Annotated in this window: 54 protein-coding genes and 5 pseudogenes (2 of these 59 only partly in view); 47 read left to right on the plus strand and 12 right to left on the minus strand. The window is 40.0% G+C overall.

Annotated features, from left to right (window positions below; translation table 11 throughout):
* The 7 genes from DXZ23_RS02175 to DXZ23_RS02205 form a co-directional block, all read left to right on the plus strand.
* Nucleotides 1–442 carry the 3' portion of a Maf family protein gene (locus tag DXZ23_RS02175; RefSeq protein ID WP_017806751.1) on the plus strand. 158 nt of this gene lie to the left of the window's left edge, so the window shows 442 of its 600 coding nt (coding positions 159–600); the start codon falls outside the window, past its left edge; it ends in the stop codon at nucleotides 440–442.
* Nucleotides 443–455: 13 nt separating this feature from the next.
* Nucleotides 456–1,019 carry a DNA topoisomerase family protein gene (locus DXZ23_RS02180; protein WP_017806750.1) on the plus strand — a complete coding sequence of 188 codons (564 nt, stop codon included), beginning with the start codon at nucleotides 456–458 and terminating at the stop codon, nucleotides 1,017–1,019.
* Nucleotides 1,012–1,575, plus strand: a complete 564-nt coding sequence (gene tsaC, locus DXZ23_RS02185; protein WP_017806749.1) for an L-threonylcarbamoyladenylate synthase type 1 TsaC — start codon at nucleotides 1,012–1,014, stop codon at nucleotides 1,573–1,575. The genes DXZ23_RS02180 and tsaC overlap by 8 nt, the downstream gene beginning before the upstream one ends.
* A gap of 12 nt (nucleotides 1,576–1,587) precedes the next feature.
* Nucleotides 1,588–2,403, plus strand: coding sequence for a shikimate dehydrogenase (gene aroE / locus DXZ23_RS02190; RefSeq protein WP_017806748.1), 816 nt, complete (start codon nucleotides 1,588–1,590; stop codon nucleotides 2,401–2,403).
* Nucleotides 2,404–2,810: 407 nt separating this feature from the next.
* Nucleotides 2,811–4,328, plus strand: coding sequence for a sodium-dependent transporter (locus tag DXZ23_RS02195; protein WP_017806747.1), 1,518 nt, complete (start codon nucleotides 2,811–2,813; stop codon nucleotides 4,326–4,328).
* A 4-nt stretch (nucleotides 4,329–4,332) separates the two neighbouring features.
* Nucleotides 4,333–4,431 carry a methionine/alanine import family NSS transporter small subunit gene (locus DXZ23_RS02200; protein WP_017806746.1) on the plus strand — a complete coding sequence of 33 codons (99 nt, stop codon included), beginning with the start codon at nucleotides 4,333–4,335 and terminating at the stop codon, nucleotides 4,429–4,431.
* A gap of 243 nt (nucleotides 4,432–4,674) precedes the next feature.
* Nucleotides 4,675–6,108, plus strand: coding sequence for a cytochrome-c peroxidase (locus DXZ23_RS02205; protein ID WP_017806745.1), 1,434 nt, complete (start codon nucleotides 4,675–4,677; stop codon nucleotides 6,106–6,108).
* Between the two features lie 160 nt (nucleotides 6,109–6,268).
* On the opposite strand, the gene DXZ23_RS02210 is transcribed toward DXZ23_RS02205, so the two are convergent.
* The 4 genes and pseudogenes from DXZ23_RS02210 to DXZ23_RS02225 all read right to left on the minus strand — a co-directional run bounded on the left by DXZ23_RS02210 (nucleotide 6,269) and on the right by DXZ23_RS02225 (nucleotide 13,362).
* A complete protein-coding gene (locus DXZ23_RS02210) occupies nucleotides 6,269–7,927 on the minus strand; it encodes an amino acid ABC transporter ATP-binding/permease protein (protein WP_017806744.1) in 1,659 nt (552 codons plus the stop codon).
* Nucleotides 7,920–9,668: an ABC transporter ATP-binding protein/permease gene (locus DXZ23_RS02215; protein ID WP_017806743.1), complete on the minus strand. Its 1,749-nt coding sequence runs from the start codon at nucleotides 9,666–9,668 to the stop codon at nucleotides 7,920–7,922. The genes DXZ23_RS02210 and DXZ23_RS02215 overlap by 8 nt, the downstream gene beginning before the upstream one ends.
* Before the next feature lie 27 nt (nucleotides 9,669–9,695).
* Nucleotides 9,696–11,898, minus strand: a pseudogene (locus tag DXZ23_RS02220) (TonB-dependent receptor domain-containing protein).
* A gap of 124 nt (nucleotides 11,899–12,022) precedes the next feature.
* Nucleotides 12,023–13,362 (minus strand): IS3 family transposase gene (locus DXZ23_RS02225; protein ID WP_114995395.1). Its coding sequence is split into 2 segments (ribosomal slippage): nucleotides 12,023–12,912 and nucleotides 12,912–13,362, totalling 1,341 coding nucleotides; the frame shifts between segments, so codons are not numbered across the junction.
* A gap of 166 nt (nucleotides 13,363–13,528) precedes the next feature.
* Here DXZ23_RS02225 and DXZ23_RS02230 point away from each other — a divergent pair.
* The 4 genes from DXZ23_RS02230 (at nucleotide 13,529) to DXZ23_RS02240 (ending at nucleotide 18,771) form a co-directional block, all read left to right on the plus strand.
* Nucleotides 13,529–15,199: a DUF8374 domain-containing protein gene (locus DXZ23_RS02230; RefSeq protein WP_021723645.1), complete on the plus strand. Its 1,671-nt coding sequence runs from the start codon at nucleotides 13,529–13,531 to the stop codon at nucleotides 15,197–15,199.
* A 9-nt stretch (nucleotides 15,200–15,208) separates the two neighbouring features.
* Nucleotides 15,209–15,514: a hypothetical protein gene (locus DXZ23_RS15775; RefSeq protein ID WP_243398589.1), complete on the plus strand. Its 306-nt coding sequence runs from the start codon at nucleotides 15,209–15,211 to the stop codon at nucleotides 15,512–15,514.
* Nucleotides 15,515–15,678: 164 nt separating this feature from the next.
* Nucleotides 15,679–18,102, plus strand: coding sequence for a glycosyltransferase (locus DXZ23_RS02235; protein ID WP_021723646.1), 2,424 nt, complete (start codon nucleotides 15,679–15,681; stop codon nucleotides 18,100–18,102).
* A complete protein-coding gene (locus tag DXZ23_RS02240) occupies nucleotides 18,103–18,771 on the plus strand; it encodes a hypothetical protein (RefSeq protein WP_017806738.1) in 669 nt (222 codons plus the stop codon).
* Between the two features lie 24 nt (nucleotides 18,772–18,795).
* Here DXZ23_RS02240 and DXZ23_RS02245 read toward each other — a convergent pair whose 3' ends face one another.
* Both DXZ23_RS02245 and DXZ23_RS02250 read right to left on the minus strand, forming a co-directional pair.
* A complete protein-coding gene (locus DXZ23_RS02245; RefSeq protein WP_017805094.1) occupies nucleotides 18,796–19,455 on the minus strand; it encodes an IS1595 family transposase in 660 nt (219 codons plus the stop codon).
* Between the two features lie 134 nt (nucleotides 19,456–19,589).
* Nucleotides 19,590–19,838 (minus strand): hypothetical protein, encoded by a 249-nt coding sequence (locus DXZ23_RS02250; protein ID WP_035695569.1) that lies wholly within the window; start codon nucleotides 19,836–19,838, stop codon nucleotides 19,590–19,592.
* Nucleotides 19,839–20,018: 180 nt separating this feature from the next.
* On the opposite strand from DXZ23_RS02250, the gene DXZ23_RS02255 reads away from it, so the two are divergent.
* The gene (locus DXZ23_RS02255; RefSeq protein ID WP_021723635.1) at nucleotides 20,019–20,678 is read left to right on the plus strand and encodes an IS1595 family transposase; all 660 of its coding nucleotides are present in this window, start codon (nucleotides 20,019–20,021) and stop codon (nucleotides 20,676–20,678) included.
* A 125-nt stretch (nucleotides 20,679–20,803) separates the two neighbouring features.
* Here the strand turns inward: DXZ23_RS02255 and gyrB are convergent, their stop codons facing one another.
* Nucleotides 20,804–23,236 (minus strand): DNA topoisomerase (ATP-hydrolyzing) subunit B, encoded by a 2,433-nt coding sequence (gene gyrB, locus DXZ23_RS02260; RefSeq protein WP_026138572.1) that lies wholly within the window; start codon nucleotides 23,234–23,236, stop codon nucleotides 20,804–20,806.
* Nucleotides 23,237–23,413: 177 nt separating this feature from the next.
* Nucleotides 23,414–24,427, minus strand: a complete 1,014-nt coding sequence (gene glpX, locus DXZ23_RS02265; RefSeq protein WP_017806734.1) for a class II fructose-bisphosphatase — start codon at nucleotides 24,425–24,427, stop codon at nucleotides 23,414–23,416.
* Nucleotides 24,428–24,586: 159 nt separating this feature from the next.
* Here glpX and DXZ23_RS02270 point away from each other — a divergent pair, with 159 nt between their 5' ends.
* From DXZ23_RS02270 to DXZ23_RS02365, 20 genes and pseudogenes are all read left to right on the plus strand, one after another.
* Nucleotides 24,587–24,805: a cell division protein ZapB gene (locus DXZ23_RS02270; protein ID WP_017806733.1), complete on the plus strand. Its 219-nt coding sequence runs from the start codon at nucleotides 24,587–24,589 to the stop codon at nucleotides 24,803–24,805.
* A 60-nt stretch (nucleotides 24,806–24,865) separates the two neighbouring features.
* Nucleotides 24,866–25,309 (plus strand): FMN-binding protein MioC, encoded by a 444-nt coding sequence (gene mioC / locus DXZ23_RS02275; RefSeq protein ID WP_017806732.1) that lies wholly within the window; start codon nucleotides 24,866–24,868, stop codon nucleotides 25,307–25,309.
* Between the two features lie 551 nt (nucleotides 25,310–25,860).
* Entirely contained in the window at nucleotides 25,861–27,750 is a 1,890-nt protein-coding gene (gene mnmG, locus DXZ23_RS02280) for a tRNA uridine-5-carboxymethylaminomethyl(34) synthesis enzyme MnmG (RefSeq protein ID WP_017806731.1), read from the plus strand.
* Entirely contained in the window at nucleotides 27,750–28,385 is a 636-nt protein-coding gene (rsmG, locus tag DXZ23_RS02285; protein ID WP_017806730.1) for a 16S rRNA (guanine(527)-N(7))-methyltransferase RsmG, read from the plus strand. The genes mnmG and rsmG overlap by 1 nt, the downstream gene beginning before the upstream one ends.
* Before the next feature lie 141 nt (nucleotides 28,386–28,526).
* Nucleotides 28,527–28,907: an ATP synthase subunit I gene (locus DXZ23_RS02290; RefSeq protein WP_017806729.1), complete on the plus strand. Its 381-nt coding sequence runs from the start codon at nucleotides 28,527–28,529 to the stop codon at nucleotides 28,905–28,907.
* Nucleotides 28,908–28,929: 22 nt separating this feature from the next.
* A complete protein-coding gene (gene atpB / locus DXZ23_RS02295; RefSeq protein WP_017806728.1) occupies nucleotides 28,930–29,718 on the plus strand; it encodes a F0F1 ATP synthase subunit A in 789 nt (262 codons plus the stop codon).
* Nucleotides 29,719–29,794: 76 nt separating this feature from the next.
* Entirely contained in the window at nucleotides 29,795–30,049 is a 255-nt protein-coding gene (atpE, locus tag DXZ23_RS02300; RefSeq protein WP_005539567.1) for a F0F1 ATP synthase subunit C, read from the plus strand.
* A gap of 73 nt (nucleotides 30,050–30,122) precedes the next feature.
* Nucleotides 30,123–30,593 carry a F0F1 ATP synthase subunit B gene (atpF, locus tag DXZ23_RS02305; protein WP_017806727.1) on the plus strand — a complete coding sequence of 157 codons (471 nt, stop codon included), beginning with the start codon at nucleotides 30,123–30,125 and terminating at the stop codon, nucleotides 30,591–30,593.
* A gap of 13 nt (nucleotides 30,594–30,606) precedes the next feature.
* The gene (atpH, locus tag DXZ23_RS02310; protein ID WP_017806726.1) at nucleotides 30,607–31,155 is read left to right on the plus strand and encodes a F0F1 ATP synthase subunit delta; all 549 of its coding nucleotides are present in this window, start codon (nucleotides 30,607–30,609) and stop codon (nucleotides 31,153–31,155) included.
* A gap of 12 nt (nucleotides 31,156–31,167) precedes the next feature.
* Nucleotides 31,168–32,709, plus strand: coding sequence for a F0F1 ATP synthase subunit alpha (gene atpA / locus DXZ23_RS02315; RefSeq protein ID WP_017806725.1), 1,542 nt, complete (start codon nucleotides 31,168–31,170; stop codon nucleotides 32,707–32,709).
* Between the two features lie 22 nt (nucleotides 32,710–32,731).
* Nucleotides 32,732–33,601, plus strand: a complete 870-nt coding sequence (atpG, locus tag DXZ23_RS02320; RefSeq protein WP_017806724.1) for a F0F1 ATP synthase subunit gamma — start codon at nucleotides 32,732–32,734, stop codon at nucleotides 33,599–33,601.
* Nucleotides 33,602–33,617: 16 nt separating this feature from the next.
* A complete protein-coding gene (gene atpD / locus DXZ23_RS02325; protein WP_017806723.1) occupies nucleotides 33,618–34,991 on the plus strand; it encodes a F0F1 ATP synthase subunit beta in 1,374 nt (457 codons plus the stop codon).
* Between the two features lie 39 nt (nucleotides 34,992–35,030).
* The gene (locus DXZ23_RS02330) at nucleotides 35,031–35,459 is read left to right on the plus strand and encodes a F0F1 ATP synthase subunit epsilon (RefSeq protein ID WP_017806722.1); all 429 of its coding nucleotides are present in this window, start codon (nucleotides 35,031–35,033) and stop codon (nucleotides 35,457–35,459) included.
* A 190-nt stretch (nucleotides 35,460–35,649) separates the two neighbouring features.
* Nucleotides 35,650–36,486, plus strand: a complete 837-nt coding sequence (locus tag DXZ23_RS02335) for a phosphotransferase (protein WP_440582430.1) — start codon at nucleotides 35,650–35,652, stop codon at nucleotides 36,484–36,486.
* Entirely contained in the window at nucleotides 36,487–36,912 is a 426-nt protein-coding gene (locus tag DXZ23_RS02340; protein ID WP_051052687.1) for an EamA family transporter, read from the plus strand. It begins immediately after the preceding gene.
* A 35-nt stretch (nucleotides 36,913–36,947) separates the two neighbouring features.
* Entirely contained in the window at nucleotides 36,948–37,385 is a 438-nt protein-coding gene (locus tag DXZ23_RS16100) for an EamA family transporter (RefSeq protein WP_021723649.1), read from the plus strand.
* 4 nt (nucleotides 37,386–37,389) lie between these two features.
* Nucleotides 37,390–38,082: an NTP transferase domain-containing protein gene (locus DXZ23_RS02350; RefSeq protein ID WP_021723650.1), complete on the plus strand. Its 693-nt coding sequence runs from the start codon at nucleotides 37,390–37,392 to the stop codon at nucleotides 38,080–38,082.
* Between the two features lies 1 nt (nucleotide 38,083).
* A complete protein-coding gene (locus DXZ23_RS02355) occupies nucleotides 38,084–38,887 on the plus strand; it encodes a LicD family protein (RefSeq protein ID WP_017806719.1) in 804 nt (267 codons plus the stop codon).
* Nucleotides 38,888–39,265: 378 nt separating this feature from the next.
* A complete protein-coding gene (locus DXZ23_RS02360) occupies nucleotides 39,266–40,060 on the plus strand; it encodes an inositol monophosphatase family protein (protein WP_017806718.1) in 795 nt (264 codons plus the stop codon).
* A 12-nt stretch (nucleotides 40,061–40,072) separates the two neighbouring features.
* Nucleotides 40,073–41,407: pseudogene (locus DXZ23_RS02365) on the plus strand (MFS transporter).
* Nucleotides 41,408–41,707: 300 nt separating this feature from the next.
* On the opposite strand, the gene DXZ23_RS16205 reads toward DXZ23_RS02365, so the two are convergent.
* Nucleotides 41,708–41,959, minus strand: a complete 252-nt coding sequence (locus DXZ23_RS16205) for a hypothetical protein (protein ID WP_202950319.1) — start codon at nucleotides 41,957–41,959, stop codon at nucleotides 41,708–41,710.
* Entirely contained in the window at nucleotides 41,923–42,309 is a 387-nt protein-coding gene (locus DXZ23_RS02375; protein ID WP_017806714.1) for a MerR family transcriptional regulator, read from the minus strand. Before DXZ23_RS02375 ends, DXZ23_RS16205 begins: the two co-directional genes overlap by 37 nt.
* Nucleotides 42,310–42,402: 93 nt before the next feature.
* Here DXZ23_RS02375 and DXZ23_RS02380 point away from each other — a divergent pair, with 93 nt between their 5' ends.
* The 5 genes and pseudogenes from DXZ23_RS02380 to DXZ23_RS02405 all read left to right on the plus strand — a co-directional run bounded on the left by DXZ23_RS02380 (nucleotide 42,403) and on the right by DXZ23_RS02405 (nucleotide 46,395).
* A complete protein-coding gene (locus tag DXZ23_RS02380) occupies nucleotides 42,403–43,020 on the plus strand; it encodes a cation diffusion facilitator family transporter (protein ID WP_017806713.1) in 618 nt (205 codons plus the stop codon).
* Nucleotides 43,021–43,097: 77 nt separating this feature from the next.
* Complete coding sequence (locus tag DXZ23_RS15210; protein ID WP_123797090.1) at nucleotides 43,098–43,289, plus strand: hypothetical protein; 192 nt, start codon at nucleotides 43,098–43,100, stop codon at nucleotides 43,287–43,289.
* A 30-nt stretch (nucleotides 43,290–43,319) separates the two neighbouring features.
* Nucleotides 43,320–44,495 (plus strand): annotated as a pseudogene (locus DXZ23_RS15780) (agmatine deiminase family protein).
* Complete coding sequence (locus DXZ23_RS02400; protein WP_017806710.1) at nucleotides 44,492–44,815, plus strand: hypothetical protein; 324 nt, start codon at nucleotides 44,492–44,494, stop codon at nucleotides 44,813–44,815. The pseudogene DXZ23_RS15780 and the gene DXZ23_RS02400 overlap by 4 nt, the downstream one beginning before the upstream one ends.
* 266 nt (nucleotides 44,816–45,081) lie before the next feature.
* Nucleotides 45,082–46,395 carry an autotransporter family protein gene (locus tag DXZ23_RS02405; RefSeq protein WP_021723580.1) on the plus strand — a complete coding sequence of 438 codons (1,314 nt, stop codon included), beginning with the start codon at nucleotides 45,082–45,084 and terminating at the stop codon, nucleotides 46,393–46,395.
* 86 nt (nucleotides 46,396–46,481) lie between these two features.
* On the opposite strand, the gene DXZ23_RS02410 is transcribed toward DXZ23_RS02405, so the two are convergent.
* Nucleotides 46,482–47,387 (minus strand): LysR family transcriptional regulator, encoded by a 906-nt coding sequence (locus DXZ23_RS02410; RefSeq protein ID WP_017807573.1) that lies wholly within the window; start codon nucleotides 47,385–47,387, stop codon nucleotides 46,482–46,484.
* A gap of 99 nt (nucleotides 47,388–47,486) precedes the next feature.
* Between DXZ23_RS02410 and DXZ23_RS02415 the strand changes: the two are divergent.
* The 3 genes and pseudogenes from DXZ23_RS02415 (at nucleotide 47,487) to DXZ23_RS02425 (ending at nucleotide 49,777) form a co-directional block, all read left to right on the plus strand.
* A pseudogene (locus tag DXZ23_RS02415) lies at nucleotides 47,487–48,137 on the plus strand (IS1595-like element ISHpa1 family transposase).
* A gap of 7 nt (nucleotides 48,138–48,144) precedes the next feature.
* Nucleotides 48,145–48,459 (plus strand): annotated as a pseudogene (locus tag DXZ23_RS02420) (biotin/lipoyl-containing protein); the annotation flags it as partial.
* Nucleotides 48,460–48,472: 13 nt separating this feature from the next.
* Entirely contained in the window at nucleotides 48,473–49,777 is a 1,305-nt protein-coding gene (locus DXZ23_RS02425; protein ID WP_021724640.1) for a sodium ion-translocating decarboxylase subunit beta, read from the plus strand.
* Nucleotides 49,778–49,893: 116 nt separating this feature from the next.
* On the opposite strand, the gene DXZ23_RS02430 is transcribed toward DXZ23_RS02425, so the two are convergent.
* On the minus strand, nucleotides 49,894–50,652 hold the full coding sequence (locus DXZ23_RS02430) for a DeoR/GlpR family DNA-binding transcription regulator (RefSeq protein WP_017806704.1): 759 nt from the start codon (nucleotides 50,650–50,652) through the stop codon (nucleotides 49,894–49,896).
* A gap of 253 nt (nucleotides 50,653–50,905) precedes the next feature.
* Here DXZ23_RS02430 and ltnD point away from each other — a divergent pair, with 253 nt between their 5' ends.
* From ltnD to DXZ23_RS02465, 7 genes are all read left to right on the plus strand, one after another.
* Entirely contained in the window at nucleotides 50,906–51,814 is a 909-nt protein-coding gene (gene ltnD / locus DXZ23_RS02435; RefSeq protein ID WP_021724641.1) for an L-threonate dehydrogenase, read from the plus strand.
* Between the two features lies 1 nt (nucleotide 51,815).
* Nucleotides 51,816–53,072 (plus strand): 3-oxo-tetronate kinase, encoded by a 1,257-nt coding sequence (gene otnK, locus DXZ23_RS02440; protein WP_017806702.1) that lies wholly within the window; start codon nucleotides 51,816–51,818, stop codon nucleotides 53,070–53,072.
* Nucleotides 53,069–53,701: a 3-oxo-tetronate 4-phosphate decarboxylase gene (gene otnC, locus DXZ23_RS02445; protein WP_017806701.1), complete on the plus strand. Its 633-nt coding sequence runs from the start codon at nucleotides 53,069–53,071 to the stop codon at nucleotides 53,699–53,701. Before otnK ends, otnC begins: the two co-directional genes overlap by 4 nt.
* Nucleotides 53,702–53,703: 2 nt before the next feature.
* Complete coding sequence (gene otnI, locus DXZ23_RS02450; RefSeq protein ID WP_017806700.1) at nucleotides 53,704–54,486, plus strand: 2-oxo-tetronate isomerase; 783 nt, start codon at nucleotides 53,704–53,706, stop codon at nucleotides 54,484–54,486.
* Between the two features lie 136 nt (nucleotides 54,487–54,622).
* Nucleotides 54,623–55,309 carry a cyclase family protein gene (locus DXZ23_RS02455; RefSeq protein WP_017806699.1) on the plus strand — a complete coding sequence of 229 codons (687 nt, stop codon included), beginning with the start codon at nucleotides 54,623–54,625 and terminating at the stop codon, nucleotides 55,307–55,309.
* Between the two features lie 29 nt (nucleotides 55,310–55,338).
* Nucleotides 55,339–56,286 (plus strand): D-erythronate dehydrogenase, encoded by a 948-nt coding sequence (gene denD / locus DXZ23_RS02460; protein WP_017806698.1) that lies wholly within the window; start codon nucleotides 55,339–55,341, stop codon nucleotides 56,284–56,286.
* Between the two features lie 9 nt (nucleotides 56,287–56,295).
* Nucleotides 56,296–57,671, plus strand: partial view of a GntT/GntP/DsdX family permease gene (locus tag DXZ23_RS02465; RefSeq protein WP_017806697.1) — the 5' portion only. It continues 91 nt past the right edge of the window; 1,376 of the gene's 1,467 nt are visible here — the first part of the coding sequence; the start codon lies at nucleotides 56,296–56,298; its stop codon lies off the right edge, out of view.

Here is a 57,671-nt window from a genome sequence, read left to right on the forward strand (position 1 = left end):
AAAAAAACACGCTGCACGTCAGGCACTGCAAAATCAGCCGAATTTTCTACCGCACTTGCCGATTCTTTCCGCAGATACCATTGTGGTGTGCGATCAACAAATTCTCGGCAAACCACAAACCACCTTGCACGCTCAGCAAATGCTGGAGCAACTATCCGCTCGCACGCACCAAGTGCTCACCGCCGTTTGCGTCAGCCTTGAGGAACGCCAAGCAGTGATGGTTCAATCAAGCGATGTAACCTTTAAGCCATTGACATTACAAGAAATTCAAGCCTATATCGCTACGGGCGAGCCAATGGATAAAGCGGGAGCTTATGGCATTCAGGGGCTGGGCGGAATTTTTATTTCGCACATTGAAGGCAGTTTTACGGGCATTATGGGGCTGCCAATTTTTGAAACCGCGACCTTATTGCGTCAAATGGGCGTAACCATTTTGTCATAATAGGAATGGGAAAATGAACAAAAGCCTCTTTCAAGCCAGCAAACACACCGAACATTGCCCGCAATGTGGGGCGGCGTTGCAAATTAAAAAAGGGAAAAAAGGCTTATTTTTAGGCTGCACGGCTTATCCGCAATGCGATTTCATCAAACCCTTGCATCCGCACAGCGAAACCAAAGTGCTGAAAACCCTTGAGCAAGCTTGCCCTCAATGCGGGCATTTTTTGCAATTAAAACAGGGGCAATATGGAATGTTCATCGGTTGTAGCCATTATCCCGATTGCGATTACATCGTACACGAAGAACTTGAGCCAGAGCAGGAACATTTGCCTTGCCCCGCCTGTGGAAAGGGCAAATTAGTGCCTCGCCGTGGGCGACAAGGCAAGGTGTTTTACGGCTGCGATCAATTTCCGAAATGCAAATTTACCCTTGCCAGCCAGCCCTATGCCGTATCTTGCCCAAAATGTGCTTACCCAATTAGTACATTAAAAAAAGAAGAAAAAACCGACCGCACTTTGCATCGTACTTGGTTATGTGCCAACAAGGCTTGTCATCATCAATTTGAAACCGAAAATGAATAACGCACAAAATTTGGCTCAAGTGATTGAGCAATTAAAGCAAAATGAGGTCATCGCCTATCCCACTGAAGCGGTGTTTGGTTTGGGCTGTAATCCGCAGAGTGAAAGTGCGGTGCGAAAATTGCTCGATTTAAAGCAACGCCCGATGCACAAGGGATTGATTTTAATCGCTCCGAGCTTGGATTTTCTATTGCCTTTTATTGATGAACGGGAATTTAGCGAAACCCATTGGCAGCGGCTCACGGCACGTTATGATCGCCCCACCACTTGGGTTGTGCCAGCTCATCGTCATACCCCCGATTTTCTCAAGGGGCAATTTCCCACCATTGCGGTGCGGATTTCCGATCACCCTGCGGTAAAAATATTATGTGAGCAAGCAGGCTTTCCGCTCACTTCAACCAGTGCGAATTTAACCGGCTTGCCCCCTTGTCGTACCGCTTGCGAGGTGAAAGCCCAGTTTGGGCAAGACTTCCCAGCGTTAGAAATGGCGGTGGGTGGGGCGAATAATCCCTCTGAAATACGGGATCTTTTTACACAACAGCTTTTCCGTCAAGGTTAATAAGGATTTTTTATGGATAAATATGCGGTTTGGGGCAACCCCATTGCACAAAGCAAATCCCCACAAATTCATCGCGTTTTCGCTCAGCAAACCCAGCAAAATTTAGACTATGTCGCAATGCTCGGTGATGAGCAACATTTTGAACAGCAACTGCTTGCCTTTTTTGCTGAAGGGGCGAAAGGCTGTAACATCACCGCACCATTTAAAGAACGTGCCTTTCAACTGGCGGATCAACATAGCGAACGTTGTTTGCTCGCTCAGGCGTGCAATACGCTGAAAAAATTGCCTGATGGCACGCTTTACGCAGACAACACCGACGGTGCGGGGCTGGTGAGTGATTTGCAACGGCTCGGCTGGCTTCAGCCTCATCAATCTATTTTGATTTTAGGGGCAGGCGGGGCAACAAAAGGCGTGCTTTTGCCTTTATTACAAGCTCAGCAACAGATCACCGTCGCCAATCGCACCCTAAGCAAAGCCACTGAATTAGCGGAAAAATTTCGTCCTTATAGCGATATTCAAGGGGGCGACATTCAAGGCTGTACCCTCGATGCCATTCCCGTGCAAAAATTTGACCTGATTATTAACGCCACTTCATTAGGCTTGCAAGGCAAAACCGTGGCGATTGATCCTGCCATTTGGCAACAAGCAGGAGCGGCGTACGATATGCTATACAGCAAAGGGGCAGATACGCCATTTATCGCCCTAGCCAAACAAAATGGCGTGCAACACTATAGCGATGGCTTCGGAATGCTCGTGGGGCAAGCGGCTCACGCCTTTTCTTTATGGCGAGGGGTAATGCCTGATGTAGCAGCATTATTAGAAAAATAAGTTCATTGTTTAATCGCAAAATCCTTTCGTTTTTATACAAGGCTGTATCAAGCTGAACGCTGTGTGAAAGTGAAACCACTCAAAGTGCGGTGTGATTTTGCGTTATTTTTCACCCCGCACTTTCATTCCCTTTCTCCTTAAAATTTATCACGAAATAAAAAGTGCGGTCTTTTTTTCTACTAGTTTTTTATATGGTGAGCGGCGGGGATTTTAGCACCATTGTTTATAAAAAAGAGCAAATTAGAATTTAACTCTATTAAAATAAAATTAACCAAAATTAAAAACTATAAAAACTTAAAAACAGCGGTAAAATCACCTTGTTTTTAATATTTTTAACTATTGACTAAAAAGAATATTCCGCTATATTCCTAGCTTTCATTCATTTTTAACGATTCATAGGTGGTAATATGACACAGTCAGCGAAACGTGAAACCTTTTCGGGTAGCCGTGCCTTTATTTTTGCCGCCATTGGTTCTGCGGTGGGATTAGGGAATATCTGGCGTTTTCCTTATACCACTTATGAGAACGGTGGTGGTGCTTTCATTATTCCTTATCTTGTCGCCCTTTTAACGGCGGGGATTCCTTTATTATTTTTAGACTATGCTATCGGACATCGTCATCGTGGCGGTGCGCCGCTGTCTTATCGCCGTTTTAACCGCCATTTCGAAACCTTCGGCTGGTGGCAAGTGATGGTGAATGTAATCATCGGGATTTACTATGCGGTGGTGCTTGGCTGGGCTGCGAGCTACACCTATTTTTCTTTCAATGCCGCTTGGGGCGATAAGCCTATCGACTTTTTCTTACACGATTTCTTAAAAATGGGCGATATTGCTCAAGGGGTCAGCTTTGAATTTGTGGGAATGGTAGTTGGGCCGTTAATCGCCGTGTGGCTAGTAGCACTTGGCGTGCTTGCCCTTGGCGTACAAAAAGGGATTGCCAAAGCCTCCACGATTTTAATGCCGGTGCTATTGGTGATGTTTGTGGTGTTAGTGGTGTCGTCCTTATTCTTACCGGGGGCAGCAAAAGGCTTAGATGCGTTATTTACGCCAAACTGGTCGAAATTATCTGACCCGAGTGTGTGGATCGCCGCATATGGGCAGATTTTCTTCTCCCTCTCCATTTGTTTCGGCATTATGATCACCTATGCGTCTTACCTGAAAAAAGACTCCGATTTAACGGGTAATGGCTTAGTCGTTGGCTTTGCGAACAGTAGTTTTGAATTGCTCGCAGGCATTGGTGTATTCGCCGCACTTGGCTTTATGGCAACCGCCTCAGGGCAAGAAGTGAGTGAAGTCGCTAAAGGCGGAATTGGCTTGGCGTTCTTCGCATTCCCAACCATCATAAATAAAGCCCCATTCGGCGAAGTGCTAGGCGTATTATTCTTCGCTTCCCTCACCTTTGCGGCATTAACCTCCTTTATTTCAGTGATCGAAGTGATTATTTCTGCGGTACAAGACAAATTACGCATTCGTCGCACAAAAGTTACAGTTATCGTAGGCTTGCCTATGATGTTGGTTTCTGTGATTTTATTCGGTACAACCACAGGCTTGCCGATGCTTGATGTATTGGATAAATTCGTGAACTATTTCGGTATTGTAGCAGTGGCATTTGTGTCTTTAGTCGCGATTGTAACGAACGAAAAACTCAGCACCTTGGAAAGCCATTTAAACGCAACCTCGTCTTTCAAAGTAGGCTTTTTATGGCGTTTATGTATCGTGCTAACCACAGGGATTCTCGCCTTTATGTTGTTAAGCGAAGGGGCAAAAGTGTTCACCGAAGGCTACGAGGGCTATCCATCTTGGTTCGTGAATATTTTTGGTTGGGGTATGGCTGTTGGGCTGGTTGTGGTTTCTTTCTTACTCTCACGCCTCAAATGGAAACACGAAGAATTATTTAGCCTAAATGATCAAACAAAAGAGGATTAATCAAATGAGTACCAGTGCAATTATTATGATGACCGTCGCGTTGGTTATTATTTGGGGCGGATTAATTTACGCAATCAAAGCCCTACCAAAAGAAAAAAACTAGTCGGAAAAAAGACCGCACTTTTAATTAAATAGAAACAGCCACGAATGTGTGGCTGTTTTTGTTTCAAAGTGCGGTACTTTTTACTTCACATTTTCCAAACTAATAACCACACAAAAATTATATCTATTAAATCTATAGAATATACCAATGAAATTTGTTGATTTCTATCAATATTCCTTTCTTAATAATTGTTAATACTGTGCGAGATGTTTCCTAACTTACTATTCTATAAAGGAGAATCTTATGAAACCTCAATCGTGGTTATTTACATTTATTGGCGCAAGTGTCGCCGCTTACCTAGGGACGGTGGCATATATCCACCACTTTGATAAACAAGAAACACAACGCCGTTTGCAAGAAAGCCAAATTACTGATCCGCAGCAACGTGCCGTTGAAACCGTGCTATATAATAATGGCTGTCAATATTGCCATAGTAATAATGCGAATATGCCATTTTATGCCAAATTGCCTATCGCTAGTAGTTTAATGGAAAAAGATATTCAGCAAGGACAAGCTCATTTTTTGCTGGATAATATCACGGATTATCTCAACCAACCGCAACGCATTTCCGCAGCAGATTTAGCGAAACTTGAAAGTGTTATTCAAAATAACGAAATGCCTATTCATTCTTTCAAAATGGTACATTGGGGATCAGGTTTAAACGAGCAAGAGAAAGCAACCTTGCTTGATTGGATTCATAAAGTTCGCCAAGAATATCAACTTCCTGCAAACACCTCTGGCACATCGGCTGAACGTTTTGTACAACCTGTGCCACAAAGTTTGCCAGTTAATCCTGCCAAGGTTGATTTAGGTAACACGCTTTATCACAGCACTGCATTATCAGGCGATGGCACTATTGCTTGTGCCAGCTGCCACGGTTTGAACACAGGCGGTGTGGATAATCTTGCCACTTCGACTGGAATTAAAGGGCAGAAAGGAGGCATTAATGCGCCGACTGTCTATAACGCTGCTTTCAACTTTGCTCAATTCTGGGACGGCCGTGCTGCCAACCTAGCAGAACAAGCCGGTGGGCCACCGTTAAACCCTGTAGAAATGGGAGCAGAAAATTGGCAACAAATTGTTGATAATCTCAATAAAGATGACGCACTTAAACAAGCCTTTGAAAAAATCTATCCAGAAGGTTTTAATGAAAAAACTATTACAGATGCCATTGCTGAATTTGAGAAAACCTTAATTACCCCAAATAGTCCTTTCGATCGCTATTTGCAAGGTGATGAAAATGCCTTAACTGCAGCACAGAAAAATGGTTATGCGTTATTCCATCAATATAAATGCGATACTTGTCATACAGGGGTAAATTTAGGTGGGCAATCCTATGAATTAATGGGGTTAAAAGCCGACTATTTTGCCGACAGAAACAAGCCATTAACCGAAGCAGATGATGGACGTTTCTCGCAAACTCAAAATCCTTATGACAAACACCGTTTTAAAGTCCCAACTTTGCGTAATATTACACTTACCGCTCCATACTTCCATGATGCAAATGCTCAAGATTTAACGCAGGCGGTGGAAATGATGTTGAAATACCAAAGTGGCGTAACATTACCAAAAACACAAGTTAATGATATTGTTGAATTTTTATATAGTTTAACGGGAGAATATCAAAGTAAACCTTTAACAAATGAAAATATACAACAATCTCATTCAACAAAATAACGCTTGTTGTTGAAATATAAACGAGATGTAGCTAGATGCTAGTAAAAAACATTTAGCCGTAGATAATACAATATCATTAACACGAAAGATAAAAATGGGCATATCGCCCATTTTTTCTATCGTTTAAAGGCAAAACGTTGAGCCAAAAAATAACTATAACTTATGACAATCGCCCATTCTCAATTTTAAGCACCTTATCACAAATCGCCATTGTGGACGCTCGGTGGCTGACGAGGATAATCAATTTTTCCGCTTTGACCTTTAATAAGGCTTGTAAAATCATTGCTTCATTTAGGCTGTCTAAATTGCTGGTGGGTTCATCAAGCAGAATGATTGGGGCGTTGTGCAAGAATGCCCGTGCGATGCCGATGCGTTGTTTTTCGCCGTCGGATAAACTGCTCCCAAGCTCTGAAACCTTGGTGTCATAACCTTGTGGCAGGCTCATAATGAAATCGTGAATAGCCGCTTTTTTCGCCGCTTCGATCACGTCTTCACGGCTAGCATTTCGCTTTGCCATTTGAATATTTTCACCAATACTTTGATTGAAAATATAGGTTTGCTGTGTGATGTAAGCGATATTTTGCCGCAAGGTTTGGGTGTTAAGTGCGGTCAGATTTTCGCCATTAATTTCAATTTTCCCTTGCTGTGGATCGTAAAAACGCATTATCAATTTGAGTAAGGTGCTTTTTCCGCTGCCACTACGCCCGTGAATGCCTAAAATTTCCCCTTTGTTTAGACTAAATTGAATAGCGGATAAAATCATTTCATCGCCATAGCTAAAATGCAGGTCTTCGCCAGATAAACGCTCAATTTGAGCGAGATTTTTCCCCTTATTCACCTCTTGCAACTCGGGTTCTTCGGCGAGCAAACCTAGCACACGTTCACCGCTGGCTAAGGTTTGTAGTAGATTATTGGAAAGATTACTGAGTGCAATCACAGGCCCATAACTCGACATCAATAAAATCACTGCGATCAATAAACCATAAAAATCAATGTGTTGCGTGGCATACAGTGCAAGCCCCACAAATAGCATTGCGATATTAAAAAGCGAAACGGCGATTTCGCTGTAACGCCGCACCTGACTTTCTTGCTGTTTCAATTGCCAAAAAGCCTGATCGATATTTTGGCTACGTTGGTGAATGGCAGCGAGGCGGGCTTCCGCCTGATTAAAGAGCTGGATTTCTTTCATTCCTCGCAGACTATCGAGAAAATAATCATTCATCTCCCCTACTAACTGGCGATATTGCCGTCCCTCTTCGCGTGCCATTTTGGTGGTGAAAACGGGCAGCAGAAAGCCGATGGTGAAATAAGCCAGCAGAGCAACGCCCATTAACCATAGAGAAATATGTGCAAACACGCCTAACAAAATGGCAGAGGTGATGATCGCAATCATTATCGGGGCGATGGTGTGAGCATAAAAAACCTCTAATAATTCAATATCATTGGTTACTAACGAAAGCAGTTGCCCCGCTTGCTTGCCTTGCAATTTCACAAATGCCAATTTTCGTAAGGCGGTGAACACCTTGTCCCGCAACAAGGCGAGCAGTTTGAAGGCGATATAATGCCCTGACATTTGTTCTAAGTAACGCAAAATGCCACGAGCCAGTGCCAAAATAAAAAGTGCGGTCAAAATTTGGCTTAAATTGAGATGCGTGCTAAAGCCGATTAAATTCGCCAGCCCCATTGCCCCCAACACCATAATGAAAATGGCAGCCAAAAAGCCCAATACGCCCGTGATAATGGTAAAACTCATCAAATGGGCTAAAGGCATTACCAATTTCAGCAACTGCCACATTATCACAACGCCATTTTTACCCATTGATCGCCCCCTTGCTCACCGCATCTAATTGTTTTTGCTGATTAAACATTCGGCTATACGCCCCTTGTTTCGCCATTAATTGGCGATGCGTGCCTTGTTCGATAAGATTGCCTTGTTGCAGAACGTAAATCTGATCGGCGTTAATGGCATTGGCTAAACGATGAGAGATCATAATGATCGTTTTTTCTGCTTTTAAACGCTGAATGAGTTGCAAAATGATTTCCTCACTTTCCACATCAATATTGCTGGTAGCCTCATCAAAAATATAACAATCCGCCTGATGTAATAAGGCTCTAGCAAGGGCTAAACGCTGAATTTGCCCACCAGAGAGGTTGCTCCCTCGACTTAATAATGGCATTTCAAGCCCTCCATTTTGCCGCACAAACTCCGCCAAATTCACTTGTTGCAGGCATTGATACATTTCTTCATCAGTGGCATTTTCCTTCGCCATTTGCAAATTTTCGCGTAGCGTGCCTTTGAAAATATAGCTACTGTGGCTAACAAGGCTAATGCGTTGATAGCGTGAGGCTCGGCTCAGCTCGGCGATATTTTTCTGATTAAAGCAAATTTCGCCCTGTTGCGGGGCATAAAAACCCATTAACAATGCCACCAGCGTAGATTTTCCACAGCCACTTTCGCCGACAAAAACGCTGAGCTGATTGGCTGGAATGGTTAAACTAAGTTGTTGAAAAATAGGCTTTTCTGGCTGGTAAGCAAAATCAAGCTGTTTGATTTCCACTTCAAGCGGATTTTTATCGCAAAAATCCACCGCACTTTGCGGTTGCTCAACGGGGGTATCAAGCAGAGCGAAGATTTTATCTGACGCGGCTTTGCCATTCATCGCAACGTGGAAAAACGATCCCAACAAACGCAGGGGGATAAAAAATTCGGCAGAAAGCAGAATAAATAACACCACGCCAAACACCGTCAAATGCCCCGCTTGAAATTGCAACAACGCAGTGAAAATTCCGAGAGCCGCCCCGCCGTAAGCCAATAAATCCATAATCGACACAGAGTTAAGCTGCATTGTCAGCACTTTCATTGTGATATGGCGGAAATGTTCGGCTTCTTGTGCCATTTGCTTGGCTTTGTAGTCATCATCTTGATAAATTTTTAGCGTAATCAAGCCCTGCAAATTGTCTAAAAAACTGCTCCCCAGCCCCACATAAACCGCCCAATATTTATGCAATAAGCGTTTTGCGATTTTATTCACCACGATAATCGAAATGGGAATGAGTGGCACGCAAAGCAATAAAATCAAGGCGGTCAGCACATTAAAACAGAGCAATACCGCAAAGAGGGTGAGGGGGGCAAGTAAGCTGTAAAAAAGCTGTGGTAAATAGCGTCCGAAATAAATTTCCAGTTGCTCAACGCCCTCAGAAGCGATTTGAATGACGGAAGAGGTGGATTGCTGCTGAACTTGGTTAAGCGGCATTGATACCAATTTTTGATAAATCAGCGTTCTAAGCTGGTGTTTAACTTTGACACTCGCCTGATAAGACGCAGCTACCGCCCGCTTTCCTGCAATCACACGCAACAGCAACGCTAGCAAAAAAACGATGAAAAAAAGCACCGCACTTTTCAAATCTAGCTTTTGTTGCCACGCCCATTGTAAGCACAGAGCAAAAGCGGCAGCACTAATAATCCCGCCTATTAACGCCAGCCAATTCCACCACACCGTGATTGCAATCCATTTTTTGCTGTCTGTCACGGTGTGAATCAGTCGTTTATCAATCATCATAATGTTGATTTCCTTATCGCATCGCGTTTAAAAACGCATTTCGATTGAGGCACTATAATTCCGCCCTGGTGCATAGAAACGTTCCAGCCCTAAGCCATTGCGATCAACACTGTTGGTTGTACTGTTGGCATTAATGCCGCGTAATGCGTCCCAAGTGTGGTAGCGGCGGTTAAATAAATTATAAACCCCAGCCCGCAAGGTGATATTTGGCTTAATTTTATAGTAGCCAAAGAGGTCAAAAATATAGGCGGATTTGTTCAAATATTTATAGGTTTCTATATCTTGGTATATAATTTCTTTTGCACACATTTCTTTATCGTACCAATAATCATATTCCCAATGAATACAACGGGTTTTATTTTCAAAAACTTTCGCGTCTTTCGCTTTTTTGGCAGCGAGATAAGTCAGGCGGCTGAAAATGCCCCATTTTCCTTGCGGATCTTCATAATCTAACCCCAACACCACTTTCATTGGTTGAATGGATAATAAGCTGGCATTAATAGCTTGCCTTTGCTATAACCTAGTGCTGCCATAAATTTTATGCCCTCAGGCACGGGAAGCACTTGGTTTACATTGAGCAGTGCTTTAATTTCAATACCGTGAATTTTGGCATTATCCACATTCACCATTTGTTGCATTGGGGTTTGGAATGTTCGCCCGTATTGAGTTTGTTCAATCAGGCTTTCTTGTTCAAACAAAAAATCACGATAGCGGCTTTGGTAAAGGTGAAATAGCGTTCGGTTGCCGTCGGTAAACGATAGCCCGAGCTGAGTAAATAGCCCAATGTCCAGTTTTCTGTCGCTTGAATGTCAATGCCTGCCAGCCCGCTCCAATTAATAAAGCGGCTTTTTGTGGGTATACCCTCAGCCAAACACGCCGCACTGCAAGGGGCATTTAAGGATTGAGGCTGATATTTAGTGTAATCATAACCCAAAGCGAGATGGGTGGTGATTTTAGGTTGCCATTGGTGAATTTCGGGTAGCCATACAATGTCATCTTTTAATGCAAGGCTGTATTGCGTAGTTTTAACGGGATATTGAATGGTGTATTGAATATCCCGACGAGAATTTGAAAAAATATAGGTATCAAGGTTGTCATTTTTAAATTGACGCTCACTCGCCGCCATTTTAATGCCGAATGTATGGCTTCCGCCGATGATCTTAAACGTGTTCAACGGCTCGCTTTCCGCATAAAATGAAAGCCGTTTAAAGGTGGTTTTCATTCGGCGATCGAACATTTCATCAAGCTCTTTTTCACCTGTGAACCAATTTCGCCCGCCTTTATAATTCACTGCTGCAAGATCGGTTTTTTGATAATCAAAATCTAACTGGGTAAAGGCTAAATAGTCTGATTGTGGCGTATAGCGATAATAAACATTGGCATTGAGGCGTTTATTTTGATCGTCCGCTTCACGCCAAGCACTTGATAAAAGATTGTAGCTCCGTTCATCAGTATAGCGATGTCCCTGCTGACCATTGAGATTAAAGCCGATTTTATGCTGATCATTAAATTGAATGCCTAATTTGGCTAAATAGCTATGAAAGCGATGGGAAGATGGATCGGGCTGTTGGCTGCTCGATCCGCTGATGTTCTCCCCACGTCCATTACTTTTCAGTTCGTGTCCCGTTCTTTGCGAATAAAGCAAAAGTGCCTCCACCTTTTCGCCCACATAACCCAGCCCAGAGGTTCGCACCCATTCGCGGTTTTTACTCGCATATCCCGTACGCAGTAACACACCAAAACGATTGCCATCAAAAACCAGATCGTAGGGTTCTAAGGTTTGGTAATTCACCGTTCCCCCTAACGCCCCACTGCCCGAATGTACGCTATCCGCCCCTTTTACAATATCAATCGTCCGCACTAGCTCCGTATCAATGCTTAATCGAGAAGGGTTAAAATTGCCATATCTGCCATACAGCGTGTTTTCTTCGCTGTCAGGCAAATTCACCCCATCAATACTCATTCCGACACGATTTCCCTCCACCCCACGCAAAGAAAATCCCTTCAAAAAACGCCCATTGTCCGCTACGCCCACGTCTGTGCTATAACGCACTAAATCTTTCGTATCCCTAATAAGTTCAGTTTGAATGACAGTTTGATTTTTTCTTTCAATGGTGGGTGAATGACTTTCTGTTTGCTGTCCCTGCACTAAAATTTCATCAAGCTGCTCAGCCAAAACAGGGCAAACATAGGCGAAACAGAGTAATAAAAATGGAGTTTGATAACGCATTGATAATTCTCCTAATTAAAAAGAGTGATGAATACAGAAAGTATAGAACAAAACAACGCAAATAGAAACTATTATCATTAAATATTTTATTTTTGCTCAAATGATCTGCCCCCAAAAAGTTAGACTATATTCTAATTTCATTCAAGGACTGAGTTCTGTATTCCACAGGGCTTAGTCCTTTGAGCTTCACTTGAATACGCTCATTGTTGTAGTAATGAATGTACTCGTGAATCACTTTTTCAAGCTGTTCAAAGGTTTCAAACCGCTTGCCAAAGTAACATTCCGTCTTCAATCGCCCGAAAAAGCTTTCCATCGCACCATTATCAAGGCAATTGCCTTTTCTCGACATACTTTGCGTAATACCGTGTTTTTTCAATATCTCTCGATAACCCATCATTTGATACTGCCACCCTTGGTCGGAATGCAGTATCGGTTTTTCCCCCGCTAATCGGTTCACCGCCTGGGTCAACATTCTGGTTATCTGCTCAAAATTCGGACTTCTCGCCACATCATAAGCAATAATTTCGTTATTAAACAAGTCTTTAATCGGCGATAAATACACTTTGCCTTCCGCACATTTGAACTCGGTGATATCCGTTACCCACTTCTCATTCGGCATCGTTGCCGTAAAATCCCGTTGCAACAGATTATCGGCAATGTGTCCCACTTTGCCTTGGTAAGAACGATATTTTTTCTGCTTACTTTTTCCTTTTAACCCCAAACGTTGCATTATCGCTTGCACCCTTTTGTGGTTGATAATCAAGTATTTCCTTAATTCCAAGGTAATTCGACGATAACCATAATTTTCGTCATTTTTGCGATAAATTTCCTCTATTTTCTGTGAAATCGCTACATTTTTATCCGACTTTGGCTTGAGATGATAAAAGAACGAACTGCGTGCCAATCCGATTAGTCTGAGTAACAATTCCAACGGGAAACGCGAGCGTAAGGCATTTACGATGACGGCTTTTTCTGCATTTTTTGTTGGTTGAGTTCCTGCAACTTTTTTAGCATTGCATTCTCCGCTTCTAATTCCAAAATTCGGTAACGCAAGCGTTCTTCTTCTGTTTTGGGCGTTGGTGGCATTTTAGGTGAGTTGAGTTTCATACTTGGACGACCTTTAGGTTTGAGTAATAACCCATCTATACCTTGTTTTTCAAAGCGTTGCAACCATTGACTAATTATCCCTGAACTGGGGATATCAAAGCGAAAGCAGGCGGCTTCAGCGGAGCACTGGCCTTTTTTGATAGCTTGAATAACCTTTAATTTAAACTCAACAGAATAACATCGTTTTTTACCTAATACAGCTAATCCATTGATTCCATTATGATTAAATTTTGCAATCCAACGTGCTAACGTGCTTTGGGGAAGCTGAAAATACTGGCGAGTAAGCGAACGGTTTTTTCCATTTTGATGATAAAAGTCGAGCACTTGTTGTTTGAAACGTTGAGTATATTTAGTCATAAAAAATCTGCACCTTAATCAGTTGGTTATTTAGTCCAACTTTTGGGGTGCAGATCAAAACAGAAATTTTTGTAATATTTGCTTGCTTGCTTTTTTTATTTTATAATGAACAACCTTTTTAAATCTATCCTTTTTATAATTTGAATATTCAGATATACAGGCACTTATGAATAAGTTTATTATTATTGGACATCATTCTTCTCATTTTTTGAATGTTGAGCGGCTACTTCAACAACATGGATTGGATCCTGCTAATAAATCAAAACGAGAGCAACTTACTCCAGTAGAAATTACAGAAATTTTACGAAAAGTATGTTCGCAACAAGAAAATACATCGGCGACTATTTTCCCAGAAACAATTATTAATAAATCTCAGATTGCTATCAAAGGTAATAAAAACAAAAGAAGAAAGAAACAGAAGATTATCTCTGTAATGCCTGTAACTGGTTCAAATAATCAACTAAAAATTAATCCAATATGGAATGGATTATTTCTAGACTTAATGCTATCCAACTTAGAGCAAGATATGTGGGGATGGGCAGATTCTAATGCGATAGAAGTTTTAAATTACTGGGCAGAATTAGATCCTGAGATTAAATTTATTTTTGTTTATGATCACCCAAGTAATATCTTCTTACATTCTAACGTAGAGCAAGCATTATCTTTAAGTGCTAACGAGATAGATAATAAATTACAGCAGTGGCAACAATATAACCAAAAAATGTTGACCTTATTTAATCAATATAAATCACGTAGTGTACTTCTTTGTGGGCAACAAATGCTTGATGAAGTTAATAGTGCTGTAGAGAAAGTAGCAAATACATTATCAGCTCCTTTATCTTTAGAACAGCAGTGTGATGTTATGGATGTTGAAGATGATACTGAACAAGGGCAGAACTCAACATTAGAAAAATTTGTAGTAAATAATATCCTTCAAGGCTATAAAGAAGTTGCTAATATTTATGAGGAATTACAAAATAACGCTACCTTACCTTACCTTACCTTACCTTACCTTACCTTACCTTACCTTACTCTTGAAGGGCAAAATTCAGCAGTGTTAAGTGCTTGGAAAGATCTGATTAAACAAAAATCTGATTTAGAGAGCCAAAAATATACCATCAAAAAGAATCAAGATCGAATAGCTGAATTAACTTCTTCAACAACAGAATTGTCTGAGAGATTAAATACAGCACAAAATTCATTTTCATCACAAAAAGCAAATCTAGAACTCAAAAATCATCAATTACAAGACGATTTAGATCATAGCAGAAAAAATAGTCAAGAACTTTCTAGACAGCTAGGAAATATACAAGAACAAACCACTAGAATTATAACTGAAAAAGAAAAGATTGCTAAGGAATTGCAACAAATAAAAGAGAAAAATCATTTATTACAAAAAGAATTATCTGAGGAGAATAAAGAACTTTTAGAACAGGTGCATATCTTGCAACAAGAGTTAGAGCACTATTTTGAAGAAAATCAAAAATTAAAACAAAAGCCATTATTATTCGGAGCACCTGAACGTGTCAAGCAACAACTGAATTATCAGCTTGGTGCAAAAATGATTAAGAATAGTCGTAGTTTATCAGGTTGGCTAAAAATGCCGTTTTCACTGTCTCATATTCAACGTGAATATAAAATACATAAAAAATATAACCAACAGCAGAAAACTTTACCTAGATTAGAAGAATATCAAGATTATCTTCAATCAGAGAAAGTGAAACGTCATCTTTCTTATCAATTAGGTGAGCTTTATTTAAAAAACAATATATTAGTTTTTTTATGTAAGCTACCTAAATTGGTTAAGGAATTTAGAAAAAATAAAAAAGATGATTAGGAAGTCAATATGAATATATTATCTCAAGCAATTGCATATTTTAATAATGGTGATTACCAGAAGGCATTGGAGTTATTTACACAAGTATCTAAAATATATAGTAGAACTATTGTTGAATATCATATAAAGAAATGTAAAGAAAAACTTAATATAGGTTTTACTAAGGAAGATATTACTGCTGAAGCAAATATTGGAAACTCTAAGAACAAAAATGGTGAGTTAGATATTGCCACCAAAATATTACTATCTAATATGGGTGAACTGAAATTAGAGCAAGGAGAAAAAAAATATTATTACAGAAGTGGCAAAACCTAACATCAAGAAAGTCTGAAAACGCTCAAGTTAAAAAAGTTCATCCTATCCCTGCGGACTTCCCTAAAGATCTTAAGTTATTTCCACTTCCTGAAGGACCAAATGATTTTAAGTGGAATAAGAAAAGAAAAGATAGTCAGAAAAGAGAATATATAGCTCAAGAAGCAGTGGGATTATCTGTTGTTATTCCGACCTTTAATAGACGAAATATACTTTCTATTACTCTAGCTTGCCTTGTAAATCAGAAAACTAATTATCCATTTGAGGTGATTGTTGCTGACGATGGAAGTCCTGAAGAATTGAATGATATTATTAGAAAATATGAGTCAATGTTAGATATTAAATATGTTCGTCAAAAAGATTATGGATATCAGCTATGTGCAGTCAGAAATCTTGGATTAAGAACAGCAAAGTATGAGTTTGTATCTATATTAGATTGTGATATGGCTCCAAATCCTAAGTGGGTACAATCATATGTAGAATGTTTATTGGAGGATGATGATGTAGCTTTGATTGGACCAAGAAAGTATGTTGACACTCATGAATTTACAGATGAACAATTCCTAAAATCTCCAGAACTCATCAATAATTTGCCTGAGATCAGAACAAATAATAATGTTGCAGGCAAAGATGAGGGTACAATTTCTGTCGATTGGCGTTTAGAGCATTTCAAGAAAACTGATGATTTAAGATTATGTGATTCTCCATTCAGATTTTTTAGTGGTGGAAATGTAGCTTTCTCAAATAAATGGTTGAAAAAAGCGGGATGGTTTGATGAAGAATTTACTCACTGGGGCGGAGAGGATAATGAGTTTGGGTATCGATTATTTCGCGAAGGTTGTTTTTTCCGTTCTATAGATGGGGGAATGGCATATCATCAAGAGCCACTTGGTAAAGAGAATGAAACAGATAGAGCAGCGGGTAAGCAAATAACAATTAATATTGTTAAAGAAAAAGTTCCTTATCATTACCGAAAAATATTAAGTATCGATGAGACAAAGATTTTTAGAGTTCCATTAGTTAGTATTTATATTCCAGCGTATAATTGTGAAAAATATATCCAAAGATGTGTAGATAGTGCATTGAATCAAACTATTACGGATTTGCAGGTATGCATTTGCGATGATGGTTCGACAGATAATACATTATCTTTAGTTAAACATCTTTATGGTGATAATCCTAGGGTTAAAATAATTTCTCGACAAAATGGCGGTATAGCAGCAGCTTCTAATACAGCACTTTCAATTGTTGATGGATATTATATTGGTCAATTGGATTCAGATGATTATTTAGAACCTGATGCAGTAGAGTTGTGCTTGAGAGAGTTTTTACGAGATAAATCTTTAGCTTGTGTATATACTACTAATCGTAACGTTAATCCAGATGGAAGTCTTATTGAAAATGGTTATAATTGGCCAGAATTTTCGAGAGAGAAGCTAAGTACAGCAATGATAGTTCATCATTTCAGAATATTCACAATACGAGCATGGAAGTTAACTTCTGGATTTGATGAAAAAATAGAAAATTCAATTGATTATGATATTTACTTAAAATTAAGTGAGGTAGGTAACTTTAAGCATATTAATAAAATAAGCTATAATCGTGTTCTGTATGGTAATAATACTTCTATAAAGAAATTAGATTTACAAAAGAAAAATCATTTTATTGCTGTAAATAGCTCATTAAGAAGACAAGGTATTCATTCGTATTCTTATGATCCTCAGGATGATGATAAGTCAAGTAGAAAATATCAGTTTACTAAAACAGGAGAAGTTGATAATCTTAAAATTTCCGTAGGAGATGGAGGTATTGCGTTTAGTATAATATATCCAAATGAGCCAGTGGGTATTGAAAAGAAAATTGAGAATACATTATATTATAATCCCCAAACATCAGTTATAGTTATTTGTATTAATAACAATTATTTTACGCCAACTCTTGTGGATAACATAAATAAATTGGCTGATGGACATGGTATAAAAATTCTACTCAATCCCGAGATCTATGATACAGAAATAAAGTATAAACAATGTGAATTACATTTAAGTAATTTTAATAAGCTAAAAAATTTAGAGGTAACTCCTGAATATATTGTCTTGGATACTTTTGATAGTATGTATGTATTACCTGAATCAATTAATCATATGAAAAAGTATGATGTAGGGGTGAATTTAGGCAAAATTAGTGGTTATTGGGCATCCAATATTTTAGCACATAAAAGTTTACAAGAAATTTGCTTATCTAATCTAGGTGTTTCATTAGAGAATTTACATGTTAAAGGAATGATGCATGGAATGTTTATGCGTTATGATATAGCTAAAGAAGTTTTTACCTTTATTGCTAAAATATCTGAGAGATGTAAGCTTAATGAGGATGAAGTAATTTATCCAACAGATGAAGTTTGGTTTAATTTAGCAATATTATGTGTTGAGAAAGATATGGGAGCAACATTACAGAAAACAGTGGCATTAACTTATTTGCCTTGGGATAGGAAGCTATGCTGGAGTCAACAGCAGATTTTAGATGCTCAAGGTAAAATTGGAATACCTAAAAATAAATTTCTAATTTGTAGTATTGATTGGGAGGTATAGATGAAAATATTTATTTCTAAAGGAAGAACTAATTTTTTTTCTTTTTCATATATAAATGGAAGAGAATTTTTTACTCATAAATTAACTCTTCCAGAAAAGATAACTTTTGTATCGGATGATGAACTGCTCAGAATCGCATTATTGGCATTACCAATGGAAGATAAAGTTATTGAAATAATAGGTATTGAGCCAAGTCAAGTTATTGTTAATAGCTTATCTAAGATTTTAAATATAGAAATATTATGCGAAAATTATTCTCATAATGATAATCAGTCTGACCTATACTTTATAAGTGATGATACTCCTATTTATCTAGGTTTTTCTGGTGGGTTTGATTCGTTAGCTGCGAAGAATATTTTACCTAATTGCATTTGTGTATCTCTGAGATTTGGTGAATATTTTGAAAGAGAATCAAAATTCTTTGCAAATTTGGATACTATCATTTTTGAATGGGATATAAGGACAGAAAGATTAAATTTAATAAAAAGGTTTAATGAGTCTCGACACTGGCGATTTATGTTAGCTCCACTTTCCCTGTTAAAGGGGAATGCCGACAATATAGTAATTGCTACAGGAACTATTATGGAAGCAGCACCATACTGGATGCATAATAGACATTCAGAATTAAAAACTTATAACCATTTTGTTTTGGAAAGGGCGTATCTTTAATTAAGGGGCTGTAGTAGATTAGCCCTAAATTTCACACCATTTTCGCAATATTTTTAACTGCTCTTTTGGTGTCCCAAAGTTAAACCGAAATTCACATTCCTTCAAGAATAAAGGAAAGTTTTTTCGGTTAATTCCATTATATTTTCGCAGTATCCGCTTCGCCTGATTCCAAAAATTTTCAATGCCATTAATATGATTTTGTTTCACCGCAAATAGCTCGGAATGATTGATTCGTTCGTGGTGAAATTCACTCACATCAAGTGCATCATAACTGCGATAAGTGTCCGTATAAACCCAGCTATCAGGCTTGATTTTTCTTTTAATAACAGGGAGTAATGTTTCACTCTTGGTGTTTTCAACCACAACAGTAAATACCTTTCCTTGTCGTTTTAGTAACCCAAAAACAGCAACTTTTCCAGCCGCTCCTCGTCCTCGTCCTCGTTTTCCCTTTCGATGACCACCAAAATAGCTTTCGTCTAGTTCAATTTCCCCCTCAAAAATCTCGTTAACTTCAAGGGATAAATGATAGCCAATCACAAGCCTGATTTTATGGTAGAACAAAGCGGCTGTATTCGGTTGAATATCTAGCAAATTTGCTGCTGTTCTTGCAGTAACTTCTGCGACAAAAAACTCAAGCAGTTTTTTCTGTATGGATTGCTTTAATTTACAATATGTTATCTTCATTTTTGTAGTATAGCATTGTTGCTAATCTACTACAGCCCCTTATTTATTATCAAAATACCAATTATTCAATATATCTAGTTTTTCATAGTCATGTTCATCATATTCCTGAATATCAAATTTTTTTATATTATCAATTATTTTTTTCTATAAACAGCATCAATGTGCATAAGATTATTTACATTAACTTTTTCAAAAAAACTTAAATCTAGATTTTTGACACTATTGGGTATTCCTTCTGCATAATTATGCTCAACCCAATCTAACCCAAACTTCCAACAAAAATACAAAGAAATCATATCTTCACCAAAGGACAAACCAAATTTTGTTTTTTTAGGATGAGGTATTATTTTATTAAATGTATCATTTTCATTCACAGCCGCCATTAGACATTGCTTCCTATACCTTTTAAAAGAATTTTCATGGCTTAAAGATTTAAGACTATTTTGAGTAAAGTCATTATCATACTGTCTCATTACAATTTTTGTCGTTCCATATTCTGTTAATCCACATACTGGATTAATTAAGGGGCTGTAGTAGATTAGCAACAATGCTATACTACAAAAATGAAGATAACATATTGTAAATTAAAGAAATCCATACAGAAAAAACTACTTGAGTTTTTTGTCGCAGAAGTTACTGCAAGAACAGCAGCAAATTTGCTAGATATTCAACCGAATACAGCCGCTTTGTTCTACCATAAAATCAGGCTTGTGATTGGCTATCATTTATCCCTTGAAGTTAACGAGATTTTTGAGGGGGAAATTGAACTAGACGAAAGCTATTTTGGTGGTCATCGAAAGGGAAAACGAGGACGAGGACGAGGAGCGGCTGGAAAAGTTGCTGTTTTTGGGTTACTAAAACGACAAGGAAAGGTATTTACTGTTGTGGTTGAAAACACCAAGAGTGAAACATTACTCCCTGTTATTAAAAGAAAAATCAAGCCTGATAGCTGGGTTTATACGGACACTTATCGCAGTTATGATGCACTTGATGTGAGTGAATTTCACCACGAACGAATCAATCATTCCGAGCTATTTGCGGTGAAACAAAATCATATTAATGGCATTGAAAATTTTTGGAATCAGGCGAAGCGGATACTGCGAAAATATAATGGAATTAACCGAAAAAACTTTCCTTTATTCTTGAAGGAATGTGAATTTCGGTTTAACTTTGGGACACCAAAAGAGCAGTTAAAAATATTGCGAAAATGGTGTGAAATTTAGGGCTAATCTACTACAGCCCCAAAATTAAAATAAGAAAAGTGCGGTCACAAAATAGAGATGTTTTTAAGAGAAAATTCAAATAAAAAAGCCACTAAAATCAGTGGCTTAATTGTAAAAATTGAAATTTAAATATCCAAGTTCGCTCGTAAGGCATTAGATTCAATAAATTCGCGGCGGGGTTCAACTTCATCGCCCATTAGGGTGGTGAAGAGCTGATCTGCTGCTACCGCATCTTTGATAGTAACTTGTAGCATTGTGCGGGTTTCGGGATCCATTGTGGTTTCCCAAAGTTGTTCTGGGTTCATTTCTCCCAATCCTTTATAACGCTGAACCATCAAGCCTCGGCGAGATTCTTTTACTAGCCACTCTACCGCTTGTTCAAAGGAATATACAGGGTGCTGACGCTCACCGCGAGAAACATAGGCATCAGCCTCTAACAGCCCGTTGAGTTGCGAACCCAGGTTCACAATGCGTGCATACTCATTGCCATTAACGAACTGGAAGCCTAGAACATAGTCTGTATCCACGCCATGGGTACGCACGGTTAGCACCACTTCGTGCAAATGGCGTTCGCTGTTGAAATGCAATTTATAGCTGTAATGATTACCGCTGCTTTCTTTTTCTATTAAGGTTTCCACCAAAGATTTCGCCCAAGATTGCACCGCACTTTCATTTTGCATTAATTCAACCGTTAATTCTGGCTGATAAATTAAGGTTTTCAGCAAGGCTTCTGGGTAATGGCGAGATAAACGCCCGATCATTTTTTGCACGCCGTTATATTCAGCCACCAATTTTTCCAATGCAACACCTCTCATTGGTGGCGCATCTTTTGTGGTGTAAAGTGCAGCGCCGTCCAAAGCCAAGTTAAGCTCATATTGCACCATTGCTTCATCGTCTTTGATGTATTCTTCGTGTTTACCTTTTTTCACTTTATAAAGCGGTGGTTGCGCAATATAAATATGTCCACGTTCAATCAGCTCTGGCATTTGACGATAAAAGAAGGTGAGCAATAAAGTGCTGATGTGTGCACCGTCCACGTCCGCATCGGTCATAATGATAATGCTATGATAACGCAATTTATCAGGGTTATATTCGTCGCGTCCAATACCACAACCCAACGCAGTGATTAATGTTCCCACTTCTTGCGAAGACAGCATTTTGTCAAAACGGGCTTTTTCGACGTTTAGAATTTTCCCTTTTAATGGCAAAATGGCTTGGTTTTTACGGTTACGCCCTTGTTTTGCTGATCCGCCCGCAGAATCCCCCTCCACAAGGTAAAGTTCGGATAAAGCGGGATCGCGTTCTTGACAATCGGCTAATTTACCTGGAAGCCCCGCAATATCTAACGCCCCTTTACGGCGTGTCATTTCACGGGCTTTGCGTGCCGCTTCACGAGCACGTGCAGCATCAATGATTTTGCTCGCAATCATTTTGGCGTCATTTGGATTTTCTTCCAAATATTCTTGCAGACGCTCATTCATCGCTGATTCCACCGCCCCTTTCACTTCGGAGGACACCAATTTATCTTTGGTTTGTGAAGAGAATTTCGGGTCTGGCACTTTCACCGAGATAATAGCAACTAAGCCTTCGCGTGCGTCATCGCCAGAGGTTTCTACTTTGTCATTTTTGCCTTTTTTATTCAGCCCTGATTTTTCCATATAAGCATTAAGCGTACGCGTTAATGCCGCACGAAAGCCCGCTAAGTGCGTGCCGCCGTCGCGTTGTGGAATATTATTGGTAAAACAATGAATATTTTCTGACTGATAACCCTCATTCCACTGTAATGCCACTTCAACGCCAATATCATCTTTTTCGGTGGAAAAATAGAAAGGCTTTTGATGAATCGGATTTTTGTTTTTATTGAGATACTCCACAAACGCTTGAATCCCACCCTCATAATGGAAATGATCTTGCTTGTCATCGCGTTCATCAATTAAACGAATGGATACCCCTGAATTTAAGAATGAGAGTTCACGCAGGCGTTTCGCCAAAATGTCATATTCAAATTCGGTGTTAGTAAAAATACTTGGACTTGGCCAAAAACGCACTGTCGTTCCCGTTTGGCTGGTTTCGCCAATCACGGTAAGCGGTGCTTGGGGATCGCCTAAACTGTAAAATTGTTCGTGAACGTGGCCTTGACGGCGGATAGTGAGCTGTAATTTATCGGATAAGGCATTCACCACTGATACGCCCACGCCGTGCAAACCGCCTGATACTTTATAAGAGTTATCATCAAATTTTCCGCCTGCGTGTAACACGGTCATAATCACTTCGGCGGCAGAAACGCCCTCTTCAGGGTGAATATCGACAGGAATCCCACGTCCATCATCTTGCACAGACACGGAATTATCCGAATGAATGGTTACAATAATGTCCGAGCAGTAGCCTGCCAAGGCTTCATCAATGGCATTATCCACCACTTCAAAAACCATATGATGTAACCCCGTTCCATCATCGGTATCACCAATATACATTCCGGGACGCTTCCGCACGGCATCAAGCCCCTTTAGGACTTTAATACTACTTGCACCATAATTTTCTGGGACATTATTCGACATAACAATTCTCTGTTTTTCTTGATAAAAATTTGGGCGGATTATAGCAAATTTTTGGGCTTTTGGCTAATTTAGCGAAAATTGATGCGAAATGGGAATGAGGAAAAATCAAGTAAAAAAAGCACCGCACTTTTAAATGATGTGCGGTGTAAGGCGGAAGCATTTTCCGCCTTTTGCCTGTTAGGCATCGATCAAACGATAAAGTGCGGTGTCTTTGCGGTCTAAATAATGCACCGATTGAATACGGCGAATGGTGCGTGAACGGCCGCGAATGAGCAAGGTTTCTGTGGTAGCAAGATTGCCACGGCGGTGAATACCTTTAAGTAAATCGCCATTAGTGATTCCTGTGGCGGAGAAAACAAGATTGTCATCACGCACTAAATCTTCTAATTTCAGCACTTGGTTCACTTCAATACCCATTTCTTGGCAACGGCGAATTTCATCAGCGGCAATAGATTGATTTTCTGGCGAGCTGCCTTTAACTTGATGACGTGGAATTAAACGTGCCTGCATTTCGCCCCCTAAAGCACGAATGGCTGCGGCTGCGACTACCCCTTCAGGTGCACCACCAATGCCATAGAGCATATCTGCACCACCATCAGGCAAACAACATAAAATTGACGCGGCCACATCGCCATCGGGAATGGCTAAGACTTTCACGCCTAGCTGCTGCATTTTTTTGATCACTTCCGCGTGGCGCGGCTTATCTAAGGTGATCACCGTTAATTGAGAAAGCAATTTACCCATTTTTGATGCCACACGGCGCAAGTTTTGTTCCAGTGGTAAGTTTAGGTCGATCATTCCTTTGGCTTCAGGACCAACCACCAATTTTTCCATATACATATCAGGCGCACGTAAAAAAGTATCTTTTCCGCCCGCGGCGAGTACAGAAAGTGCGTTGGGCTGGCCCATTGCGGTCATTCTTGTTCCCTCAATGGGATCAACAGCGATGGACACCTCTTCCCCTTGCCCTGTGCCGATTTTTTCGCCGACATAGAGCATAGGGGCTTCATCAATTTCCCCCTCGCCAATCACCACTTCCCCCCGCATTTCAATTTGATTTAACATCAATCTCATCACTTGCACTGCTGCGTCATCGGCAGCATTTTTATCTCCACGCCCCAGCCAAGCAAAACCAGCAAGTGCTGCGGCTTCTGTTACTCGAGAAAATTCAATGGCTAATGCTCTATTCATTTTTTAACCCTTTCTTTGTTTATTAAAAATCGGCATATTTTACCACTCTCAGCAAACGATTGCGTTAGGAAAGTGTAAAATTTTTTTGCGAAATAGATAAACTCAGGTAGAATAAGTATACGTTTTACCTTAACCAACCATTTTTTAAAGGAATCCATTATGTCTTTAGAAATTTTAGACCAGCTCGAAGAAAAAATTAAACAAGCGGTTGAAACTATTGAATTACTTCAATTAGAAGTTGAAGAATTGAAAGAGAAAAACAATCAATCACAGCAAGAGAATGATTCATTACGCAAAGAAAATGATCAACTGAAAAGTGAACACCATAATTGGCAAGAGCGTTTGCGTTCATTGTTGGGTCGCATTGATAATGTTTAATATTCATAATAAAAATAAAGGCTTAGGTGAAGATCTAAGCCTTATTTTTTAGGAGCGAAAATGCAAAAACACCTTTGTTTAATCACGGGTAGCACCCTTGGTGGGGCGGAATATGTGGCAGAGCATTTACAAGAGGTGCTAAAAACGCAAGAAATTAGCACCGCACTTTTACACGGCCCGAGTTGGGCTGAAGTGGAAAATGAACCCGCTTGGCTAATAGTTACCTCCACCCACGGAGCGGGTGAGCTGCCTGAAAATCTACAACCTTTATTTGCGGAAATTCAATCGCAAAATTTGGATCTTTCAGATCGCCGTTTCGCTGTGGTAGGTCTAGGAAATTCTGATTATGATCTCTTTTGCAATGCAGTGAATATTATATCAAAGATCTTAATGGAAAAAGGAGCAAAACCCATTTGTGATCCACTAAAAATTGATGTGCTTGAAGTGGACGATCAAGAGCAATATGCAGAAGATTGGATCCCGACTTTTTTACAACATTTCTAGCTATTCCATCTTGGGATCTGATGGTTTTTGCCTTTCATATCCCTTTTTATTTATTTTCTATTTTTTTATCATTCTGTGGATAAGTAAAGAAAAACTTGTCTAATTTCTGTGTTTTCCCTGTAAACAAAAATAATCTCAAGGCTTCCTGTGGATAACTTGGCTTATTATGCACAGGAAATACCACCATTTAGCCCTGAGATCTAAACAGCTTGGAAAAGGATCTAAGTAATTTATTTTTAAGGCGATTTTTGTCTTACCCACAAGGATCGCTGATCCTTATAATAACAATAATAAGATCTTTATATATAAAAAGAGATCTTATTTTAATAAGGCAAGGATCTTTTTTGCGATCTTTCTCCACCTTTATTTAGCTCCCATTAAATTTTCCCAAGATCTGCAATCTCTGATTTCAGGCTTGATCAATTTAATGTAGAATACGCGGTTACTTTTATAAAAATCAAAATTATGGTTGTTAAAGTTCAAAATAAAATAACGCAAGATCGCATAATAGACATTTGAAATTTAACGGCAAATCAGGCAATAAGGTTATTATGTTTTATACAGAAAGTTATGATGTGATTGTCATTGGTGGCGGCCACGCGGGAACAGAAGCCGCTCTTGCACCAGCTCGAATGGGGCTAAAAACATTATTACTCACGCACAATGTGGATACATTAGGGCAAATGTCTTGCAACCCAGCTATTGGTGGCATTGGTAAAGGGCATTTAGTTAAAGAAATTGATGCTATGGGTGGTTTAATGGCGACCGCGGCGGATCAAGCTGGGATTCAATTTCGTACCTTAAATAGCAGTAAAGGCCCAGCTGTACGTGCTACTCGTGCACAAGCGGATCGCGTATTATATCGCCAAGCGGTAAGGATCGCCCTTGAAAATCAGCCGAATCTAGATATTTTTCAGCAAGAAGTTACCGATATTTTACTTGAACAAGATCGCGTAACGGGTGTGGAAACCAAAATGGGCTTAAAATTCCGTGCAAAATCGGTGATCCTCACCGCAGGCACATTTTTATCGGGCAAGATCCATATTGGTATGGAAAATTATGCAGGTGGTCGAGCAGGCGATCCTGCTTCAGTAAGCTTAGCTCAACGATTAAGAGATCTTAATTTACGCGTAGATCGTTTAAAAACAGGTACTCCACCGCGTATTGATGCGCGTACGATCAATTTTGACGTGTTAGCAAAACAGCATGGCGATGAAAAACTCCCAGTATTTTCGTTTATGGGTTCGGTGGATCAGCACCCTCGTCAGATCCCTTGTTATATTACTCATACCAACGAACAAACTCACGAATTGATCCGCAATAATTTGGATCGTAGCCCGATGTATGCAGGCGTGATCGAAGGGATCGGTCCTCGCTACTGCCCTTCCATTGAAGATAAAGTGATGCGTTTTGCTGAGCGAAATTCCCACCAAATCTATCTTGAGCCAGAGGGATTAACGTCAAATGAAATTTATCCAAATGGGATCTCAACCAGCTTGCCTTTTGATGTGCAAGTTGGCATTGTGCATTCAATGAAAGGAATGGAAAACGCACGTATTATCAAACCGGGCTATGCCATTGAGTACGATTATTTTGATCCCCGTGATTTAAAACCGACCCTCGAAACCAAAGCCATTAAAGGCTTATTCTTTGCGGGGCAAATTAACGGTACAACGGGCTATGAAGAAGCCGCCGCACAAGGATTACTGGCAGGTATTAACGCGGGGCTTTTTGTACAAGAAAAAGACAGCTGGTATCCACACCGCGATCAAGCTTATATTGGCGTGTTGGTGGATGATCTTTGTACCTTGGGCACCAAAGAGCCTTATCGCGTGTTCACTTCCCGTGCGGAATACCGTTTATTATTGCGTGAAGATAATGCAGATAGTCGCTTAATGCCGATCGCACATCAACTCGGTTTGATTGATGAAAAGCGTTGGGCGCGTTTTAATCAAAAAATGGAAAATATTGAATTAGAACGTCAGCGTTTGCGTAGCATTTGGTTACATCCGCATTCTGAATATTTGGCCGAAGCTAATGAATTGCTGAATAGCCCATTAACCCGTGAGGCAAGTGGCGAAGATTTATTACGCCGTCCAGAGGTTAATTATCAATCTCTGACCCAATTAACTCCCTTTGCTCCAGCGATTGAAGACAAAGAAGCGGCGGAGCAAGTGGAAATTGCGATTAAATATCAAGGCTATATTGAACATCAGCAAGAAGAAATCGCACGCCATAAACGCTATGAAAATACCGCGATTCCAGAAAACTTTGATTACGCTGCGGTGGCAGGGTTGTCAAATGAAGTGCGGTCTAAATTATCGCAACATCGCCCAAGCTCCATCGGGCAAGCGAGCCGAATATCAGGGGTTACGCCAGCGGCAATTTCCATTTTATTGGTCAATTTGAAAAAACAAGGAATGTTAAAGCGTGGTGAATAATGGCTAACATTGAACAACTCAATAGCAAATTAAATTTGCTGCTAGAAAACACCGCACTTTCTGTGAGCGATCAGCAAAAAGATCAGCTCGTTAAGCTTGTGGCGTTGTTGGATAAATGGAATAAGGCTTACAATCTCACTTCTGTGCGTGATCCGCAAGAAATGCTAGTGAAACATATTATGGATAGTCTTGTAGTGAGTCCTTATTTACAAGGGCAAAATTTTATTGATGTGGGAACAGGCCCTGGGCTACCAGGGCTGCCATTAGCCATTATTAATCCTGATAAAAAATTCGTGTTATTAGATAGCCTTGGCAAAAGGATCAGCTTTATTCGTAACGCAGTGCGAGAGCTTGGCTTAACCAATGTTGTTCCAGTATTAAGCCGAGTTGAAGATTATCAGCCTGAAGAGTTATTTGATGGCGTATTAAGCCGTGCTTTTGCTTCTCTGCGAGATATGACCGATTGGTGCGAACATCTCGTTGCGGAAAAGGGATTATTTTACGCGTTAAAAGGACAGTATCATCAGGAAGAAGTGTCGCAACTTGCGGAACATTTTGTGATAAAAAATGTGATCCAGTTAACAGTTCCTGAATTATCAGCAGAAAGACATTTAATTTTGTTATGTAAAGGTTAAAATCTTTTTGAGAATTTAACAAATTTATAATAAAATGAATATGTTCTAGGGCTTTTTATAAGTTGAATACTCGTAAAACTTGCGTATAATAAATTCACTCTTTTAAGTTAATTTTAGATTGATTTTTAAACAATGTGACAAATGTCAGCAATCATTAAACAAACAAAAAAACAATATCTGATTGCGTTGAGTATAGAATTACTCGTTATGCTTGTCATATTTTTGTTTTTATGGGCATTGCAACAAAGTGCGGTGTCATTTTTACTCGGTTTTTTAGCCAGTTTTGTGCCATATGTCTTGTTTGTGTGGGTGATGTTCTTTTTTCAGCAAAAGAAGAATAATCCACTAACGCGATTTTATCGTGGAGGAGCAATAAAATTTGTATGTACGATCATTTTTATTGTCGTGGCATTTAAAATAGTGATGGCAATGAGCTATATGGTTTTTTTTACAGGTTATTTTTTCGCATTATTATTAAATAACTTGTTGCCATTTATGGTAAGTAAATATTGTAGAATTTAGTTTATATTTCAAGGGATTAACTATGTCTGACCTTACAACTGCTGGGTATATACAACACCATTTGGAGTTCCTCAAAACGGGCGATTCTTTTTGGCACGTTCATTTAGATACCCTTTTCTTTTCGGCGATTTCAGCCATCATATTCCTATTTATTTTTTATAAAGTCGGCAAAAAAGCCACTACAGGTGTGCCTGGAAAATTACAATGTTTTGTTGAAATGGTAGTGGAATGGGTTGATGGCGTGGTAAAAGAAAATTTCCACGGTCCACGCAATGTGATCGCCCCTTTAGGCTTAACTATTTTCTGCTGGGTGTTCATTATGAATGCCATCGATTTAATCCCTGTGGATTTCTTACCACAAGTGGCAAATCTATTCGGCGTTCATTATTTAAGAGCGGTTCCAACGGCAGATATTAGTGCAACCTTTGGTATGGCTATTTGTGTCTTCTTCCTAATTATTTTCTATACCATCAAATCTAAAGGATTGAGTGGTTTTGTTAAAGAATATACGCTTCACCCTTTCAATCACTGGGCTTTCATTCCAGTCAACTTAATTCTTGAATCTGTAACCTTGCTTGCTAAACCTATTTCATTAGGTTTCCGTTTGTTCGGGAATATGTACGCAGGTGAGCTTATCTTTATTTTGATTGCGGTAATGTATAGTGCCAATATGGCGATTGCTTCACTCGGCATTCCATTACATCTTGCGTGGGCGATTTTCCATATTTTGGTTATCACCTTACAAGCGTTTATCTTTATGATGCTAACCATTGTTTATTTAAGTATCGCTTACAACAAAGCGGAACATTAAAAACAGATTATTTAACGATTTTTATTAACTAACCCAGCCAATTAGGCTGACTTTCTTAAATCTAACGGAGAAAACTATGGAAACTGTAATTACAGCTACGATTATTGGTGCATCAATCCTACTTGCTTTCGCAGCATTAGGTACAGCAATTGGCTTTGCGATTTTAGGCGGCAAATTCTTAGAATCTTCTGCGCGTCAACCTGAATTAGCAAGTAGCTTACAAACTAAAATGTTTATCGTTGCTGGTCTTTTAGATGCTATCGCAATGATTGCAGTAGGTATTTCGTTACTTTTCATTTTCGCAAACCCATTCATCGGATTATTACAATAATTGTCAGCGTTGTTTGCACAACCAAGCTTTACCCTAAACGGGTAACATTGATGACATTATTGAGGAGGGCGTTGTGAACTTAAATGCAACATTAATTGGTCAGCTTATTGCATTCGCACTATTTGTGTGGTTTTGTATGAAATATGTTTGGCCACCAATTATTAAAGCAATTGAAGAGCGTCAAAGCTCAATTGCTAATGCTTTAGCTGCAGCAGAAGTCGCACGAAAAGAGCAAGCTGAAACCAAAACATTGGTGGAGCAAGAAATTAATCAAGCGAAACTTCAAGCACAAGAAATTGTGGATTTAGCGAATAAACGTCGCAACGAAATCCTAGAAGAAGTGAAAGCTGAAGCGGAAGCATTAAAAGCAAGAATTATTGAACAAGGCCACGCTGAGATTGAAACAGAGCGTAAACGTGTTCAAGAAGAATTACGAGCGAAAGTAGCCTCTTTAGCGGTTGCAGGTGCTGAGAAAATTGTGGGTCGCACGGTTGATGAAGCGGCAAACAATGACATTATTGAAAAATTAGTTGCAGAACTATAAGAAGGTTGGGCTTATGTCAGAATTAACTACCATAGCTCGCCCTTATGCAAAAGCAGCATTTGATTTTGCTATCGAGCAACAAGCACAAAACAAAAGTGCGGTGGAAAAATGGGCAGAAATGCTAAATTTTGCTTCTCAAGTTGTTGAAAATAAAGAGATGCAAGATTTCCTAACAGGTGATTTATCTGCTAGTAAAGTTGCTGATACGGTGATTTCAATTTGTGGCGACCAACTTGATCAATATGGGCAAAATTTGATTCGGTTAATGGATGAAAATAAGCGTTTAACTGTACTTCCAGCGGTATTTGCACTGTTCCAACATTATGTGAGTGAACACCAAGCGATTGCAGATGTGGAAGTCATCTCAGCTCAACCATTAAGTGCAGAGCAACAAGCTAAAATTGCAGCCGCAATGGAAAAGAAACTTGCTCGTAAAGTTAAATTAAATTGCAGCGTAGATAATGCACTGATTGCTGGTGTTATTATTCGTACAGATGATTTTGTCATTGACGGAAGTAGCCGTGGGCAACTGGCTCGTCTTGCAAATGAGTTGCAATTATAAGAGGAATAAAAGATGCAACTAAATTCGACTGAAATTAGTGAATTAATTAAAAAACGCATTGCCGAATTTAACGTGGTGAGCGAACCACGCAACACAGGAACCATTGTTTCTGTGAGCGATGGGGTTATTCGTATCCACGGTTTAAGCGATGTAATGCAAGGGGAAATGATTGCATTACCCGACAATCGTTATGCAATGGCACTTAACCTAGAGCGTGATTCGGTAGGTGCAGTTGTAATGGGGCCTTATACTGATCTTTCTGAAGGTATGGAAGTTCAATGTACAGGACGTATTCTTGAAGTGCCAGTAGGCCGTGGTTTATTAGGCCGTGTGGTGAATACGCTTGGTCAGCCAGTTGATGGTAAAGGCGAAATTGAAAACGATGGTTATGCGCCCGTTGAAGTTATCGCTCCAGGGGTTATCGATCGTAAATCTGTTGATCAGCCTGTTCAAACTGGTTATAAAGCCGTGGACTCAATGGTGCCAATCGGTCGTGGTCAGCGTGAGTTAATTATCGGTGACCGTCAAACAGGTAAAACCGCATTAGCTATCGATGCCATCATTAACCAAAAAGATTCTGGCATTAAATGTATCTATGTAGCGATCGGTCAAAAAGCATCAACCATTGCTAACGTAGTGCGTAAATTAGAAGAACACGGTGCATTACAAAATACCATCGTGGTTGTGGCATCTGCATCAGAATCTGCTGCGTTACAATATTTAGCGCCTTATGCAGGCTGTACAATGGGTGAATATTTCCGTGATCGCGGTGAAGATGCGCTTATAGTTTATGATGATTTATCTAAACAAGCAGTTGCTTATCGTCAAATTTCATTATTATTACGCCGTCCACCAGGTCGTGAAGCTTTCCCTGGTGATGTATTCTATTTACACTCTCGTTTACTTGAGCGTGCTTCTCGTGTTAATGCAGAATATGTTGAACGTTTCACACAAGGTAAAGTAACAGGTAAAACAGGTTCTTTAACTGCGTTACCAATTATTGAAACCCAAGCAGGTGACGTATCGGCTTTCGTACCAACCAACGTAATTTCCATTACCGATGGTCAGATTTTCTTAGAATCTAACCTATTTAACTCAGGTATTCGTCCTGCGGTAAACCCAGGTATTTCGGTATCTCGTGTGGGTGGTGCAGCACAAACTAAAGTCATCAAAAAATTAGCGGGTGGTATTCGTACCGCACTTGCGCAATATCGTGAATTAGCAGCATTCGCACAATTTGCTTCAGATCTTGATGATGCAACACGCAAACAACTTTCTCACGGTCAGAAAGTAACAGAATTATTGAAACAAAAACAATATTCTCCATTAAGTGTTGCACAGCAAGCATTAGTATTATTTGCCGTTGAATTTGGTTATTTAGAAGATGTTGAATTAGATCGTATCGCTTCTTTTGAATCTGCCCTTTTAGAATATGCAGCACATAACTATGCTGATTTTATGGACGGATTAACCAAAACTGGCGATTACAATGATGAAATCAAAGTAACATTACAATCGATTTTAGACAATTTCAAAGCAAACAGTGCTTGGTAATTCACATTAACGGAGAACATCAATGGCAGGTGCAAAAGAGATAAGAACCAAAATTTCCAGTGTTCAAAGTACGCAAAAAATTACTAAGGCAATGGAAATGGTTGCAGCATCGAAAATGCGTAAAACGCAGGATCGAATGTCATCTTCACGCCCGTATGCTCAAGCCATACGTCGAGTGATTAGCCACGTGTCAAAAGCCAGTATTGGTTACAAACATCCGTTTTTAGTGGAACGAGAAGTGAAAAAAGTAGGTATCCTACTTGTTTCAACAGATCGTGGATTATGTGGCGGTTTAAATATCAACTTATTTAAGACCGCACTTCAAGAAATCAAAGGTTGGAAAGAAAAACAAGTGGAAGTTTCACTGGGTTTAATTGGTGCGAAAGGCATTAGTTTTTTCCAATCCCTTGGCTTGAACATCGAAACACAAAATTCAGGAATGGGTGATACGCCTTCTGTTGAAGAATTAATCGGTACGGCAAATCAAATGTTTGATGCTTATCGAGAAGGCAAATTAGATGCGATCTACATTGCTTACAATAAGTTTATCAACACAATGTCGCAAAAACCTACGCTGGAAAAACTCGTTCCATTACCTGAATTAGACAATGATGATTTAGGTGAAAGTACGCAATCTTGGGATTATCTCTATGAACCTGAGCCAAAAGTGTTGTTAGATAGCTTATTGGTTCGTTACTTAGAATCTCAAGTGTATCAAGCGGTAGTTGAAAATTTGGCTTCTGAGCAAGCGGCACGAATGGTGGCGATGAAAGCGGCAACTGATAATGCAGGAAACTTAATTAAAGACTTGCAATTAGTTTACAACAAAGCTCGCCAAACAAGTATTACAAATGAATTAAATGAAATTGTTGCTGGTGCAGCGGCAATTTAAGTAAAGAGGATCGATAATGGCAACTGGAAAAATTGTACAAATCATCGGTGCGGTTATTGACGTTGAATTTCCACAAGATGCAGTACCAAAAGTATATGATGCCTTAAACGTTGAAACAGGCTTAGTGCTTGAAGTTCAACAACAATTAGGCGGTGGAATCGTACGTTGTATCGCAATGGGTTCATCAGATGGTTTGAAACGTGGTTTATCCGTGTCTAACACTGGCAAACCAATTTCCGTTCCAGTGGGAACAAAAACCCTAGGACGTATTATGAACGTACTGGGTGAACCAATTGACGAACAAGGCCCAATTGGTGCAGAAGAAACTTGGTCAATTCACCGACCAGCACCAAGCTATGAAGATCAAGCAAACAGCACAGAATTGCTTGAAACAGGGATTAAAGTTATCGACTTAATCTGCCCATTTGCAAAAGGGGGTAAAGTTGGTTTATTCGGTGGTGCGGGTGTAGGTAAAACCGTAAATATGATGGAATTAATCCGTAATATTGCGATCGAACACTCAGGTTACTCTGTATTTGCTGGTGTTGGTGAACGTACCCGTGAAGGTAACGACTTCTACCACGAAATGACAGAATCTAACGTATTAGACAAAGTATCCCTTGTTTACGGACAAATGAATGAGCCACCAGGTAACCGTCTGCGTGTTGCATTAACAGGCTTAACAATGGCTGAAAAATTCCGTGATGAAGGGCGTGATATATTATTCTTCGTAGATAATATTTATCGTTACACCCTAGCAGGGACAGAAGTATCTGCATTATTAGGTCGTATGCCATCTGCGGTAGGTTACCAACCAACCCTTGCAGAAGAAATGGGGGCATTACAAGAGCGTATCACCTCCACCAAAACAGGTTCTATCACCTCCGTACAAGCGGTTTATGTACCAGCCGATGACTTAACTGACCCATCGCCAGCAACCACCTTTGCACACTTAGATTCAACGGTAGTATTAAGCCGTCAAATTGCGTCATTGGGTATCTATCCAGCGGTTGATCCATTGGATTCTACCTCACGTCAATTAGACCCATTAGTGGTTGGTCAAGAGCATTATGATGTAGCACGTGGCGTACAAGGTATCTTACAACGCTATAAAGAATTGAAAGACATCATCGCCATTCTTGGTATGGATGAGCTTTCTGAAGAAGATAAACTTGTGGTAGCGCGTGCGCGTAAAATCGAACGTTTCTTATCACAACCTTTCTTCGTTGCAGAAGTGTTCACAGGCTCACCGGGTAAATATGTCTCATTAAAAGATACAATTCGTGGTTTCAAAGGTATTTTAGACGGTGAATATGACCATATCCCAGAACAAGCGTTCTATATGGTTGGTTCTATTGATGAAGTGCTAGAAAAAGCCAAAAAAATGTAGTCACTTCAAGACTGATTAAACACTTGAAGGAGAAACACAATGGCAACATTAAATTTAACGGTTGTAAGTGCAGAAGAAAGCATTTTTACGGGTCAAGTAAAAAGCATTCAAGCCACAGGTATTGAAGGGGAACTTGGTATCTTACCGGGGCATACTCCATTATTAACGGCAATCAAACCGGGTATCGTCAAACTCACCTTAGAAAATGGGAGCGAAGAAGTTATCTACGTTTCGGGTGGCTTTTTAGAAGTTCAACCGAATGTCGTTACCGTGCTTGCTGATGTGGCAATTCGAGGAAAAGAGTTAGACGGAGATCGCATTTTAGAAGCCAAACGTCGTGCAGAACAGAACATTGTTTCTAACGCAAAAGACGCAAATTATGAAATGCTCGCCGCGAAACTTTCCAAAGAATTAGCCAAACTTCGTGCTTATGAACTGACAGAAAAATTAGTGAAGACTAAGCGATAATATGTTAAGCTCATTAATCCGCTTTATTAATGAGCTTTTATTTTTTATCTAGCAGATTTTTTTTTATAAAATCTTGATTTTCTATATGAAGTTATATGATGAGTAATCAATCAATCAATCAATCAATCAATCAATCATACCTATAGAAATATTTAGTCATTTAAATTCTAAAATATGTGATATTCGCTTAATAGGCGGAATGACAAATAGTAATTACCTATTATATACCGAAGATAATCAAAAATACGTTTTACGTTTACCTAATCAAATTAATTCGCTTCTAATTAATAGAAAATATGAACAGTGTAATGCTAAATTAGCTTCTGATATTAATATTAATATTAATATTAATATTAATGTTGAAACAATTTATTTTAATAAAATAACAGGCGTAAAATTAACTAAGTATATTGATGATGGTATGACATTAAGTAAAGATAGTTTTAAAGATCAAGTCATATTATCTATGGTGATTCGTACTATTCATAATCTACACAACTCTCAAATTAGATTTAATAATGATTTTAATGTATTTTCAGAATTTGATTATTATCTATCATTATTAAAAAATAAGAATTATCTATTAAAATATAAAACTGATATTTTTAAGATTATTGATTTTTTATTTTATATTAAAGAATACTACCAATTCTTTTCTCGAAAATGCGTTCCTTGCCATAATGATTTAGTTCCCGAAAATTTTATTTTAAGAAAAAATGATCTATTTATTATTGACTGGGAGTATTCAGGAATGAATAACCCAACATTTGATCTTTCATCTCTGTTTACTGAAGGTAATTTTGATATCTATCAAAAAGAATTTTGTTTAGAAAAATATTTTGGTAAAAAGATATTTTTAGAAAATAAAGAGCATATTTTTCTAGATATCAAAGTTTATTCTTTTCTTCAAGATTTATTATGGTTTTTATGGACGGTTATAAAAGAAGAAAATAATGAGGATTTTGGCGATTATGCTAAAGATAGGTTAGATAGAGCAGTTAGAACAAAAAGTGGACTGAATATATAAATGATAAATTTAGGTTATTTTTATGGCGTTATCTCAGCTATGTTTTGGGCAATTTCAGGGATATCTTATGAAATTCTTTCTAATAATACTGAAAATAAAGCCATATATATTATTCTTTTCTTTTTGTTTTTTTCTGATTTTATATCTTTAATTTTTTTAATAAAATTTATCCTAAAGACTAAAAATTTTTTATCATTAAAGAATTATAGAAAAGGTATATTCTTTGGTGGGCTTGCTGGGGTTTTTGGTGGAACTATAGGAATGTTTAGCTATTTAATGGCTATTGATCTACTTGGTGTTAATTATGCAGTTCCACTGTCATCAACATTTCCTTTATTCGCCGGTATAATAGCTTATTTTTTCTTAAAGAAAAAATCCAATTTATTGGGTTTATCGGGTTTTTTATTACTATTTTTTCTTCAGTAATATTATTTATTAGTAAAGGTATTAATCAATTTAACTTGATTGGATTAGTTTTTATATTTTTTTGTATTCTTGGATGGGCTCTAGAAGTTGTTTTATCTTCTTATGCAATGAAATTTACTTCAGAATATATTACCTATTTTTCTAGGTTATGCTTTTCTTGCTTAGGATATATAATCTTATTATTTTTTATTTTGAAAGTTGATATTACTAATATTATTAATTTTATTGATTATCAAAAAATAGGTTGCTTTTTTATTATTGTATTATCTACATTTTTATCTTATTTACTTTATTATAAGGCTATTTATCTTCTGGGAACAATAAAAGCAATGTCCATTAATATTACATATTCTATATGGACAGTATTATTTTCTTATTTTCTGTTTGATATAGAAATCAGTAGAAAGTTAATATTTTGTTGTATAGGGATTTTATTCGGAACAGGACTAACATTATATGTTAAAAAAGAATAGTTGTATGAATGCAATAATTTTGGCTGCTGGTTTAGGTAGTCGGTTTAAAGAAATGACAAAACTTAAACATAAATCTCTATTTGAGATCAATGGGGTTCCTAATATAGAAAGAACTATAAAGTATTTACAAGAGGCGGAGATTAAGGATATTTATATTGTAGTTGGGTATTTAAAAGAACAATTTTATTATCTTAAAGAAAAATATGGTTGTCATCTGATTCACAATAATAAATATAAAGAATACAATAATGTTTATTCATTTTATTTAGCAAGTGAGTATTTTTCTAATAGTTATGTTATTGATGCTGATGTGGTGTTATTTAGAAATATATTTTTAGAAAGTCTAACTAATAGTACTTATTTTACTATCCTGAGAAATAAATCAGATGATCTTGAGTGGAATCCTATATTAGATAAAGCAGTTGTTAAAGATATTATTGTTTCTAATAAACATATACCTAGCTTATTAGGTATTTCTTTTTGGAAAGAAAGTGATGCGAAAGTTATTTTATCTACATTAAAGGAATATATTAATGAAAATATTTTTATTGATCCAAGGTTATATTGGGATAATATACCTATGAAACTGTTGGATAAACTGAATGTTAGTGTTAAAGAAATTTCTATTTATGATGGATATGAGATAGATAAATTAGAGGATTTTAATTTTTTATTAAATAATATATTGAGAGTATGATATGAAAAAACTAAGTTTAGATGATATCCAGAAAATATCATTAGATATATTGATTTATTTTGATAGTTTTTGTAAAAGAAATAATATTAACTATTCTTTAGGTGGGGGGACATTGATAGGCGCTGTCAGACATAAAGGTTTTATTCCTTGGGATGATGACGTTGATGTTTATATGCTTAAGGATGAGTATGATAAATTTATTTCTTTATGGAGTAAAGAAAGTCATTCAAGATATAAATTGTCTGCAGCTGAAAGTATAGATGGATTTATGCCTGGAGAAATGACAAAGATTTTCGATAATAAAACCTTACTAACTGACATAAAAGGAAGAAAGTCAAATTTATTTATTGATATTTTTATTTTTGATGGCGTTCCATCTAATCCGAAAATTCTTTATAAGGAAATGAAAAAGCATAGAAGAATAAAATTGAGATTTTCTTCTTGTAGAAAAAGATGGTACCATAATGGTAAAAATAAAATATTAAATTATATATTTTCTAATCTTTCTATATGGCTATTTGATAAAATGATGACCAATTTAGCTAGGGTACGATCAAATAATCCTATAGAAAAAAGTGAGCTGATAGGATTATTTTTGTCAGATTATGGGAATTGGAAAAAGTCATATATGAAAAAAGAGTACTTTAGTTCTACTATTTTAGCTGATTTTGAGGGATATAAGTTTCCAATAATGAATGGTTATCATGAACATTTAATGATGTATTATGGTGACTATATGAAATATCCTCCATTAGATCAGCAAAAGCCAAGCCATTCATTGGAAGCATATTTATTAAATGACTAGTATTACAGTAACAATAGATGTAATGTGGTGAATTTTTTTGTTTAGTAATGCTGATAGAGAGGGGATCTCTGCCTTTATGGTATATCGTATACACCGCATAATTGTTGTAAGAGAGCAGAATAAAATTGTAACGATTTGATTTTGCAAGCCTAGAATTTGCTTACGAACTGACAGAAAAATTAGTCAAAAATAAACGCTAATTTTATACCGCACTTTAAAAAACCACCTTCGGGTGGTTTTTCTTTATTTTTCTAAAATATCTTTTATCACTATTTTTGTGAAATACTTCACAGAATTAAAATTTCTAAGTTTTTATATTTCGAAATATATGTTCTAATTTTATTGAAAGGGGGATAGAAATGAAAATAGGAGGAACATATGAGTCATCATATAAAACAGCGTTATCTCTTTGCAAAAAAGTTAATTGAAAAAGTCGGTGAAACAGCACTTTCATTCTATTTAAATCGTGAAAAACTGAATATTCAGCATAAAAAAGGAGAAGCTCAAGATTTAGTTAGTATTGCGGATCAACGTGTTGAACAAGAAATAAAAATGGCATTAAAAGCCCATTTTCCTGATGATGGCTTTCTTGGGGAAGAATCAGGGGCTGATGGCATTGAAAAGGACTTTTGCTGGGGGGTTGATCCCATTGATGGCACGAGTCCTTTTTTATATGGTTTGCACGCGTGGTGTGTCTCTATCGCCGTGCTTTATAAACAAGAAATAGTGATAGGCTTAATTTACGATCCATTGCATAAAGAGCTATTCTACGCCACAAAAGGGAATGGGGCTTTTGTTAATGAAACCCCTTTATCAACAGCAAAAGTGCAGACATTGAAAGAGGGATTAGTGGGATTAGGTATGTCTCATCGCGTACCGCCTAGCACATTTATCCCTGTTATTGAACAAGTATTAAAAGCAGGGGGAATGTATGTGCGTAATGGCTCAGGGGCTTTAACACTCGCTTATGTGGCTGCTGGGCGATTGATTGGTTATTTTGAACCACATATTAATGCGTGGGATTGCTTAGCAGGGATTCTGCTTGTGCAAGAAGCAGGCGGTAAAACCAATCATTTTTTAGCGAATGATGGGTTGTTAAAAGGAAATTACATTCTTGCCAGTAGCACAGGCGTTTTTGAGCAACTGGAAGCTATTCGAACCTTGACCTTATAGGAGGAAAATATAATGTCTATTTTAAACTTCTTTAAAGCCAGCCCAGCCATACCACTTAAAAATTATACAGAGGCAATGTTTAAAAGCACGAGAATGAAAAGTTTCTGGGCATTTTCTTTTGCTTATGCCATTTATTATGTGTGTCGTTTATCCTTCAATGTCGCAAAACCTGCGTTAGTGAATAACAATATTTTAACGCCTACAGAACTTGGGGTGATTGGATCTGCTATTTTTATCACTTATGCAGTGGGAAAATTTGTAAATAGTGCTGTAGCCGATCATTCTAATATTGTACGTTATCTTTCCATTGGGTTATTTTTCTCCGCATTATGTAATTTTGCAATGGGAATGACGACAAGTGCCATTGCACTTACATTGATTTGGGGTTTCAATGGTTGGGTGCAATCAATGGGCGTTGGACCTTGCGTTGTTGCACTCTCGCGTTGGTATGATGACAAAGAACGTGGCTCTTATTATGGCTTTTGGTCTGTTGCTCATAATGTTGGCGAAGGGATAACCTTTATTGTTACCGCAGCGATTATTACCACATTTGGCTGGCGATTTGGTTTTAGCTTTGCGGGAATAATGGGATTACTCGGTGTTCTTGTTGCGATGATGTTTATGAAAGATTCCCCTGCCGCTTGTGGATTTAAGCCGATCATTACAATGAATAAACAAACAGAGGAACTTGATAACAAAGAGGTTTTAAAACATCAATGGGATGTGATTAAAAAACCAGCTATTTGGGTGCTTGCAGTGGCTTCTTGTTGTATGTACATTGGACGTTATGGCGTAAATAGTTGGGGTGTCTTTTTCCTTGAAAATGGAAAAGGCTATACCACACTGGAAGCGGCCTCTATCATTAGCGTAAACAGTATTGTCGGGATTTTAGGGACAATTATTTCAGGTTGGTTGTCAGATCGTTTCTTACAAGGAAAACGTAATGTAATGACGGTTGTAGTAAGCCTACTAAATGCCCTTTCTCTCGCCGCATTTTTATTTGCTCCAGCAGGGAATACCTAGTTTGCGATTATTGCACTTTCTGTATTCGGTATCACCTTAGGTATTCAACTTTGTTTCTTGGGCGGCTTATTAGCCACAGATATTTCTCATAAATCTGCTTCAGGCATTGCATTGGGAATGATGGGCGTATTTGGTTATGCCGGTGCAGCAGCGGGGGAATTCTTAACTGGCTTTATGATTGATAAAACCACCGTGATTGATACCGCAGGTAATAAAATTTATGATTTTGATGCACTGGCTTATTTCTGGGTGGGAGCGGATCTATTATCTGTTATCGCCGCGATTATTTTTTCAATTTTAGTTGTTTACCAATCAAAAAAATAAAATACCATTTTTGAATCTTAGATAAAGAGCTGATCCTATTTATATGGGAATCAGTTCTTTTTTTCTGCGGAAGTAATGTAGTTTTATTTTGTTTTAACTTAGTTGCCAGTGTTAGCTCTATACGGGAAGGGTATATTATTTCAAATAATTTTGTACGTTTACATCCTAAGATAGCACTTGATACAAATTTTTTAGTGTATTTACTTAATCAAGATAGCGATATTAAAAGACAATTTACGATGTCCTTACAAGGCTCAACAGCTTTTTGCTGGCGTTTCCATCGCCAGTGTAGCAAGACGGCTAGGACACGCCAGCATCACTACCACACAAAAAACCTATTTGCACATTATTCACGAGTTGGAAAATAAAGATGTGGATTTGGTAATGCGATCGCTGTCGAGTTTGAATATCCATTAAGTTAGGCGGTTTTTCACAATATAAAGTGCGGTGTGTTTTCACCGCATTTTTCCCATAAAAATTCATACAAAGATGAATGCCGTCTGAATATTTGCCCATTACGGCAATTGGCGTAAACGGGCGATGGTTTGACATTCGGATTCGCTATGCTCACCTTGTTGCGTTAGGGTTTGCAAGAAATCTCGCATTTCTATCAGTTGGATGATTTTTTCTTCGATTTTTTCCAGTTGTTTTTGCACAATCTGATCCAAATGATGATGTTCGGCAGGCTGATGGCGTAAATGGTTGAGCTGTTTGATTTCTTCTAACGAAAAATCCAGTGTTCGGCAGATTTTGATGAATTGCAACACATTGAGGTCGTCTTCATCATATTGACGATAACCATTGGCGTCGCGTTTCGGCGTGGGCAATAAGCCCTTTTTTTCGTAAAGACGAATGGTTTCTAAATGCACGCCGCTGCGTTGGCTAAATTGATTTATTTTCATTATTTTTCTTTTGATGCTTGACCCTGTAGTGGATACAGACTTTATAGTCATCGCCAGATTGATACAATCCATTTCAGCAAAAAGAAGGAAAAAATGACCCATTCACATCATCACGATCATTCACATCCGCATATTCACCATTCACACAATAAACGTATTTTGCTATTGAGTTTTGTGCTGATTACCAGCTATGCCTTGGTAGAATGGCTTGGCGGGCGTTATTTTCATAGCTTGGCATTGATGGCGGATGCAGGGCATATGCTCAATGACAGCCTGTCGCTTTTTGTGGCATTAATTGCCTTGTATTTATCACCGTTGAAACAAAAATGGCTGGCATTGATAAATGGCGGTTCGTTGATTGTGGTTGCGTTGGGGATTTTATGGGGGGCATTGGAACGCTGGCAAAACCCCGTGCCAATGCTGGCTGGCTCGATGTTGGTGGTTGCCGTGTTGGGCTTGTTGGTAAACCTGTTGGTGGCGTGGCTAATGCTCAAAAGTGATCGGGAAAATCTCAATATCCGTGCGGCGTATTTACACGTTTTAGCGGATTTATTTGGCTCGCTGGTGGCGATTGTCGCAGGCTTGAGTGCGTGGCTATGGAATTGGCAATGGGTGGATTTAGCCGCCAGCGTCATATTGAGCATACTGATTTTGCGTAGTGGCATTCGCATTGTACGGCAGGCAATACAAGATTTACACACCGTGGCTTAATGGCGTTAATGGGCGTGTGTTGAGGCAAATGGCGGCAGAAAAGGCGGTCTGAAAATCGTTCCTAGCCAGCCTTTTCATTGCTCAATAAAAAAGTGCGGTCAAAAATCACCGCACTTTTGTCATCAGCCCTCAAACTTTCCTCGCTTATCATTTTATGCCGTTGTATAGTTCGCCGAATTTTTTATAGAGAGAATCTTATGAAACGTCGTGATTTTTTACTCGGCACAGGGGCATTAGCCCTTTCGCCTTATTTTTTACGCCACGCTTGAGCAGCCAATAGCGGTGCAAGCTAATATTTAATGCCGTCTGAAAGTGCTCCCCATCAAGCCACTTGGATGGCATATGGTGCAACAGCAGGTGCGTGGGGGACGACAGGCGTGTACGGAATGGCACGCCGTGCGGCTCGAGCGGATTTAATGCGAATCGCCGCCAACCTTTCCCGTTTTGAACCCGTGAATATGCTGGTGAACCCCAATGAAATGGAGGAAGCCCGTGCGGTGTTGGCACAGGTGAAAGGCGAGTTGGCTCAGTCTGATTTGCGTGAATACAGTGCCACAGGCGTATTCACCAACGGGCGTGCCATTCCCAACATCGAAGCAGGTGGAAAAATCAACCTCATCGCCGCACCGCTCAATGATTTATGGGTACGCGACACCGCCCCGCTATTTGTGCGTGATGAAAACGGCAAACGTGCCGCAGTGGATTTCAATTTCAACGGCTAGGGACAAGCAGACACAGGTGCACAAGGCTGGTGAAAAGACCCTGCCAAACGTGAACACGGCATTGTGGATCAGCCCATTGGAAAAGACCAAAAAATCGCTGCTTTTGTCGCCAAATACACCCACTCGCCATTAGTGAAAACCTGGCTGGTAATGGAAGGCGGCATTGAAGTGGACGGCAAAGGCAACGCCATCTGCACCGAAAGCTGCATTCTTAACGATAACCGCAACCCTAACCGCAGCAAAGCCGAAGTGGAACAAGAATTACACCGCGTGCTGGGCGTGAACAACATCACTTGGCTCAAAGGCTTAAAAGCCCGTGACATCACCGATGCCCACATTGATTTCTACGCCCGTTTCACCGACGACAGCGTACTCTGTGCTATTGATGATGAACCCGAATCGCCTGATTATGCGGTAACCCGCGACAATCTGCGTGTTCTCAAACAGCACCACCGCAAGGTGATTGAGCTACACGCCCCGAATTACGAAACCGTGCAAGTTGCCGTAGAAGCCCGTCAATATGGAGGCTTCCGCTTCAATGAAAACGGCTTTGCTGCAGGTTATATCGGCTTTTACGTTGCCAATGACTGCATCATCTTGCCACAATTTGGCGACCCTGATGCCCACCGTGAAGCCTTTGATATCGTCAGCCAAAGCCATCCAGACCGCACTGTGCTACAAATCGCCACAGACGGCATCGCCAACGGCGGCGGTTCAATCCACTGTGCCACCCAGCAGGAAATCCCTGAATGAGCGAAGAAAAGCAAGCTAATTTCAAAGATTTACGCCAGCCGATGATCGCCTCCATCGGCATCGTAATGGGCTTTTTGCTGAACTTCCTCGCAGGCTGGGCGGCTGCAGACGATAGCCAACCTGCGGTAAATAGCCTCTCTGATTTACTCATCGCCGCCTCATTATTAGTGGGGCTGGTGATGATGCTCAGCGTGCTTTACCGCCTGCTCGCCCACCCTGAGCGAATGCAACAAGCCAGCCACTACCAAACCACCTTTCGGCTCTATTTCGCCAGCCTCATCTTAACCTTTGGCGGTTTGATTTTTGCCTTGTTTATTTGATGAGGCTTCAATCCTCTGAAAACAACTGAAAAAATGACCGCACTTTTAGGAAGTTTCTCTTTGAAGTGCGGTCATTTTGTTATCTATTTTTATGACGAATGTTCGTAATAAAAAGGGAATTAACAAAACTGTAACAATCTTTCCGAATTTTGTAGTTAAAATCTGTGATTTTGCTCACAAATTCATAAAGTATGCTTTACCCCCCCCCGAAATCACTTATAATAAGGTATTCATACCATTGGTTATTTTTATTTTTGGAGGGGGAAATGAAAACAAATTTAAAAACTTGGCTTGCTGTTTTAGGGCTTGTTAGTTTAGTAATGCCAAACGTTGTTATTGCGAAGCCGGAGGAGAGCGGGAGCGAGAGGTATTTAAGTTGGACAGAGTTTAACGAGGAGCTAAAAGATTTGATAAGTATGTGCCAAAAGGGTGATCCAGCAGATTTTTATGACATTTATAAAGAGTGTAGTAAGGAAAGTATCATTGAGTATTATTTGGATGATCGTGATATGCATATATATCCTGATGGTGGCAGTCGTTATGATGAAGTGGATTACGATGCTATTGAGGACTACATTAACAATGCGTTAAAAAACTATAAAGAACCGAAAAAACCGACCCAACCAAGCCAACCGCAACAACCAACAATGTCTTGGCTGGCACTGGCACCAAGAGTGAATTTAGAACAGGGATTTGCGAGCGTACGCACCTTACACGAAAGACGGGGAGAGAACTGGGAATTGAAGGAAACAGAAGGTCAGCCTTGGGGCAGAGTGTTAGGGGATTATTTGACGCAAAAAGGAGATGAAAATGCGTCATTTAAGTTGCGAGATTATGGATTTCAATTAGGTTATGACCGCATAGAGAAGAAAGAAGCGGGGCATAGATTAACGGGGATATTTGCGGGTTATCGAGTAGGTAAAGCGAAATTCTATGGTGAAGATGAGAATAATCAACCCCTCTATCAAGGAAAACTTCGCACCCATCATTTCCATCTAGGAGCGGAGCATACCCGTTATGCAAAAGATGGCGGTTATGTGGATTTAGTGGGATTGATGTCTTATTTTAGAAATCAGTACCAAGCACGTTTAGAGGGAGAAAAAGTAAGATATAGTCGTTTTGGGGTATTGTTCTCAGTAGAAGCGGGTAAGCCTTTCGCAGTGAGTTCGTCAGAAGAAAAAATAGGGTGGTTTATAGAGCCTCAAGCCCAATTGATTTATCAATTTATTGCCTCGAAGAATCCGAACGATAAGATAGAGATGTCAAATAGCAATGCGTTGCGAGGCCGTGTAGGCGTTCGGGTTGTGCGTAATAGAGCGTTAGATGATGAATGGCAAGCACGTTCCCTTTATGCGGTTGCGAATATTTGGAAAGATTTTTACAATCGCACGGGAGTTCGGATTAATGATGTGAAATTTGAACAAGGTTATGGGAATCTATGGTGGGAAGCAGGAGTAGGGTTGCAATTGCCTTTATCTCGTAAGCTGTATTTGTACACGGATGTACGTTATGAGCAACAATTTGGTCATCGAGCAGGTCATCACGGCTATAGAGGGGTGATTGGGTTGAAATATAATTAATTTTTCAATGGTAAAAACTGGTCCGAAAAAATACCGCACTTTTATAGGCATTTGACTTAGAAGTGCGGTGTTTTTTTGCCTTATTTTTAAGTCAAACACCAAGGCTGTTTGGATAAATAATCTTGTAAAAAATCAATCAATAATGCCGTGCGTGGGGCAAGGGTATGGTGGCGGTAATACACGGCATAAATGGGTTGTGTGAGTGATTGGCGTAAATCAGGCAGGATTTCGACCAATTCGCCATTTTGGCGTGCGTTGTGTGTCATCATATCCGAAAGGCATACCACACCAAGATGATTGAGTGCTAATGCCAATAGGCTTTCGCCGCTAGAGGCAGAGATATGCGGCTGTATGTCAAGCCAATGCCCTGCGTTGTCTAAAATTGGCCATTGGTTGAGGTGAGCTGGTTGACTAAAACCTAATAAACGTTGTTGGCATAATTGCTCTAGATTGTGAATGTTGCCGTGTTCAGCTAAATATTGCGGGCTAGCTAGAATACGAACGGCGGTTTTACCAAGCAAGCGGGCGTGCATGGTGGAATCTTGTAGCGTGCCAATGCGAATGGCAACATCGGTGCGTTCCTCTAAGAGATCGATGTTTAACTCATTGCTGTTTAGCTCCAACTGGAGCTGGGGATAGCGTGGCAAAAATTCGGCGATAGCTGGAATAAGAACGTGTCGCATCACGGGGGTGGAAGTATTCACACGCAATAATCCGCTGACATCACTACGCCGAGCGAGCAGTTTTTCTTCCGCACTTTGCACACTGTCTAAAATTTGCCGTGCTTGTTGCAACAACAATTCCCCTTCATCAGTGAGGTGCATTTTTCGCGTACTGCGTTGCAATAAGGTCATTCCCAGCTCTCGTTCTAGTTTTGTCAAAGCACGGCTCACCATTGAAACAGGCTGTTCCAAACGCATTGCCGCCCCGCTAAGCGACCCGCTTTCCACGATATGAACAAAGATATTTAGGGCTTCCAGATTCAGTTTCACGACACGTTCCCCAACACAAAAGAATGGGCTTATTATTGCAAAAATAAAGGGGCTGTCCTAGATAACAACTAAAAAATCTATTTAGGTTAGAATGAACCAATGAGAAAAAGTCGTCTAAGTCAGCACAAACAAAATAAACTCATTGAGCTATTTGTTGCAGGTGTTACTGCAAGGACAGCAGCAGAGTTAGTCAATGTAAACAAAACGACTGCCGCATATTACTTTCATCGTTTACGCCAACTCATCTATCAAAACAGCCTTCACTTAGAGATGTTTGAAGGTGAAATTGAAGCCGATGAAAGTTATTTTGGCGGTGCTCGCAAAGGCAAACGTGGTCGTGGTGCGGCAGGGAAAATTGCGGTATTCGGGCTTCTCAAGCGCAATGGCAAGGTTTATACCGTTGCGGTTCCAAATACGCAATCTGCCACCTTGTTACCCATTATTCGGGAGCAGGTAAAGCCTGATAGTATTGTTTACACCGATAATTATCGTAGTTATGACGTGCTTGATGTGAGTGAATTTAGTCATTTTCGTATCAATCACAGCACACATTTTGCTGAAAATCATAACCACATTAACGGAATTGAGAATTTTTGAAGCCAAGCAAAACGCCATTTACGCAAATTTAATGGTATCCCAAAAGCGCATTTTGAGCTTTATTTAAAGGAATGTGAATGGCGTTTTAATTACAGCAACATAAAAAGTCAAATTTCTATTTTAAAACAATTGGTTAAAGGGAGTTTAGTCTAGTTATCTAGGACAGCCCCTTGATCAAATTACCCCAACTGCACCGCAAACCGCTCAGCCTGTTTCTACGCCAACACTCGCACCGACACTATCGGCTTCCACATCACAAACAGGCACACCTGTTACCGCACCAATGGCAGGTACTATTTGGAAAGTGGTAGCAAGCGAAGGGCAACAAGTGGCGGAAGGCGATGTATTGCTCATTCTCGAAGCAATGAAAATGGAAACGGAAATCCGTGCTTCGCAAGCGGGAACGGTGCAAAATATCCGCGTGAAAGCTGGTGATGCCGTTGCCGTGGGCGATACCTTATTAACCTTAGTCTAAGTGCGGTGGAAAAATGGAAAGTATTTTGTCGTTACTGCGTGGAATGGGCATTATGCACCTAGAATGGGGGCAGGCGGTGATGATTGCCGTCAGCCTGCTACTCTTGTGGCTTGCCATCGCACGCAAATTTGAACCCCTGTTATTGCTACCCATTGGCTTTGGTGGATTGCTCTCTAATATCCCTGAAGCAGGCTTAGCAATGACAGCATTGGATAACCTTTTGCATAACGGCACAAGCCAGCAACTGGCGATAATCGCGGAGAAACTCGGCACAGTGGCAGATCCTCTCGCCATTAAGACCGCACTTAACAACGCTTTGCCGTCGGTGCAAAATGAGTTGGAAGTGATGGCAGGCGATATGGGCTATACCGCAGGTGTGCTGGCATTGTTCTATAAAGTGGCGATCGGCTATGGCGTTGCCCCGCTTATTATTTTTATGGGCGTGGGTGCGATGACGGATTTCGGTCCACTACTTGCCAACCCTCGCACCCTATTATTAGGGGCTGCCGCACAATTTGGTATTTTTGCCACCGTGCTTGGGGCGTTGGGGCTAAACTGGCTTGGCATTATCGACTTCACCCTGCCACAAGCTGCCGCAATTGGCATTATCGGCGGGGCAGACGGCCCAACCGCCATTTACCTTGCGAGCAAACTCGCCCCCGAGTTATTAGGTGCGATTGCCGTGGCGGCGTATTCTTATATGGCACTCGTGCCATTAATTCAGCCACCGATTATGAAAGCCCTCACTTCACAGCAAGAACGCAAAATCCGAATGGTGCAACTGCGAACCGTGAGCAATCGTGAAAAAATCCTTTTCCCGATCGTGCTATTGGTACTTGTCGCCTTGCTCTTGCCTGATGCCGCACCATTATTGGGAATGTTCTGTTTTGGCAACTTAATACGCGTCAGTGGCGTGGTGGAACGCTTGAATGACACTGCACAAAATGCCCTCATCAACATTGTTACCATTTTCCTCGGGCTTTCCGTTGGGGCAAAATTGGTGGCGGATAAATTCCTACAACCGCAAACACTCGGCATTTTAGTGCTAGGAATGATCGCCTTTGCGATCGGCACAGCATCTGGTGTATTAATGGCGAAATTAATGAACCGCTTTAGCAAAAATCCAATTAACCCATTAATTGGTGCAGCGGGGGTTTCTGCTGTACCAATGGCAGCACGGGTCGCTAATAAAATCGGGCTAGAAGCCGATCACCAAAACTTCCTACTAATGCACGCAATGGGTCCCAATGTCGCAGGTGTTATTGGATCTGCCATCGCAGCAGGGGTAATGTTGAAATATATTTCAGCAATGATGTGATATAAAAGAAATAAAGCCAACTTTTATTTTAAGTGGCTTTATTTCTCGTTATAGAATTATCAAAATATAACTAAAGTTATTTCTCCTACCTCGTATCACTTTGCATAGCCTAACAACTAACCTAGAATCAACTCAATCTTCCTTTCCCGAATGGCGGTTTGGGCATTATCCAATAAATCTTTATCGCAAATAATGCTATCGAATTGTTCCAAGGCACAAATATGAAAAGTGGCACTTTTGCCATATTTCGAGGAATCGGAAACCAGCACCTTTTTTTGGCTCGATTGTAAAATCGCCCGTTTGACAGGCAGCTTGCTTTCATCGGGGGTGGTGAGCCCTTTTAGATTCCACGATGACGTTGAGATAAAGGCAATATCAATCGAAAGCTGTCTTAAGAGTTGGGCGGCGAGTTCGCCAACAGAGGAGTAATTGGCTTTGTTCACCGTTCCGCCGCAATGAATAAGGCGGCATTGTCCGTTTTTCATTAGAAAATCTGCGATAATAAAATCATTGGTTACCACCAAGAGATCTTCTCTATCTGCAATTCGATGGGCGATTTCAAGTGTGGTTGTGCCTGCATCTAAATAGATTGTGGTGTTTTGGGGAATAGATTGTGCTGCGAACGCCCCGATCTTTTCTTTTTGCAAGGTGGAAAGCAAGGATTTTGCATTATGCGTTAGTTCATCGGATAAATGTTCCAACAATTTCACCCCGCCAGACACAGATACCACCCGCCCTTCTTGCTCCAATTTTTGAATATCGCGGCGAACGGTCATATGCGATACGCCCAATAACTCCACCAACTGCGTAATACTAATGATGTGGTGCTGGCGGATAAGGTTCAGTAATTGCTTTTGTCGCTCTGCTGGGATCATTTTATACTCCGAAAGGATTAATTTTTCTCATTATAATGCGTTGATTTTAAAATAATACTGCCTTATACCGCATTAACCTGTTATTTATGCTTATTTTTTGAACAAAACCTCCAATCTAACACCATTCCTCCAAAAAACTTTTCAAAAACTAACAATATTTAACAATAAATGTTAAATATTGTGATCTTTATCGCAGTTTTTTATTTCAAAATAGATAAAATGAGTTACATCTTAATCATTGTTACAAAGGAGAATGGGTATGAAAAATTATTCAGTTGCCGTTATTGGTTTAGGTGCAATGGGTATGGGGGCTGCAAAATCTTGTGTAAACGCAGGCTTAAATACCTATGGCGTTGATCTCAACCCTGTTGCACTACAAACCCTAAAAGATCACGGGGCAAAAGCCGTTGGAAAAAGTGCGGTGGATTTTGCACAAGAATTAGATGCGGTAGTGTTATTGGTGGTCAATGCCACGCAAGTGAATGCCGTATTGTTTGGCGAAAACGGATTAACCCCGCATTTGAAACCGAATACCGCAGTGATGGTGTCGTCCACTATTTCAGCCCAAGACGCACAAGCCATTTCACAAAAATTAACAGAATTAGATTTGCTGATGTTAGATGCCCCAGTTTCTGGTGGGGCAGCAAAAGCAGCGGCAGGGGAGATGACGGTAATGGCATCGGGTTCTGCACAAGCCTTTGCCAAATTGCAACCTGTGTTAGATGCCGTGGCTGGCAAGGTTTACCGCGTTGGCGAAGAAATCGGCTTGGGGGCGACGGTGAAAATCATTCACCAACTCTTGGCTGGTGTACATATTGCCGCAGGTGCTGAAGCAATGGCTTTAGCGGCTAAAGCAGGTATTCCGCTTGATTTGATGTATGACGTTGTGACCAATGCGGCAGGTAATTCTTGGATGTTTGAAAACCGAATGAAACACGTTGTCGAAGGGGATTACACCCCGCTTTCAATGGTTGATATTTTCGTCAAGGATTTAGGCTTAGTGAATGACACGGCAAAATCGCTCCATTTCCCACTGCACTTGGCAAGCACGGCTTATTCAATGTTTACAGAAGCCAGCAATGCGGGCTATGGCAAACAAGATGACAGTGCGGTGATCAAAATCTTCAGCGGTATCGAATTGCCAAAAAAGGAGGGGAATTAAGATGTTAGGCATAATAGCAGATGATTTCACAGGGGCGAGCGATATTGCCAGTTTTCTCACCGAAAATGGCTTGCGTACCGTGCAAATGAACGGCGTGCCAAGCCAGCCTTTGCAAAATCAGGACAGGCAAGGCAAAGTGGAAGCGATTGTGATTAGCCTCAAATCTCGTTCCAATCCCGTCGATGAAGCGGTGCAACAATCCTTGCACGCATTAACGTGGTTGCAAAAAAACGGCTGTACGCAGTTTTATTTTAAATATTGCTCCACCTTTGACAGCACGGCAAAAGGCAATATTGGCCCAGTAACCGACGCTTTAATGCAGGCGTTGGCGACAGATTTCACCGTCATCAGCCCTGCCCTCCCCATCAATGGCAGAACCATTTTCAACGGTTATTTGTTCGTGGGCGAGGTGTTGCTGAGTGAGTCAGGAATGCGTCATCACCCGATTACGCCGATGACCGATGCCAATTTGCTTCGCCTAATGGACGCACAAGCTCAGGGCAAAACGGGGCTAGTGGCATATGCCAACGTGGTGCAGGGTAGCGAACGGGTCAAAGCCCGCTTTGCTGAACTGAAACAGCAGGGTTATCGCTATGCCGTCGTCGATGCGGTGGATAACTCACAACTTGCCGTACTTGCGGACGCGGTTGCCGATTTCAAGTTGGTAACAGGCGGTTCTGGACTTGCGGCGTATATGGCTGCGCGTTTAAGTGGCGGTAAAAAAGGAGACAATGCGTTTACCCCAACAAAAGGAAAAACTGTCGTGTTGTCAGGCTCTTGTTCGGTAATGACTAATCAACAAGTAGAAAATTATCAGAAAAAAGCACCGCACTTATTCCTTGATGTGGAACAAGCCATTAATCATCCTGATTATGCGGACAAGCTATATCAATGGACGATGGAAAATTTGGATTCACCATTAGCACCAATGATTTATGCCACCGTTCCCCCTGAAAAACTTAACGCTATTCAAAATGAATTTGGTGCAGAACGCACTAGTCAGGCTATTGAACAAACCTTTGCGCGTTTAGCGGAAAAATTGAAAAACGCAGGCGTAACCAATTTCATTACAGCTGGTGGTGAAACATCAAGCATTGTGGTACAGCAACTTGGTTTTAGCGATTTCCATATTGGTAAACAAATTGCGCCGGGTGTGCCTTGGTTAAAAGCGGTAGAAGAACCCATTTATCTTGCCTTGAAATCGGGCAATTTCGGCAAAGTAGATTTCTTTGAATTTGCACAAGGAATGGCTGTATGACAGAACTAGAACAAAAAATTGAAATGGTGAACTTTGCACGTTCATTTTATGAACGTGGCTATAGCGTTGGTGGGGCGGGAAATTTATCTGTTCGTTTAGATGAAAATCGGATTTTAGTAACACCAACAGGTTCATCTTTAGGACGACTGGTAGCAGAAAAATTATCTGTGGTCGATATGCAAGGCAATTGGCTTGCAGGCGATAAGCCTTCTAAAGAATATGTTTTTCATTTGACGTTATATCAGAACAATCCGCAATGCAATGCGGTGGTTCATCTTCATTCTACTTATTTAACCGCACTTTCTTGCTTGCAAGGGCTAGACCCCGACAACGCCATACGCGCCTTTACCCCTTACTATGTGATGCGTGTGGGGAAATTGCCCGTCATTCCGTACTACCACCCCGGTGATGTCAATATTGCACGCGAATTAGGGGAACGTGCTTTATCTGGCAAAGCCTTTTTACTCGCTAATCACGGTGTTGTTGTTACGGGAACAAGCTTGGTTGATGCGGTGGATAACACGGAAGAATTAGAAGAAACCGCTAAATTGTTCTTTATCTTAAAAGAACAAAATATCCGTTATCTCACTGATGCGGAAGTGAAAGATTTAGAAAACAGGGGGAAATAATTATGCCTAAATTTGCAGCTAATCTCACAATGATGTTTAACGAAGTTCCATTCTTAGATCGCTTTGAAGCAGCAGCTAAGGCGGGGTTTCGTTATGTGGAATATCTTTGGCCTTATGATTATTCCACCACAGAATTAAAACAACGTTTAGATCAATTTGGCTTGAAACAAGTGCTATTTAACACGCAAGCAGGCGATGTGAGTCAAGGTGAATGGGGCGTTGCCGCGATTCTCGGACGAGAAGATGATGCTCGCCGTGATATTGATTTAGCGTTGGAATATGCCCTTGCCCTAAATTGCCCAAATGTTCACGTGATGGCGGCAGTTGTTCCTGAGGGTGCAGATCGTGAAGCTTACAAAGCGACATTTATTGAAAATGTCCGTTATGCCGCAGAAAAATTTAAACCTTACGACATCAAAGTATTACTTGAAGCCCTTAGCCCTGAAGTGAAACCGAATTATTTGCTTAAAAGCCAATACGATACGTTAGAAATTGTTGAGTTAGTTGATCGCGATAACGTGTTTGTACAGCTCGATTATTTCCACGCCCAAAATGTGGACGGCAACCTTTCCCGACTGACGGAGCGACTGGCTGGGAAAGTTGCCCATATCCAAATCGCCTCCGTCCCCGACCGCCACGAGCCTGACGAGGGCGAAATCTACTATCCCTATTTGTTCGATAAATTAGACGCAATGGGTTATGCGGGCTATATCGGTTGCGAATATCAGCCAAGAGCCAGCACCGAAGCAGGGCTTACTTGGTTTGAGCCTTATCGCGACCGCTAGCCCTTAAACGACAAGTCTAAAAATTCCTGCCACGTTCTTGCCCAATGGCAAGGGCGTTGGCTGGTTTCACCCTAAAAATGGGGCGAAGTAACGCCGTATTATTTTGAAATCAAACGACGATAAAAGGAGATTAATGATGTTTATGTTTTTATCCCACCCACTAGACCCTAACGATGTCGCGTGGCCGGGTGAACCAACGGTCAAAGTAACCCGTTGCACCGACATCACGGAAGATTGCCCATTTAGCAGTTTTATCAGCGAAATCCCCAACCATTGCGGGACACATATGGACGCACCTCGCCACTTTGTGAAAAATGGCTTGAGTATCAACGAATTATCAATGGATTACTTCTGCCACAAGCAGGTCGCCTTGCTAGAAATCCCCAAAGACGAAGGGGAGGGCATTACCCGTGCAGATCTTGAACCTTATGCCGAAATCTTATCCCAAGTGTCATTCGCCTTTTTACGCACGGGATTTGAAAAATATCGCACAGAAAACACCGCACTTTACCAAAACGAAGGGCCTTACATCGCCACCAGTGCGGGGCAATATTTATCCGATCACTTCCCGAACCTCAAAGGCGTTGGCATTGATTTCTTAGCCTTAGGCTCACCCTCCGCCCGTGTGCCTGCGAGCGAAAACCCGAAACTGTGCCACCAAGCCATTCTCGGCTACCACACAGGGCGTTTCACCACCGTGATTGAAGATATGCACCTCGCCGACTTACCGCGTAATGCCAACATCGTGCAATTCATCAACGCCCCATTGCGTATCGCTGGGCTAGATTCCAGTCAGGTTACTTGCATTGTGGAACTTGAGTAATTAGTAACAGAACAACATAGGAGGAAACAATGAAAATCATCATCACAGGTGGACAAGGATTCCTTGGACAACGTTTAGCAAAAACCTTGTTAAAACAGACCGCACTTCCGATTGAAGAACTCGTACTGATTGATGTGGTAAAACCCGTTGCACCAAACAACGATCCAAGGGTGCGTTGCGTAGAAATGGATTTACGCAATCCGCAAGGATTAGAGCAAATTATTACAGAAAAAACCACCGCACTTTTTCATTTAGCCGCGATTGTGAGTAGCCACGCAGAACAAGATCCTGATTTAGGTTATGAAATTAACTTTCTTGCAACTCGCCATTTATTAGAAGCCTGTCGCAGAACCAATCCGAATATTCGCTTTATTTTCTCCAGTTCTTTAGCGGTGTTTGGCGGTGAGTTACCATCTGTGATTACAGGTAGCACAGCAGTAACACCACAATCCACCTACGGCTCGCAAAAAGCGATGTGCGAGCTGTTGATTAACGATTACAGTCGCAAAGGGTTTGTTGATGGCTTGGTGGTGCGTTTGCCGACCATTTGCATTCGCCCCGGTAAGCCGAATAAAGCCGCGTCATCATTTGTAAGTAGCATTATGCGTGAACCTTTACATGGTGAAGACAGTATTTGCCCTGTATCAGAAGATCTCGGTTTATGGCTTTCTAGCCCAAATACCGTAGTAAATAACTTCATTCATTGCTTGCAATTAGCCAAATTACCCGCGCGTAGTTGGCACATTGTGAATTTGCCGGGATTTAGCGTTTCAGTGAAAGAAATGTTAGCCGATCTTGCAGAAATAAAAGGACGTGACATTTTACAGCACATCAAATTCCAATTTGATCCGCAAATCAATGACATTGTCGCAAGCTGGCCTGCACAAATTGATAACCATAAAGCTTTAGCATTGGGTTTTAAAGCAGATGAAGATTTTAAATCCGTGATTCAACAATTTATTCAATATGATATGTAAGGGGGCAATATGCTTGGTTTACCTACGCCAATTATTGGCTTGATCATTGCTGTTTTTGTACTGGTTTATTTAGTTTTGAAGACACGTGTTCACGCCTTTATTGCAATGCTCATTGCTTCCTCCATTGCGGGGTTGATTGGTGGAATGAGTGCTCAAGAAACCTTAGGTGCGATCTCTAAAGGCTTTGGTGGCACCTTAGGGGGAATCGGGATTGTTATCGGTCTAGGCGTTATGATGGGAAGTATCCTTGAAGTGTCAGGCGCTGCCGAAAAAATGGCATATAGCTTTATCAAAATGCTTGGAAAGAAAAAAGAAGAATGGGCATTGGCTATTACAGGTTATGTTGTGAGTATTCCAATTTTTGTGGATTCCGCCTTTGTGATTTTATATCCCGTTGCCAAAGCACTTGCAAAAAACGGTAAACGTTCATTATTAACTTTAGGTGTAGCCCTTGCCGGTGGTTTAGTTGTTACACACCATACCGTGCCGCCAACACCGGGGCCATTAGGCGTTGCGGGATTATTTAACGTAGATATTGGCGCAATGTTGTTAGTGGGAATGTCGATGGCAGCCTTTCCTGTAATTGGTATTGTTCTCTATGCAAAATGGCTCAATAAAAAATACCCTGATTTTAATCAACAAGTCTTCACTCAAGAAGAATTGAAACAAAAATATGATGATTACATTGAAAGTCGCGAAAAGAAAAATCTACCAAGTTTAGGGCTTTCTTTGCTGCCAATTTTATTGCCAATCGTGTTAATTTTTATCAAAGCGATTTTAGATTTAATCGCAAAAAGTAATCCTGAATTATCGCACAATGTGGTTTATCAAGCCTTTATTTTCCTTGGCCACCCCATCATTGCTTTAGCAATTAGTGTGTTGATTTCTGTTTATGCGTTATTGCCAAAAGTGGACAGAAATACCACCGCACTTCACTTAGAAGAAGGAGTGAAAACTGCAGGGATTATTTTATTAGTAACTGGTGCAGGTGGTGCATTAGGTGCAGTATTGCGTGAAAGCGGTGCGGGGGCAGAACTTGCTAAACAAGTGGCATCTTTACCCATTTCACCCATTTTAATTCCATTTATCGTTTCTACCCTTGTTCGCTTTATTCAAGGCTCTGGCACGGTTGCGATGATTACAGCAGCATCCATTTCTGCCCCTATTTTAGCGCAAATCCCAGGGGTAAATATGTTACTTGCCGCTCAAGCTGCCACAATGGGATCACTTTTCTTCGGTTATTTCAACGACAGTTTATTCTGGGTAGTAAACCGTATGATGGGCATTAGCGATGTGAAAAAACAAATGATTGTTTGGTCTGTTCCAACCACAATCGCTTGGGCTATTGGCGGTTCTATGGTGATTTTCGCTAACCTAATTTGGGG

Source organism: Avibacterium paragallinarum (assembly GCF_900450705.1).
Taxonomy (GTDB): domain Bacteria; phylum Pseudomonadota; class Gammaproteobacteria; order Enterobacterales; family Pasteurellaceae; genus Avibacterium; species Avibacterium paragallinarum.

Bases quoted from the DNA above. Each gene is read 5' to 3' on its own strand.
- atpB (WP_017806728.1), top strand. From the start codon at position 28,930: ATGTCTGACCTTACAACTGCTGGGTATATACAACACCATTTGGAGTTC.
- ltnD (WP_021724641.1), top strand. From the start codon at position 50,906: ATGGGTATGAAAAATTATTCAGTTGCCGTTATTGGTTTAGGTGCAATG.
- mnmG (WP_017806731.1), top strand. From the start codon at position 25,861: ATGTTTTATACAGAAAGTTATGATGTGATTGTCATTGGTGGCGGCCAC.
- atpH (WP_017806726.1), top strand. From the start codon at position 30,607: ATGTCAGAATTAACTACCATAGCTCGCCCTTATGCAAAAGCAGCATTT.
- otnC (WP_017806701.1), top strand. From the start codon at position 53,069: ATGACAGAACTAGAACAAAAAATTGAAATGGTGAACTTTGCACGTTCA.
- atpE (WP_005539567.1), top strand. From the start codon at position 29,795: ATGGAAACTGTAATTACAGCTACGATTATTGGTGCATCAATCCTACTT.
- atpA (WP_017806725.1), top strand. From the start codon at position 31,168: ATGCAACTAAATTCGACTGAAATTAGTGAATTAATTAAAAAACGCATT.
- DXZ23_RS02245 (WP_017805094.1), bottom strand. From the start codon at position 19,455: ATGAAGATAACATATTGTAAATTAAAGCAATCCATACAGAAAAAACTG.
- DXZ23_RS02255 (WP_021723635.1), top strand. From the start codon at position 20,019: ATGAAGATAACATATTGTAAATTAAAGAAATCCATACAGAAAAAACTA.
- denD (WP_017806698.1), top strand. From the start codon at position 55,339: ATGAAAATCATCATCACAGGTGGACAAGGATTCCTTGGACAACGTTTA.
- DXZ23_RS02425 (WP_021724640.1), top strand. From the start codon at position 48,473: ATGGAAAGTATTTTGTCGTTACTGCGTGGAATGGGCATTATGCACCTA.
- DXZ23_RS02240 (WP_017806738.1), top strand. From the start codon at position 18,103: ATGAAAATATTTATTTCTAAAGGAAGAACTAATTTTTTTTCTTTTTCA.
- rsmG (WP_017806730.1), top strand. From the start codon at position 27,750: ATGGCTAACATTGAACAACTCAATAGCAAATTAAATTTGCTGCTAGAA.
- DXZ23_RS02340 (WP_051052687.1), top strand. From the start codon at position 36,487: ATGATAAATTTAGGTTATTTTTATGGCGTTATCTCAGCTATGTTTTGG.
- DXZ23_RS02405 (WP_021723580.1), top strand. From the start codon at position 45,082: ATGAAAACAAATTTAAAAACTTGGCTTGCTGTTTTAGGGCTTGTTAGT.
- DXZ23_RS02380 (WP_017806713.1), top strand. From the start codon at position 42,403: ATGACCCATTCACATCATCACGATCATTCACATCCGCATATTCACCAT.
- atpG (WP_017806724.1), top strand. From the start codon at position 32,732: ATGGCAGGTGCAAAAGAGATAAGAACCAAAATTTCCAGTGTTCAAAGT.
- DXZ23_RS15775 (WP_243398589.1), top strand. From the start codon at position 15,209: ATGAATATATTATCTCAAGCAATTGCATATTTTAATAATGGTGATTAC.
- glpX (WP_017806734.1), bottom strand. From the start codon at position 24,427: ATGAATAGAGCATTAGCCATTGAATTTTCTCGAGTAACAGAAGCCGCA.
- DXZ23_RS02355 (WP_017806719.1), top strand. From the start codon at position 38,084: ATGAAAAAACTAAGTTTAGATGATATCCAGAAAATATCATTAGATATA.
- aroE (WP_017806748.1), top strand. From the start codon at position 1,588: ATGGATAAATATGCGGTTTGGGGCAACCCCATTGCACAAAGCAAATCC.
- otnI (WP_017806700.1), top strand. From the start codon at position 53,704: ATGCCTAAATTTGCAGCTAATCTCACAATGATGTTTAACGAAGTTCCA.
- DXZ23_RS02195 (WP_017806747.1), top strand. From the start codon at position 2,811: ATGACACAGTCAGCGAAACGTGAAACCTTTTCGGGTAGCCGTGCCTTT.
- DXZ23_RS02270 (WP_017806733.1), top strand. From the start codon at position 24,587: ATGTCTTTAGAAATTTTAGACCAGCTCGAAGAAAAAATTAAACAAGCG.
- DXZ23_RS02350 (WP_021723650.1), top strand. From the start codon at position 37,390: ATGAATGCAATAATTTTGGCTGCTGGTTTAGGTAGTCGGTTTAAAGAA.
- DXZ23_RS02375 (WP_017806714.1), bottom strand. From the start codon at position 42,309: ATGAAAATAAATCAATTTAGCCAACGCAGCGGCGTGCATTTAGAAACC.
- DXZ23_RS02200 (WP_017806746.1), top strand. From the start codon at position 4,333: ATGAGTACCAGTGCAATTATTATGATGACCGTCGCGTTGGTTATTATT.
- DXZ23_RS02215 (WP_017806743.1), bottom strand. From the start codon at position 9,668: ATGATGATTGATAAACGACTGATTCACACCGTGACAGACAGCAAAAAA.
- DXZ23_RS02210 (WP_017806744.1), bottom strand. From the start codon at position 7,927: ATGGGTAAAAATGGCGTTGTGATAATGTGGCAGTTGCTGAAATTGGTA.
- tsaC (WP_017806749.1), top strand. From the start codon at position 1,012: ATGAATAACGCACAAAATTTGGCTCAAGTGATTGAGCAATTAAAGCAA.
- otnK (WP_017806702.1), top strand. From the start codon at position 51,816: ATGTTAGGCATAATAGCAGATGATTTCACAGGGGCGAGCGATATTGCC.
- DXZ23_RS02360 (WP_017806718.1), top strand. From the start codon at position 39,266: ATGAGTCATCATATAAAACAGCGTTATCTCTTTGCAAAAAAGTTAATT.
- DXZ23_RS16205 (WP_202950319.1), bottom strand. From the start codon at position 41,959: ATGTCAAACCATCGCCCGTTTACGCCAATTGCCGTAATGGGCAAATAT.
- DXZ23_RS02180 (WP_017806750.1), top strand. From the start codon at position 456: ATGAACAAAAGCCTCTTTCAAGCCAGCAAACACACCGAACATTGCCCG.
- DXZ23_RS02205 (WP_017806745.1), top strand. From the start codon at position 4,675: ATGAAACCTCAATCGTGGTTATTTACATTTATTGGCGCAAGTGTCGCC.
- DXZ23_RS02400 (WP_017806710.1), top strand. From the start codon at position 44,492: ATGAGCGAAGAAAAGCAAGCTAATTTCAAAGATTTACGCCAGCCGATG.
- DXZ23_RS02455 (WP_017806699.1), top strand. From the start codon at position 54,623: ATGTTTATGTTTTTATCCCACCCACTAGACCCTAACGATGTCGCGTGG.
- DXZ23_RS02290 (WP_017806729.1), top strand. From the start codon at position 28,527: ATGTCAGCAATCATTAAACAAACAAAAAAACAATATCTGATTGCGTTG.
- DXZ23_RS02230 (WP_021723645.1), top strand. From the start codon at position 13,529: ATGAATAAGTTTATTATTATTGGACATCATTCTTCTCATTTTTTGAAT.
- DXZ23_RS02430 (WP_017806704.1), bottom strand. From the start codon at position 50,652: ATGATCCCAGCAGAGCGACAAAAGCAATTACTGAACCTTATCCGCCAG.
- DXZ23_RS02250 (WP_035695569.1), bottom strand. From the start codon at position 19,838: ATGGCGGCTGTGAATGAAAATGATACATTTAATAAAATAATACCTCAT.
- gyrB (WP_026138572.1), bottom strand. From the start codon at position 23,236: ATGTCGAATAATGTCCCAGAAAATTATGGTGCAAGTAGTATTAAAGTC.
- DXZ23_RS02330 (WP_017806722.1), top strand. From the start codon at position 35,031: ATGGCAACATTAAATTTAACGGTTGTAAGTGCAGAAGAAAGCATTTTT.
- mioC (WP_017806732.1), top strand. From the start codon at position 24,866: ATGCAAAAACACCTTTGTTTAATCACGGGTAGCACCCTTGGTGGGGCG.
- atpD (WP_017806723.1), top strand. From the start codon at position 33,618: ATGGCAACTGGAAAAATTGTACAAATCATCGGTGCGGTTATTGACGTT.